The sequence below is a fragment of the Rhizorhabdus histidinilytica genome (assembly GCF_900167915.1).
In the GTDB taxonomy this organism is placed as follows: domain Bacteria; phylum Pseudomonadota; class Alphaproteobacteria; order Sphingomonadales; family Sphingomonadaceae; genus Rhizorhabdus; species Rhizorhabdus histidinilytica.
This window is the reverse complement of record NZ_FUYM01000003.1, coordinates 334146-386323: the sequence shown is the minus strand read 5'-3', so window position 1 is coordinate 386323 and position 52178 is coordinate 334146. Positions and strand designations below refer to the sequence as shown.

Sequence of the window (52178 nt, the reverse complement as noted above, 5' to 3'; positions counted from 1 at the left end):
AAGGTGCGCGCGCAGCAGGGCTTCTTCGTGGTCGAGCGGACCTGCCCGTCGTGCCACGGCGCGGGGCAGGTGATCTCCGACCCGTGCGATGCCTGCCATGGCGAGGGACGGATCGAGAAGACCAAGACGCTCGACGTCGGGGTTCCCGCCGGCGTCGACGAAGGCACCCGCATCCGCCTGACCGGTGAGGGCGAGGCCGGCGCGCGGGGCGGCCCGCCCGGCGACCTCTACATCTTCATTCACCTGCGCGAGCATGAGATATTCGAGCGTGACGGGACGACGCTGTTCGCCCGCGCGCCGATCAGTTTCACCACCGCCGCGCTCGGCGGCACGATCGAGGTGCCGGGCCTCGACAAGAAGCGCCACGAGATCCGCATTCCCGCCGGTATCCAGTCGGGCAAGCAGATCCGTCAGCGCGGCGCCGGCATGCCGGTGCTCAACGGCCGCGGTCATGGCGACCTCGTCATCCAGATCGACGTCGAAACCCCGACCCGCCTGACCGCGCGGCAAAAGGAACTGCTCGAGGAATTCCGCTCGACCGAGACCGGCGAGGAATGTCCCCAGTCCAGCGGTTTCTTCGCGCGGCTCAAGGGCATGTGGGAAGATCTGACGGAATAGGATCGAAGGGGCTGGTCGGGGCGGACGGGGAAGGCGCGATTATGCCGCAAGGAACGGAGAGCTTCGCCTCTCCGCCTGCGGCATAGCATGGCGCATGCGGAGACATCCGCGCCCGTTCAAGGAGCCGACCGATGACCCTCGCCTTCACCATTCTTCCCTCGCCCGTGGGCGACCTGACGCTCGTCGCCGGCGATCATGGCCTCGTCGCCATCCTGTGGCCTGACGACGATCCCGGTCGGGTCCGGCTCGATCGGAGGACCGAGCAGCCCGAGCATCCGGTGCTGGTCGAAACCGTCCGGCAGCTCCGCGCCTATTTTGCGGGGACGCTCGAGCGCTTCGACCTGCCGCTCGATTTTCGCGGCACCGATTTCCAGAAGCGGGTGTGGGCGGCTTTGCTCACCATCCCGTTCGGCGAGACGCGCAGCTATGGCGAGATCGCTCGGCAGATCGGCCACCCGTCGGCGTCGCGTGCGGTTGGGGCGGCCAATGGGCGCAATCCGATTTCGATCATCGCGCCGTGCCACCGTGTGGTTGGATCGGCGGGGGCGCTGACCGGCTTTGCCGGCGGACTCGATGCCAAACGCTATCTGCTCGATCTGGAAAGCCGCCGGCTGGCGGCCTGATCCCTGCTGAATATGGGTGCGCCGCCCCTCGCCGGGCCGTTCCCCCCGTCGGAGAACGGCTTGGCAAGAGACGGCGCTCCGGCGCGACGGCCAAGCGAGGACTGAGCCTCAGCTCTGCCAGGCGGGCCGGAAACCGGGACGCGGCGGAACCTTGATCCGCGTCGTGACATGGCCGGGCTGGCGCGGGGCGGCGGCCGGCTGGGGCGCGGCGGGGGCCGCACTGGTCGGCGTCGCGGGCTGGCCTCCCTCCGCCGCCATCCGCTCGCGATTGTCGAGGAAGCTCGCCACCCTCAGGCGACGCTTGAGCGACAGCGAGGGATTGTCGGGCGTCGGGCCGCGATAGGCGGCCTGGGTGTGCGGGCCGAAGCGCGAGATGTCGAACCCGGCCGGAACGGCGGTGACGGGCGCGTCCATCGTCGGGGCCGGAGCCGGGGTGGTGTCCGCCATCGACAGCGGCGCGGCGGCAACGGCCGGAACGGGCTCGGCCGGCGTCTCGACCGTGTCGGCGAGGAGGAGTTCCTCCTCATCCTCGTCGCGGCGGCGACGCATCGCATAGACGCCCCCGCCGATCAGCAGAATGGCGACACCGGCGGCACCGGCGATCGGCAATAGGTCATTATCGGCATCGACCTGAGCGGCGCGCGGCGTCGGGGCCGGTGTGGGTTCGGGCGTGACGGCCGGCGCCTCGGCAACGGGCGCGATGGGCGGCGGAGCAGTGTCGACAGCCTGAGCCGTGGGGGGCGCTACGGGGGCGGCCCGCCGGGCGGCGATGGGAGCGGCCGGAGCTGCTTCGCGCGGCGCGGGCGCGGGGTTGGCACGCGGCGCTGCTGCGGTTCGGACGACGGGGCGGCTGACCGGCTCGGTCACGGGTTCGGAAGCGGCGGCTGGTGTCGCCGGGGCGGCATCGAGGCCCGTGGCGATGCCGCCAGGCCGGGTCGGAACGGTGACGACGCCGCTGGTCGACGGCGCGGCGCTGCTCTGTGCCATCGGTGCGACGGCGGGCGCCGGAGCCTCGGCAGCAGGCGCGACGGTTGCCGGTGCCGGCTCTGCCGGCGGCGGGGTCACCATCGCCGGTGCCGGGGAAGCGTCCTGTGCGAAAGACGGGGTTGAGGAGAGGGCCAGGACCGCGGCAATGGCGGCGAGGCCGGGGCGGACGGGGTTCGGTGCGTAGCTCATGTGTAGATGAACCTGCCAATTCAAAATCAGGTCCAGATGTTACCGACAAGTTGCACAGTCGATACGATGAATTGATTTTCAGATGTCTCCATCTGTCGCTCAATGAACAGATGAGATGAACGAATATTCATGCGTTCATCGGGCGTTCATTTTTTCGGTGACGGATTCTGAAGATGACGACTAGGATATCATCGCTTCACCCATGCGGCGGATTGCGATGATCTTCGTTTCCAGCGCCGACCAGTCGTCCTCCGTGTCGATCGCGGACCAGATCGCCTCGACCTCGTCGATCAGCATCGAGCAGGGCGCGGCGTCCGACCAATAGTCGTGGTCGAGCGTCACGGTACCCGCATAGCCGGCGATCGCATCGCGGAAGGCGGCGAAATCCTCGCTTTCATAAGCGCCGTCGGCGGGCGAGGGCGCGCGGCGGTGGCCTCCACGCCAGTCGAAGAAGAAACGATCGACGCCGACCCCGCTGCGCTGGAGCGCGACGTCCATCGCCTGGAGCAGGGCGAGGTCGGCCTCCTCGCCGCGCGGCGCGATGCCGAGCCGGCCGCAGATCGCGGCGGCGACCTCGCGCTCATAATGCGCCGGCCAGGCGTCGAGCGCGGGCGCCAGCTCCTCGGCCTCGGCGATCAGGCGCAGCGACAGCGCGAGCTGGACCACGTCCCAATGAATCGCCTGCGCCTGCCGCCCGAAGGCGTAGAGACCCTGCTGGTCGAAATAGGCGGCGGTGAAGCCGGGGTTCCAGGTCGGCGTGAAACGCCACGGCCCATAGTCGAAGCTCTCGCCGGTGACGTTGATGTTGTCGCTGTTGAGCACGCCATGGACGAAGCCGGCGGCCATGTAGCTTGCCGCCAGCCGCGCGGTGCGGCGGCAGACATGGTCCAGGAGCTGGCCGGCGGGCGCGTTGCCGGGCGTCTCGCCATAGAGCTCGGTCAGCACATAGGCGGTGAGGTCGCGGATCGTCTCCGCCTCGCCCAGCGTCGCGAGACGCTGGAAGCTGCCGATGCGGACATGGCCGTGGCTGAGCCGCACCATCACCGCCGAGCGGGTGGGTGAGGGCTCGTCGTTGCGCTGGAGCTGCTCGCCGGTCTCGATCAGCGAGAAGGTCTTGGAGGTCTCGACCCCGAGCGCCTCGAGCATCTCGGTCGCCAATATCTCGCGCACGCCGCCCTTCAGCGTCAGTCGGCCGTCACCGAAGCGGCTGTAGGGCGTCTGCCCCGATCCCTTGGTGCCCAGATCGAGCAGCCGCCCGGCCCCGTCCCGCAGCTGCGCGAACAGGAAGCCGCGGCCGTCGCCGATGTCGGGATTGTACACGCGGAACTGGTGGCCGTGATAGCGCAGCGCCAGCGGCTGGGGGAGGTTGTCGGGCAGCGGTTCGAACCGGCCGAAATGGGCGACCCACTGCTCGTCGCTCAGCCCGTCGAGGCCGACCGCCTTGTCCCAGCGGCGATTGCGGAAACGCAGGATCGTCCTGGGGAAGTCGGCGGCGGCGACCGCATCGGCGAGGCGATCCTGGAGCGATGCGATCGCGACATGGGGGCGATAGGCGGCGGCTTGCGGGGCGATGGTCATATCGTGATATGGGGTGCGATCAGCGGGAGGCGCAAGCATGGCGGAATGGGAAGACGGCACCTGGTCCTCGAAAGATGGTCTGCGCCTGCACTATCGCGACTATCCGGGCGGGGCCGGGAGCACGCGCCCGCCGATCATCTGCCTGCCTGGCCTGACCCGCAACGCGCGCGACTTCGCCTCGCTCGCCGATCGCCTGGCGGGCAACTGGCGCCTGATCGTCGTCGAGCTGCGTGGGCGGGGGGAGAGCGAGCGCGCCAAGGACCCGCTCAGCTACGTACCCGCCACCTATCTGGAGGACGTGACGGCGCTGATCGCGGAAGCGGGGCTCGATCGCTTCGTCCTGTTCGGCACGTCGCTCGGCGGCATATTGTCGATGCTGATCGCCGCGACGATGCCGGGCCGGGTCGCGGGGCTGCTGCTCAACGACATCGGGCCGGCGATCGACCCGGCGGGGCTGGTCCGCATCCGCGGCTATGTCGGGCGCGGCGGCAGCTACCCGACCTGGTTGCACGCGGCGCGGTCGCTGGCCGAGGTCCATGCCGTCGCCTATCCCGACTATACGCTCGACGACTGGCTTGGCATGGCCAAGCGGCTGTGCCGCCTGACGCCCGCCGGCCGCATCGTCGCCGACTATGACAGCGCGATCGCGGAGCCGTTCAAGGTGCCGGGCAACGAGAGCGCGGGCGATCTCTGGCCGCTGGTCGACGCGCTCAAGCCGATCCCGTCGCTGCTGGTTCGCGGTGGCCTGTCGGACATATTGTCGGCCGAGACCGCCGATCGCATGCAGGCCGAGCTGCCCTTGCTCGAACGGATCGACCTGCCGCGGATCGGTCATGCGCCGACCCTGTTCGAGCCCGAATGCGAGGCCGCGATCGACCGGCTGCTTGCCCGGGTCGGGCGGGCCGGCTGAGGCGATGGCGCGGCCCGTCCGCATCCTCCATTGCCATTCGACCTTCGCGCTGGGGGGCAAGGAGGCGCGGGCCGTCCGCCTGATGAACGCGTTCGGCGACGCGGCCGAGCATGTCGTGTTGAGCGCGGTGCCCGACGCGCTGGCGGCGCGCGAGGCGATCGATCCCGGCATCCGCGTCGACTTTCCCGGCGACGCGGCGCCCTCGCTGCGCGGACGCCCCGGCATCGGCCGCTATGCGGAGCTGGCGCGGTACATGGCCGGCTTCGATCTGGTGCTCAGCTATAATTGGGGCGCGATGGACGTGGCCGGCGCGCATCGCCTGTTCGCCGCCGCCCGCCGCCTGCCGCCGCTGATCCACCATGAGGACGGCTTCAACGAGGACGAGGCGGCGCGGCAGAAGCCGGCGCGGGTCTGGTTCCGCCGGCTGATGCTGCCGACCGCGCACCGTCTCGTTGTCCCCTCGCACCGGCTCGAGACGATCGCCCGCGAGGTCTGGCGTCAGCCGGCGGCGCGGGTCGAGCGGATTCCCAACGGCATCCGCCTGCCCGACGATGCCGAGCTTGCCCGTCCGCTGCCGATCCCCGGCCTCGCCGCCGGGTCCGGGCTGGTCGTCGGCACCGTCGCGGGGCTGCGGCCGGTCAAGAATCTCGCGCGGCTGGTGCGCGTCTTCGCCGCAGGTGCACCCGGCGACGCGCGGCTGGCGATTCTGGGCGAGGGGCCCGACCGCGCCGCGATCGAGGCGGAGGCGGCGTGGCTGGGGATCGCCGATCGGGTGATCCTGCCGGGCTTCGTGCGCGATCCGGTCCGCCACATGGCGGCGTTCGACGTCTTCGCCCTGTCGTCGGACAGCGAGCAGTTCCCGATCTCGCTGGTCGAGGCGATGGCCTGCGGGCTGCCTGGCCTGATGACCGACGTCGGCGACATCGCGGCGATGGCGGCGGCGGAGAACCGGCCCTTCATCCGGCCATGCGACGACGAGGCGGGGCTGGCCGCCGGGCTCGCCCGGCTGGCGGGCGACGCCGATCTGCGGCGGGCGATCGGAGCCGCCAATCGCACCGTTGCGCTACGCCATTATGACGAAAAGGCGATGATCGAACGCTATCGGTGTCTTTACTGGGGCGCGGTCGACACCCATGTGAGACGGTAACAGGCTCCCAATTTGGCGTCGAAAGCGATTTTACGCGCATTTTACGACCCTTGGGACTATAGGGCGCGGATTCTGGGGCGCCCGTGGCGCGTGCGTGGAGGTTTCTTTGTTCAAAGGTCTGCGGCCGATCCAATATGGTGGACGGGAAGTCTGGCCCATCATCGAGGGTGGTAAGGGTGTCGCCGCGACCAACCATGCCAGCTCGGGCGCCTGGGCGGCGGCCGGCGGCATCGGCACGGTGTCGGCGGTCAACGCCGACAGCTACGATCCCGACGGCAAGATCATCCCGCAGGTCTACCGCGCGCTTACCCGCCGCGACCGGCACGAGGAGCTGATCGCCTACGCCATCGACGGCGCGGTCGAGCAGGTCCGGCGCGCCTTCGACATCGCCGGCGGCAAGGGCGCGATCAACATCAACGTGCTGTGGGAGATGGGCGGCGCGCAGCGCGTCCTCCACGGCGTGCTCGAACGCACCAAGGGCATGGTGACCGGCGTCACCTGCGGCGCGGGCATGCCCTACAAGCTCAGCGAGATCGCCGCCTCCTACGGCGTCAACTATCTGCCGATCGTCTCCTCGGCGCGCGCCTTCAGCGCGCTGTGGAAGCGGGCCTATTCGAAGGCCGCCGAATGGCTGGCGGCGGTGGTCTACGAGGACCCCTGGCTGGCGGGCGGCCATAACGGCCTGTCGAACGCCGAGGACCCCAAGGCGCCGCAGGATCCCTATCCGCGCGTCAAGGCGCTGCGCGAAACGATGCGCCAGGGCGGCATCTCCGACGACGTGCCGATCGTGATGGCGGGCGGCGTCTGGTATCTGCGCGACTGGAATGACTGGATCGACAATCCCGAGCTCGGCCAGATCGCCTTCCAGTTCGGAACCCGTCCGCTGCTGACCCGGGAAAGCCCGATCCCGCAGGAATGGAAGGACAAGCTCACCGTCCTCGAGCCCGGCGACGTGCTGCTGCACCGCTTCTCGCCGACCGGTTTCTATTCCTCGGCGGTCCGGAACGATTTCCTCCGCAACCTGGAGGCGCGCTCGGAACGGCAGATCGCCTTCTCGATGGAAGCGGCCGGCGACCATCAGTACCAGCTCGACGTCGGTGTGAAGGGCAAGAGCTTCTGGGTCACGCTCGGCGACCTGCACCGCGCCCGCGAATGGCACGGCCTGGGCTTCACCAACGCGCTCAAGACGCCCGACAACACGCTCGTCTTCGTCACCACCGACGAGATGAAGGTGATCCGCAAGGACCAGGCCGACTGCATGGGCTGCCTCAGCCAGTGCGCCTTCTCCTCCTGGGCGGACAATGAGAACAACTCGACCGGCCGCCTCGCCGACCCGCGCAGCTTCTGCATCCAGAAGACGCTGCAGGACATCGTCCATGGCGGCCCCGTCGATCACAACCTGATGTTCGCGGGCCACGCCGCCTTCAAGTTCCGGCAGGACCCCTTCTACTCGAACGGCTTCGTGCCGACGGTGAAGCAGCTCGTCGACCGCATCCTGACCGGCGACTGATCCCGCTATTCTGGCAGACCGGCGGGCGGTTTCCAGCGGCATTCCGGCTACCCTTGTCGTCATTCCCCCTTTCGCGGGAATGACGACAAGGGCGGAGGGCATGCCGTCGAAACCGCTTGCAAAGTAGGATTTCATTTGTTCTCTATTTGTTCTATACCGGAACAAGGAGTCGAATGGCCAAGGATCCGAAATATGATCGATATGTGGGGATGGTGACCCTGCCGGGCGACCCGCTGAATCCCAGGAAGCCACGTCCGTTCAGGGTCGATGAGGACGGGAACGTCATTTATCTGGACGAGGAAGCCGGCCGTGCGAGGCCCGCAGGCGGCGCGAACGCCCGCGCGGGAATCCTGGGCTGGGACGAACTCGACCGGAGGGCTGGAGAACGATCGGCGCCGCTGACGGCGACGGCTGTCCGTGGATCGGTAGCGAAGGGCGATAAGGGGAGCGACGTGGTTCGCACCCGCAAGACGATCGGCGGAAGCGACTATTATGTGATCAGTGCGAATACCTATGATCCCGCGCTCTCCAATGGCAAAACGGCCATACCCAATGCGGACATGATCGCTACGATGAATTCGAGTGGAAAGGATATCGCAGTTAGAGGTCAGGGACCTGAAAAGGGTGCATTTATCGTGCGGGCGCCGTTGGATTTTAGCCCGAAGGCAGATGACCGTCCAGCCAGTGAAAGAAACCTGCCGCTTATCAAGCCTAAACGTGAGATGTATTATCCTATGCTGGCTCTCAGTGCGGAGCCGGGTTCGACGAACACTGCCAATACGCTTAGCTTTCGCCACATTCCTGTCGGGACTGTGGCCATTGGTCACGGTCATCCCGATGGAGACAGTCTTGGAATGATCGATGACTGGAATCCGTCGTACAAGCCTGATCCGATAATTGGGGATGTCAGTTCGCTTCTCCGAGGTGATCCGATGCCAATGGCGACCGTATCGAAGGGGCGCATTGGCTGGCACCAAATGGAAAACGGAAGGCTACAGTTCATGTATCCCGTCGAAATGAATTTCAGTAATTATGAAGCGGAGAAAATTCAGGAAAACCTCGATCGCCAGCAGTTTCTATTCCAAAGGAAAGTGCCATGAGGATAATCGGACGATCTCTATTATGGTTTATTCTGTCCGGGCTCAGCCTATCGGCTTGTTCCATGGATCGGGAAACTCTTCGCCCGACGGGAAAAACGCCCGGTCAACCGCTCCTGGATAAGCTATATGGTGCTATCAGAAATGATGCTGGACTCGATTCTTTGCTTGGTCAGGGTGTAGTTCAGTTTTTTTTCCGATCAGTCGATCTTGACGATTTGACGCTCCATATCGAGGATATGCGCTGCCGATCATCTAGGCCGGGTCAGCTTTGCGCTTTCGATCTGGTGCGCGATAGCGATCCCAAGTCCGCTACCGACGTGAACGCGCCTAAGATGCTTCGTTGCACGGCCAGTTTCAGACATGATGAGGAGGGATGGGCGGTTGTCCGTCGGCGCCCCAAGGGCGCATCGCATAGCAGAAGCACTTTGCAATGCGAGATAGCGGAAAGCTGAGGGCGTCGATTCATGTCCCGATCGACCTGATCGACCATGCATCCAAGAAGGGGAGAAGGATGATGTCCGACGTGTACGTCAATTTTCCAAAACCCTTGAATATTCTAGGCCGAAGGGCCTGAACAAGAGATATTGAGATGAGACGAAGTGCGGTTCTGATTGGTATCATAGTGGTAGCTCTGTCAGCCATTTTTGTTTGGATCGAGGCGGCGCATGGGAAGATCAAACTTCAACCTGCGTAGGCGCCCGTGAAATTCATGACCGATAGCGTCGAGTAGGATTTAATCTACTTTATAGGTAGAGTTTCCCTTTTCCCCCTCCAAGAAGCATTGCCGTTGGAATCCCGGGGCGTCGCGCTAGGGTCGCGCGATGAAGACCGCGCTCGTCATCCGCCACGTCCCCTATGAAGGCATCGCCGGCTTCCGCGCGCCCGTGGAGGCGGCCGGCTATGTCATCGACCGGGTCGACGTCACCGATCCCGATTTCGCCCAGGTCGACTTCGACGCGCCCGACCTCGTCGTGATGATGGGCGGGCCGATGGGCGTGTACGAGACCGATCGATATCCCTGGCTCGGCTGCGAGATCGCGCGGCTGGCGCGGCGGATCATGCTCGACCGGCCGACGCTGGGCGTCTGTCTCGGCAGTCAGGTCATCGCTGCGGCGATGGGCGCGCGCGTCTATGCCGGGCCGGTCAAGGAGGTCGGCTTCGCGCCGGTGACGATCCACGACGCGGGCCTCGCTTCGCCGCTGCGCCATATCGAGGGGGTGCCGGTGCTGCATTGGCACGGCGACACCTTCGACCTCCCCGAGAGGGCCGAACTGCTTGCCTCGTCCGACGCCTATCCGAACCAGGTGTTCCGGCGCGGCGACAATATCCTGGCGCTCCAGTGCCATTCGGAGATGGGCGAGGACCCGCGCTTCGATGCCTGGCTGGAGGATGAGCCCTATATCCACGCGGCTGGCCGGACGGTCGAGGAACTGCGCGGCCAGCATGATCGCCACGGTCCGGTCGCGGTGGCGGCGGGGCGCAGGATGATCGCCGACTGGCTCGATCGGCTGGGCCCGTAATCACCCAACTTCCCTGCGCCGGAATTAATGGTTAGCATGGCGGCGGGCAGGGGAGAGCTTAGCGTATGATATGGTCGGAAGAGGCGCGGGACGGGGCGATCGTCGCCGCACCCCGGGGGAAGATCGACGAAAGCACGGCGCAGGATTTCGGCGCCAGCCTCGAAGGCGCGGTCGGCCGGGCGGCCGACGCGGCGGCGCGGCTCGTCATCGACTGCTCGGGCATCGACTATATGTCATCGCGCGGCCTGCGCGCGCTGACGCTCGCCAAGCGCAAGGCCGACGGATCGGCGGTGACAATCGTCCTCGCCGCGCCCAACGGCGTGGCGCGCGAGATCCTGGCGATCAGCCGCTACGACAAGCTGTTCGGGGTGACCGAGACGGTCGAGGCGGCGCTGACCGCCTGAACGCGTCATCGAGGGGGAAAGATCGATGCTGGTTCGATTCTGGGGAACGCGGGGATCGCTGGCGGTGGCGCAGACCGCGGGCGCGATCCGCGGCAAGATCGCCCGCGCGCTGGTCGCGGCGGGCGGCCGCGGCTTCGCCGACACGGCCGAAGCTGAGGCGTTCGTCGACCGCGAGCTCGATTTCGCCACCGGCGGCACCTATGGCGGCGCCACCACCTGCGTCGAGATCGAGGGCGGCGACGGATCGTTCATCGTCTGCGACATGGGCACCGGCCTGCGCGAGTTCGGGATCGACGCCTTCCGCCGCTGCGCCGCCGGGCACGAGCGGACCTATCATTTCTTCATGTCCCACCTGCATTGGGACCATATCGGCGGCTTCCCTTTCTTCGGGCCGGCCTTCGACCCCAACGCGCATATCGTCATCCATTCGGGCCATGCCGATGCCGAGCAGGCGCTGCGTCGCCAGCAGGAGGAGATCAGCTTCCCGGTCGCGTTCGACTGGCTGCGCGCGAAGATCGAGTTCCGCACGCTCGCGCCCGGCGAGACCTATCGGATCGGCGGGCTCGACGTCGAGGTGATGGAGCAGCACCACAGCCACAAGAGCTACGGCTATCGCTTCACCGACGATGCGGGGAAGACCGCGATCTTCTCGACCGACAGCGAGCACAAGATCGACAGCATGGAGGGCGAGGCCGACGTCGCCCATTTCTTCCGCGATGCCGATCTGGTGATCTGCGACACCATGTATTCGCTCGCCGACGCGGTCTCCATGAAGGAGGATTGGGGGCACAGCTCGAACATCGTCGCGATCGACCTGTGCCATGAGGCGGAGGCGAAGCGGCTGGCGCTGTTCCACCATGAGCCGATCTACAGCGACGACGATATCCAGCGGATGCACCAGGAAAGCATCCGCTATGAGGAACTCACCCGCCGCGAGACCCCGCTCGAGGTGCTGTGCGCCTATGACGGGCTCGAGGTGCGGTTGTAGGCGGGATGTCCGGGGCCACGTCACCCCAGCGCAGGCTTGGGTCCATGTCTCTCATCAGCCAGATGGCATCTGGGGAGAATACAGACATGGACCCCAGCCTGCGCTGGGGTGACGGAGGGAGGGTGCGATGACCCGTATCCGCCTCGCCGGCCTGCTCGCGCTTGTCGCGGCCGCGCTGCTCAGCGCCTTCGCGGGGGAGGCGATGCGCCGGCCGATGTTCGACCTGTGGCAGCGCCTCGCGCCTCGCGACCTGTCGGGCACGCCGGTCCATGTCGTGCTGGTCGATTCGGACAGCATCGCCGCGGTCGGGCCCTGGCCGTGGCCGCGCTACCATATGGCCCGGCTGACCGAGGAGATCGCGGCGCGGGGGCCGAAGGCGATCGGCTTCGACATGCTGTTCCCGGAACCCGACCGGGTCCGGCCCGACATCTTCGCCGCGCTCTATCCGGAGCTCAGCCCGGCCGCCGCCGCCGAGGTCCACGGGCTGCCGCCGATGGACCGGCTCTACGGCCAGGTCGTCGGCAAGGCGCCGGTCGTGCTCGGCCGCGCCGGGGTGGGGAGCGGCGGCAGCGATCCCGCGCAGTTGTTCGTCGACGCCACGATCAAGGGTACGCTGCCGCCGAGGCTCCCCGACGAGCCGCGCGCGGTCGCCAATATCCCCGAGCTCGAAGGCGCCGCGCTCGGCCATGGCCTGCTCAACGGCCAGCCCGACAGCGACGGGCGCGTCCGGCGTGTGCCGTTGCTGATGAAGCTCGGCGGCCGGCCGATGCCCAGCCTGTCGCTCGAACTAGCCCGCTTGGCGCGGGACCAGGAGGCGGTGACGGCCGAGGGCCGCGCGGTGGCGCTGGCCGGCCGGCACATCCCGGTCGATGCGGAGGGGCGGATGCGGCTGCGCTTCGGCCGTTTCCCGGCCGCCGAGATCAGCTCGGCGGCCGACGTGCTCCGCCGGAAATTCCCCGCAGACGCCTTCGCCGGCAAGATCGTCCTGCTCGGCCTCGCCGCTGAGGGCACCGCCGACATCGTCGCCACCCCGCTGGAGGCGGAAGGCTTCGGCACGCTGGTGCAGGCGCAGGCGGTCGACGCGATCCTGCGCGGCGGCTGGCTCGACCGGCCGGTCTGGGCGGCGCCGGCCGAATGGGGGGCGGGGCTGCTGCTGGCGGTTGCGGTGCTGCTGTGCGGGCCGGCGCGCCGCCGGACCCTGATGCTCGTTCCGCTCGGGTTGGCGGTCGTGATCGCGGCGGTCGGCTGGTTCGCCTTCGACCTCGGCTCGCTGCTGCTCGACCCGTTGCGCCCGCTGCTGCTCGGGGGCGGCGCGGCGGTCGGCGTGGCGGGCGGCATGTTCGTCGAGGCGCGGCGCGAGCGCGAGCGGCTGCGCGAGACGCTGGTGCGCGAGCGGATCGCCGCCGCCGCGACCGAGGGCGAGCTGCAGGCGGCGCGCTCGATCCAGCTCGGCATGCTGCCGCCGCGTGAGGAACTGGCCGGTTTCGATCCGCGCATCGACATCGACGCGCTGCTCGAACCCGCCAAGTCGATCGGCGGCGACCTCTACGACGTGATCCGGCTCGACGCCGACCGCATCGCCTTCCTCGTCGGCGACGTGACCGGCAAGGGCGTGCCCGCCGCGCTGTTTATGGCGCTGTCCAAGGCGCTGGCGAAGAGCGTCGTGCTGCGCGGCGTGCCCAGCCTCGCCGATGCTGCCGCGATCCTCAACGAGGAGCTGATGCGCGACAATAGCGAGGCGATGAACGTCACCATGCTGGTCGGCATCCTCGACCTGTCGAGCGGCGAGCTGGTGCTGATGAGCGCGGGGCACGAGGACCCGCTCCACATCCGCGGCGACGGCGCGATCGCGATCCACAAGCTCGACGGCGGACCGCCCTTCTGCATCGTCGATTTCCCCTATCCCGACGAGCCGATGAGGCTGGCGCCCGGCGAGGCGCTGGTGCTGATCTCGGACGGGGTCAGCGAGGCGCAGAACGGCGACGGCGCGCTGTTCGGCCATGACCGGCTGCTCGCGGCGCTGCGGGGGCGGACGAACGCCTCCGCGATGGTCGAGGCGATGCGCGACGCGGTGCGCGCCTTCGAAGACGGCACCGACCCGACCGACGACCTTACGGTGATGGCGGTCCGCTACCTGGGTGATCCTTCAGAGACAATCTGACGCGCCCGTCTCCGCTCATCCTGAGGTGGGACAGAGCCTGGCGAAGGCCCGTCTCGAAGGATATTTCGAGGCTCGAACGCCCCTTCGAGACAGCATTTCGGCTACGCTCAATGCTTCCTCAGGGTGAGCGGAGGCTTTTGAGTCAGCCTCTCAGGACGAGCGGGCCAGATAATGAGCTTCGATATTCCGACGGGTCGTCAGCGGATCGTCACCACCACGCGACGGTTCGCCGCCTCGGAGACCCCGTCGGGAGTCGCGACGCGCAGGTTGCGCTCGCCGCGGCCGACCGCGCTCATCAGCGTCGGGTCGATGCCGTGCTTGGCCAGCACGCCGAGCACCTCCTCGGCGCGCTGCTGCGACAGCCGGTCGTTGGCGTCGGCGTCGCCCAGTGTGTCGGTATAGCCCGTGACCTGCACCTCGGCGCCCGGCCGCTCCGACACCTCCTTGATCAGGAAAGCGAGACCCGGCTGCGATTCGGGCGTCAGCTCGGTCGTGCCCTCGAGGAAATAGAGCGTCAGCCGTACCGGTGCGGGCGGCAGGGAATCGAGCAGCGCGCGCTGCCGCGCGCTCATCTTCGCCGGGTCGATCGATCGGGTGCGCGGCGTGCCGGACAGGTTGGTGCTGCTGTTGAGCTCACTGACCACCGTCTCCATCGGCCTGCCATTCTCCTCCAGCACCGCGACGGCGCCCTGTTTGCCTTCCTCGGTCGGAAGCAGGGTGAGGGTCGGCGTGGTGGCGCAGCCCGCCAGCAGACCCGCGGCCGCCAGCAGCGGCAGGGCCCGGTTCATTTGGAGACCTCGACGATGAAGCGGGTGCCGCGCACGCCGAGCAGCGAGGTCGGCGTCCGGACCTTCATCGCATCGGGCTTCGATTTGGCGATCTGACCCGACACGACCGCGAGCGAGCCGCGGTTGACCCGGGTCACGAAGCTGCCGGACTGGGCGGTGCGGTCATAGGTGAAGTCGTCGACCGAGATGCGGCTGTTCGGCCCCACCGAGAAACGGGTGTCGTCGATGAAGGTCAGGCTCATCTGGCCGTTCTTGCCGGTGACCAGCGTGTCGCCGGGGAGGAGCTGGAAACCGGGGGCGGGGGTGAGCTTCGCCTTGCCGCGCTCGACCGCGGTCGCGCCCACGCTGCGCTTGATCCGGCCGATCTCGGCCCAGGCCGGCTGCGCCATGATGGCCAGCCCCAGCACCGTCAATATTGCCCTACGCATCATTCTCGCCATCCCCATGACCAGAGAGTCGTGACATAGCGCAATTATGAGCGCCCGCGACTCGAATTCCGCGTCGGTTACAATCCGTTGCATTGGCGACGGGATCGTCCGCGAGACCGTCGACGCGGTCCACGGCTTCTGTGCGGCGGCGGGGCTGGACGGTGGCGACGCCGCGCGGCTGGCGATCATTGTCGAGGAACTGGTCGCCAACCTCGTCGAGCATGGCGGCGCGGGCGCTGCCGAGGCGATCGAGCTGAGCCTGACGCGCGCGGCTGGTGGCCCGGTGGCGCTGGTGTTGAGCGACGATGGCGCCGCCTTCGACCCGCGTGAGGCACCCGACGACGCGGCGATCCCCGATCGCGGCGGCGGCGCGGGACTCAACCTGGTCCGCGCCTGGGCGATCATCCTCGACTATCGCAGCGAGGGCGGACGCAACCGGATGGAGCTGTCGATCCCGGTCGGTTGATGACGATCGATCCCCCCGCTATGGCAGGCGCAGTCCAGCCTTCGGGGAAGTTCCTTGCAGCAAGCCGTCATCGCCAACGCCGCCCAGGCGATCCACTGGGCCGATCTCGGCCTGAACCCGATCGCGCTCGACCTCGGCTTCCTGCAGATCCACTGGTATTCGCTGGCCTATATCGCCGGCATCCTACTCGGCTGGTATTATCTCACCCGGCTGATCGCCCAGCCGGGCGCGCCGATGGCGCGGCGCCATGCCGACGATCTCGTCTTCTACGCGACGCTCGGCATCCTGATCGGCGGGCGGCTCGCTTATGTATTCTTCTACCAGCCCGACATCCTCCTCCACCCGCTCGACGTGCTCAAGCTGTGGCAGGGGGGGATGTCGTTCCACGGCGGCGCGCTCGGCGTCGCGGCCGGTATCTTCTACATGGCGCGCCGGAACGGGCTGAGCTGGTTGCGCATCCACGACTATGTCGCTTGCTGTGCGCCGTTCGGGCTGTTCTTCGGCCGCATCGCCAATTTCGTGAACGGCGAGCTGTGGGGCCGGCCGACCGACGTTCCCTGGGCGATGATCTTCCCCGGCGCGCCCGACGGCCTGCCGCGCCATCCGAGCCAGCTCTACGAAGCCGGTCTCGAAGGGATCGTGCTCGGCCTTGTCCTGTCCTTCTTCTTCTGGCGCACCGATGCCCGCAACCAGCCGGGCAAGCTCGTCGGCATCTTCCTGCTCGGCTATGGGCTGAGCCGCTTCGTCGTCGAATATTTCCGCGAGCCCGATGCGCAGCTCGGTACGTTGAGCTGGGGGCTGACGATGGGGCAGACGTTGACCGTGCCGATGCTGCTCGGCGGCCTCTACCTGATCGCCACCGCCTCGAAGCGGACCCCGGTCAACGTCGATTAGTGCTTTGCTAACCACGATCGCCTATCAGGCGGCGATTCCGACGTCGAAGAAGCGAGCGAGATGGAGACAGCCGCGGAACTGGCGGACGCGCTGGTTCGAGTGATCAAGGCCAAGGGGCCGATCCCGGTCGCCGACTATATGGAGGCGGCGAACGGTCTCTATTATGCCGCGCACGATCCGTTCGGCGCGAAGGGCGACTTCATCACCTCGCCCGAGATCAGCCAGATGTTTGGCGAGCTGATCGGCATCTGGATCGCCGATCTGTGGGGGCGATCACGCGCGCTCAGCGCCTATTATGTCGAGCTGGGGCCGGGGCGCGGGACGCTCGCCGCCGACGCCTTGCGCGCGATGGGCGCGCTGCGCCGCCATCCCGAGGTGCATTTCGTCGAGACCAGCCCGGTGCTGCGGCGGTTGCAGAAGGAACGGGTGCCCGATGCCGTCTGGCATGAGGGGATCGAGACGCTGCCGACCGACGCGCCGCTGATCATCGTCGCCAACGAATTCTTCGACGCGCTGCCCTATCGCCAATATATCAAGACCTATAGCGGCTGGCGCGAGCGGGTCGTCACCCATGATGCCGATGGCTTCCGCCCGGTGCCGGGCGATGTGCCTGCGGAGGACCTCGTCCCCGAGCATCTTCACGACGCGGTCGCCGGGAGCATCTACGAGACTTCGCCGGCCGGGCTCGCCGTCGCCCGCGCGCTGGCGGCGCGGGTCGCGAAGCAGGGCGGCGCGTTGCTCGCGATCGACTATGGGCATGAGAATTATGCCGCGGGCGACACGCTGCAGGCGCTCAACGCCCATGCCTATGCCGACGTGTTCAGCAATCCCGGCGCCAACGACATCACCGCCCATGTCGACTTCACGGCGCTGGGCGAGGCCGGCCGGCTCGGCGGCGCGCGGATCGAGGGACCGGTGTCGCAGAGCTATTTCCTGGCGACGCTCGGCATCGCCGCCCGTGCCGCCGCGCTATCCCGCCACCATCCTGACCGCACCGAGGAAATCGGCGCCGCCTATCACCGGCTGACGTCGGAGGAGGAGATGGGCACCCTGTTCCGCGCCATCGCGATGGTCAGCCCGAAATGGCCGAAACCGGCGGGATTCGAGGTCGGCTGATCCCATCGGCCCATTTCCCCGTCGTAGCGGTCAGCCCTCGCTCTCCGGCACACACGGCGCCGGACGGGTCGTCTTGCGGGCGATACGGGTGGTGGCGAACTCCTCGGCCGTCAGCGTCGCCGACTTGTCCGCGTCGGCCTTGGCGAAGCGGTCGCTGGTCTTGGCCGACCATTCCTCGAAGCTCAGCCGGCCATCGCCGTTGCTGTCGAGCTTGGCATAGGCCTTGCGCCGGCTGGCGAGGAATTCCTCGCGGCTGACCTTGCCGTCCTTGTCCTTGTCGTAGCGTCCGAAGCGCTTTTCCTCGCGGGTCTTCTCGGTCGCGGCGGGCGGTTCCGCGAGCGGCGCGGGCTCGGCCGCCTGGAGTGGGGCCGATGCGAGCTGCGGTCCCTTGTCCTGTCCCTGCCACAGCATCACGCCACCGCCAGCCAGCAACAGCCCGCCGGCCGCACCCGCCAGATATCGCCACATATCGTCTCTCCCCCGGATATCCCCAGGGGCGGAGCTTAGCGCCCCGTCAGGCGATAGGCGAGCGCCCGAAGCATCCGTTTCGGCGACCCTTGCCGCCGTTGCCGCTCGGTCGGCATCGCGGCGTCCGTCCGCGCGAGCAGGACGAGCAGGCCGAGCGGCCGGAGCGCCGCGGGCCAACTGCCGATCGCGACCTCGCCCAGCCGTTCGGCGGCGGCGGCGCGGGCGAAGCGGCGCGCCTGTGGATCGCGTAGCCGGTGGCCGAGATCGGCAAGCGCCCAGCCTTCGCCGGCGCGGCCGACATCCTCGGGCACCGTGCCGAGCAGGGCGGCTGACAGGGCGAACAGCGTACCGCCGCGGCCCTCGCCATGGGCGATGACCTGCGCCTCGCCCGGAACCTCCTCTTCGAGCAGCGCCGCCCAGCCTTCCTCGATCGCTGAGATCGACCCGCCGGACAGGCCGGCGGGCAGCAGTTCTTGGGCGGCGGCGGCCAGCAGCGGCTCGGCCGCGACCGGTATATCGGGTTCGTCGAGCCGGATCAGCGCATCGCGCCACCAGATCAGCCGCATCGCGCCGATCGCCGGCTCGCGCGCGGCGGCGACGATCGCGCCCATCCGTTCGTCGATCCGCCACAGCAGGGCAAGCCGGTCGCGGCGGGCCGCCGGCGCGTAGCTCAGTGCCAGCAGGCGTTCGGGATCGGACAGCGGGGACGGGGCGGGGTCAGGCGTGCTGATAGATGCTGCCGTCGAGATGGCGCTGGAGGCAGTCGAACAGGGCGCCACGGGTGAAGGGTTTGCGGAGGAGCTCATATTGCGCGCCATAGCCCATGGTGAGCTCCTCGCTGAAGCCGCTCACCAGCACGATCGGCAGATTCGGCCAGCGCTGGTTGAGCCGGCGGGCGAGCTGCACCCCGCTCAGGCCCGGCATCACCACGTCGGTCAGCACGATGTCGAACGGGCTCTCCTGGGTATCGACCAGGCGTAACGCCTCCTCGGCCGAGCTGGCCTGGACGATGTCGAGGCCCGTGTCCTCGAGCATGAGGCAGGTGATCTCCGCGATCTGCGCATTGTCCTCGACATAGAGGAGCCGGCCCAGAAAGGGGTTGCTCACCTGCCCGGTGCCGGGTGACGCTGCGGAACGCGGGCCTTTCTGCCCCATAAGCATACTCCCAACCGACTCGGGTCGGTTGGGAGTTTTATCACAGATCGAGAGTCGGGCGGTCCGCAAAAACCCCTAGCGCTAGCTCCGGTAGCTGACCGCCTTGGCCGCCGCTACGACATCGGACACCTTGAGCAGCGCCGCCTTTTCCAGATTGGCGGCGTAGGGCATCGGCACGTCCTTGTTGGTGACGCGGCGGACCGGGGCGTCGAGGTCGTCGAAGCCCTCCTCCATCGCGATCGTGACGATCTCGGAGGCGATCGAGCAGACCGGCCAGCCTTCCTCGACGACGACCATGCGATTGGTCTTGCGGAGGCTTTCGAGCACCGTCGCCTTGTCGAGCGGACGCAGCGTGCGCAGGTCGATCACCTCGGCGTCGATACCTTCGCCCTCAAGCTGCTTGGCCGCCTCCAGCGCGACGCCGACGCCGATCGAATAGCTGACGATCGTCACGTCCGAACCTGTGCGGCAGATGCGCGCCTTGCCGATCGGCAGGACATAATCGTCGAGCTTGGGCACGTCGAAGCTCTGGCCGTAGAGCAGCTCGTTCTCGAGGAACACGACCGGATCGGGGCAGCGGATCGCCGCCTTGAGCAGGCCCTTGGCGTCGGCCGCCGAATAGGGCGAGATGACGATCAGGCCGGGCACGCTGGCGTACCAGGGCGCATAGTTCTGGCTGTGCTGCGCGGCGACACGGGCAGCCGCGCCGTTGGGGCCGCGGAACACCACCGGGCAGCGCATCTGGCCGCCCGACATGTAGTTGGTCTTGGCGGCCGAGTTGATGATGTGGTCGATCGCCTGCATGGCGAAGTTGAACGTCATGAACTCGATGATCGGCTTGAGCCCGCCCATCGCGGCGCCGGTGCCGATGCCGGCGAAGCCATATTCGGTGATCGGCGTGTCGATCACGCGTCGGTCGCCGAACTCGTCGAGCAGGCCTTGGGTCACCTTGTAGGCGCCCTGGTACTGCGCGACCTCCTCGCCCATCACGAAAACGTCGCCGTCGCGGCGCATCTCCTCCGCCATCGCGTCGCGCAGTGCCTCGCGCACCGTGGTCTTCACCAGCTCGGTCCCCGCGGGCACCTCGGGATCGTCGCGGGTGTCGGCGACCGCCGCGACGAGGTCGCGCGCGCCGGTCTCCATCTTGTGCGGGGTCGGGCTCTCGGGGGCCGGAACCTCGGCCTTGGCGGCCTCCGGCTTCGGCTCGGCCGGAGCTGCGTCGGCCTTCGGCGCCGGGGCGGCGTCATCGTCCTCGCCGGCGATCCGGGCGATCACGGTGCCGACCTTGACCCCTTCGGTGCCGGCGGGGACGGTGATCTCGGCGATCGTGCCCTCGTCCACCGCTTCGAACTCCATCGTCGCCTTGTCGGTCTCGATCTCGGCGAGGATGTCGCCCGACTTGACCGTGTCGCCCTCCTTGACGAGCCACTTGGCGAGCGTGCCTTCCTCCATCGTCGGGGAAAGCGCGGGCATCTTCAGATCGACAGCCATCAATATTGTCCCACCAGCACGTCGGTATAGAGCTCTTCGGGCTCGGGTTCGGGCGACTGTTCGGCGAAGTCGGCCGCCTCGGTGACGATCGCGCGGATGTCCTTCTCCAGCTTGCGCAGATCGTCCTCGCTGACGCCCGCCGCCTCCAGCTCCTTCTTGAGGTGGTCGATCGGGTCGGACTTGTCGCGCACCGACTGGACCTCGTCACGCGAGCGGTACTTGGCCGGATCGGACATCGAGTGGCCGCGATAGCGATAGGTCTTCAGTTCGAGCAGGATCGGCCCCTTGCCGGCACGGACCCAGGCGACCGCCTCCTCGGCGGCGCCGCGCACCGCCAGCACGTCCATGCCGTCGACCTGGATACCGGGGATGCGGAAGCTCTCGCCGCGGCGATAGAGCTGGTCCTCGGCCGAGGCGCGGTTGACGCTGGTGCCCATGGCGTACTGGTTGTTCTCGATCACGAAGATGATCGGGAGCTTCCACAGCTCGGCCATGTTGAAGCTCTCGTAGACCTGGCCCTGATTGGCGGCGCCGTCGCCGAAATAGGCCATGGCGACGCCGCCGTCGCCCGAATATTTATGCTTGAAGGCGAGCCCGGCGCCGAGGCTGACCTGCGCGCCGACGATGCCGTGGCCGCCATAGAAGCGATGGTCGACCGAGAACATGTGCATCGATCCGCCCTTGCCGCGGCTGATGCCGGCGGCGCGACCGGTGAGCTCGGCCATGATCAGCTTCGGGTCGATGCCATAGGCCAGCATATGGCCATGGTCGCGATAGCCGGTGATCACCGAATCCTTGCCGACCTCGAGCGCCGACTGCAGGCCGACCGCGACGGCCTCCTGGCCGATATAGAGATGGCAGAAGCCGCCGATCAGGCCGAGGCCGTAGAGCTGGCCCGCCTTCTCCTCGAAACGGCGGATCAGCAGCATCTGCCGGTAGAACTCCAGCATCTCCTCCTTGCTCGCCTCGTACCGCTGCGGCTCGGCGGGGCGCTCGCGGTTGGATATCGGCGGCGCGGTTGTGGCGGCAGCGGCCGGCTTCGGCGTGGCGGCTTGCGCTCGTGGAGATGCGGGTTTGCGCGGCGCGGCCTTTTTGGCCGCTGCGCGTGGCTGTGCTGGTTTCGCCAAGCGGATTGCTCCTTGTCCCGGGGAGGGGGTGACTGGGTCGCATATAGGCCGTCGGGCGCGCCGATTTCAACGGACTTGGCGGCAGGCGGCAATAAAGCTTCCTTATGGGAGCGGGGACCGGCGGGCACCGCCGACGATCCATGACTGCCGATCCATGGGCGGTATCTCCATGGAGATACATCTTGTCGGAAAGGAGCTTCTGGCCGCGCCGGCGATGGCGCGTGGCTCAGTTCCGCGGGATGATGATCTCGTCCGGCCGCACCTGGCCCGTCGAGCGGCGCACCAGCTCCTCGCCGAAATCGGGGTCGACGCGGCTGGGGTCGAGCAGCTTGGCGTGGTGGCGCAGCCGGTCGCGCACGGCTTCGGTGCGGCGCAGTTCGTCCGACTTGGCCTGGAGCTGGGTGCGGTAGCCGCCGAGCGCGAGCAGACCGTTGGGACCGATCAGCGCCGCGCTGGCGAAATAGCCGATGATCAGAATCGCGACCGCGGGCAGCGCAGCGCTGCGGGCAATCTGGAAAAGAGGGACGCGATTCATCCAGGGACAGAATCACCGATGAGTCGCGCGATCAAGTCCTTTTGCACCCTTTTGACGCTGAATTACCGATATTTTCTGGTGATTTGTGCAGCGATTCGGGCGCGCAGCGAGCTTGCCTGCCAGCATGGAACCACAACATCTGGTGGGTGAGGGGGCTGCTGCGGCGTTCCTGCCGCGATAAGTGGTGGTCGCTCCGCTGGATGGGGCTTCCGATCCTCGCCGCGCGGCTCTGCGGGCCGGCGATCCCCCTCTTTCGGTTCGATTATCCGGGCGACATGTGATCCGCGTCATATAAATTCAGCCCGATCCCCGTAACGAAAGGCTTGACGCCATGGGCAGCCGGTCTAGCGTCGCCGGCTGGAAGAGGGGCTGTCGCGACGGGGGCGTTGCGGCATCCGGATCGAACGGGGGAACAATGCTGAAACTGCGTCCTGTGGCGAAAGCCGCAATCCTTGGCGTCGGCCTGGCGATGGTCGCCGGTCCTGCGATCGCCAAGAAGGATCGTTCGCACCAGGCGGTCGATCTCGATCCCGACCAGCGCGGCGTGGTCTCGGGCGTCGGCATCGAGGGCCAGGACCTCGGCCGCATGGCGGACCAGATGGTCCGCGACCTGATGGCCAATCCCGAGATTTCCAACCGGGCGACTCCGCCGCGGATCATCCTCGACAGCTCCGACCTGCGCAACCAGAGCTCGCAGCGGATCGACAAGGACATCATCACCGACGAACTGCGCGGCAAGCTGATGGGCGCCGCCCGCGGCAAGATGCGTTTCGTCAGCCGGGAGTTCATCGCCGCGGTCGAGCAGGAACGCGCGCTGAAGCGCGACGGCGTCGTCGACAGCGGCACCACCGGGCTGACCCGCGCCACGGCGGGTGCGGACTACAAGCTGGTCGGCAAGATCACCTCGCTCGACAGCCGCAACAACGACACCGGCATGCAGGAGCGGCTGACCGTCATCTCGCTCGAGATGCTCGACCTCGAATATGGCACGCTCGTCTGGAACGGCACCTACAAGATCCGCCGTGCCGGCGCCGACGACGTCGTCTATCGCTGAGGGAGGGCCCGATGAAGACCATCCATCGGCTGGCGACCGGAATCGCCGCTTTCTCGCTGCTGTCGCTCGCCTCCGCCGTCGTGGCGCAGGATGCCGCCGCTCCCGTCGATCCGGCTGCCGCCAAGGCCGCCAAGGCCGCCGCCAAGGCGCGCGCCAAGCAGGTCGCCGCCTGGAAGGCGCAATATGGCCCCGGCCCCTATCCCGACGAGGTCGAGGCCTTCGCCCAGACCCGGCAGGAGGAGCTGCGCGGCTATTATCGTACCCTCTATTATGATGGCGAGCATAACGCCGTGCTCAACTATGAGCGGCTCGGCCTGCTGTCGATGGAGCTTGGCTATTATGCCGATGCGGAGAAGGCGTTCGACGGCGCGCTCGACCGGATCGAGGCCTTCTACAACAAGGACAAGCAGGCCGAGAAGGCGACCTCGGCGACGCGGCTGGAGGTCAACAAGGACTTCAAGGGCGAGCCCTATGAACGGGCGATGGCCTATTATTATCGCGGGCTGCTCTATCTGCGGAAGGGCGACTACGACAATGCCCGCGCCTCGTTCAAGGCGGCCGAATATCAGGATACGGTCGCGGGCGACGAGAGCTTCCAGTCGGATTTCGCGCTGCTGACCTTTCTGCAGGGCTGGGCCTCGCAATGCGCGGGCGACGGAAGCCAGGCCGCCGACGCGTTCGAGCAGGCCGCGAAGATCGATCCCAAGCTCAAGGTGCCGGGTCCCAACGACAATGTCCTGGTGCTGACCGAACTCGGCATCGGCCCGGTCAAGGCGACCGACGGGCAATATCAGGAGAAGCTGGTCTTCCGCCCCGGCGCCGCCATGCCCGAAAACGGCGCCATCGTGACGCTGGGCAGCGGCAAGACGACCCGCGCCTGGCCGCTGACGCCGGCCGCCGACATCTACACCCAGGCGTCGACCCGCGGCGGCCGGGCGATCGACGGCATCCTCGACGGCAAGGCCCAGTTCAAGTCCGGCCTGGAGACGACCAGCGCGCTCGCCACCACCGTCGGCAGCACCTTCGCCCAGCAGATGGGCGGCAACGCCCTCTACGCGCAGGGGATCGGCGCGGCGCTGAGCATGTTCTCCAAGTCGGTCCGCCCCACCGCGGACACCCGGATGTGGGACGGCCTGCCGTCGACCATCATGGTCGGTACCACGCGCTGGGGCGCCGCGTCGGCCGCCGCGAAGGGCAAGAAGGCGCCGCCCAAGGCTGCGCTGAGCGGGGGCGATTGGAGCATGCCGTCTGTCAGCATGACCTATCGGCAGGACGACAATGCGCTCGACCTGGCCGGGACCAAGCCGATGTCGGCCAGCGCCGGCAAGTGCGGCATCGTCTGGGCGCGTTCGCGCAGCGTGTCGGCCCTGCCGCCCGAGGCGCCGGGCAACAACGCCAAGATCGCGTTGGCGCGCAAGCGCGACAAGGACGTGTGGGCCAAGGACGAGGCCTTTCGCGCGAAGCTGCGCTAGTTGCTTGATGGGAGACGATCGATGAGAATGTATCTGCTCGGCGCGATCGCCGCCGGCGCCCTGCTCGCCGTCCCGGCGCAGGCGCGCGAGAACCGACCGGTCAAGTGCGACATCGGCGATGCCAAGCGGTCGCTCTCGGCGGGCGGGCCCGCGCTGGTCGCCAACGTGCCGTCGGCGATGACGCCGATCGACCTCAACGCCGTTCAGATGACCGACAAGAAACTGGCCAATCGCGTCGTGGTCGAAGGGATGTTCGCGCGGCGGACCGAGACCAATTCGGTCGAGGTGATCACGCGCTTCGTCAATTGCACCAAGAAGACGGTCGAGCTCGACGCGCGCTCCTCCTTCATGGACGAGAACCAGGTGCCGACCGAGGATTCGACCTATTGGAAGAAGGTCATCCTCGCACCCAAGGCGACCGGCGTCTATCGCGGACTTTCGATCGGCCGCGACGAGGTCAAATATTACCTCGTCGAGGTGCGGACCTCGCAGCCATGATCCGCTCCGCGCTGCTGCTGGTCATCGCCTGTGCCGCGAGCCAGGCGCAGGCCGGGCAGGAAGTGCCGCCGCCGCGTCCGATCCGTCCGGTGCAGCCGGCGCTGATCGCGGCGCCGTCGCCGGCCGTCTATGGTGCGATGCCGGCCCTGTGGCGCGACACGCCGCCGGTGATCGAGGGCTGGTCGTCCGATCGCCGCATTCCCGTCGTCGGATGGGTGGACGGGGATGATGCGGACTATGCCGACGCCGGTTTCGACGACGATTTCGGCGATAGGGGCTATTCTTCGTGGGGGGACATGTGATGGGGATCAGGACCGGGGCCGCGGGGGCGGCCGTCGCGGTGCTGCTGGCGACCGCCGCCGCCGCGCAGCAATATCGCGACAACATGCCCGAGGTGCTGGCCGCGCCGCCGCGCGCCAACATGGCGGCGCAGAACAACGCCGCGACCACCAGCGCCTTCCGGTCGGCCTATGCGCGCAAGAAGAGCCCGCGCATGGTGATCTTCTGGAACCGGCAGCTCACGGACTCGCTGTCGACCAGCTATGAGGAATGGTCGCGCTTCACGCTGACCGACGGCCGGGCGGTCGACAAGACCTATTATGAGGACGGCTCGACGGCGGTTGCCGGCCGCGCTGTCGAGGCTGAGCTGCGCTCGGGCCGCACCGCCACCGCCGCCGACGGCGCGCGCATGACCGGTCTCGCCGAGCGCGCGGACTGGAAGGCCGCCCAGGGCTTCAATCGCACCATGCTGGCCGGCGGCGCCCGGCTGATCGACCGCACGTTGATCATGCGCTCGACCGCGCTCGGCAAGGGCGTCGATCGCAGCGATGCCCAGTCGGTCGAGATGTCGGCGCTGGTCGGCAAGGCCGATCTGCTGGTCGAGGTGTTGCAGACCCCCGACGACGGCGCGCCGAGCGGCTACACCTTCCGCGTCGACGTCAAGGACATCCGCAGCGGCACGCTGCTGGCCACCGTCGTCACCCAGGGCATTCCGCCCTCGGGCGGGCCGGGGCGCTGGGTCGCCGGGCCGAACGGCTATCAGCGCGAACGCCCGCTGCCGCCCACCGTCGATCAGGTCGGCGCCCGCGTGGCGACCGAAGTGATGCAGGCGCTGGTCGCGAACTGGGGGTAGATCGACCGGCTGTCGCGGTCGTCGGGCAAGCTAGGCTCTGGTAAGGCCATGATCCGCCGCTATAGGCGGATCGCATGCAGCCCTATCGTTACGCGATCGGTATCGGGTCGAACCGCCGCCATGGCCGCCACGGCGCTCCGGCCGCCGTGGTGCGGGCGGCGATCGCGGCGATCGATGCGGACGGCGTCGCGGTCGTGGCGCGCTCCCCGATCATCGCGACGCCGGCCTTGGGGCCGGCGGGGCGAAGCTTCGCCAATGCGGCGGTGATCGTCGAGACCCGGCTCGATCCGCCCGCGCTGCTCGCCCGGCTCAAGGGGCTGGAGGCGGCGTTCGGACGGCGGCGGGGACGGCGCTGGGGTGCCCGCGTGCTCGATCTCGACATATTGCTGTGGTCGGACGGACGCTGGTCGCAGCGCCGCGGGCGGCGGCTGACGATCCCGCATCGCGAGGTGCAGCGGCGCGATTTCGTCCTCCGCCCGCTGCTGGCGATCGCGCCCGGCTGGCCGGTGGGCGAGGGCCGCCGGACGGTCCGTCACGCCCGCGCCCGGCTTCTCCGCGGGGCGGGTTGACCGCGAGAGCCGCGCCCAATAGGGAAGCGCGGTCGGTGGGTCCGTAGCTCAGTCGGTAGAGCAAGCGACTTTTAATCGAGAGGTCCCGGGTTCGAATCCCGGCGGACCCACCAGACGCCCATCCCATTGACGCCCATAGCGTCCCAATCCCTTGATTTTCCGGGCCCGGTGCGCCACCTGTTGGGGGCATCGGAGTTCCATCGCGTTCCACCCAATCCCCGCCATCTGGGGGCAGGCGTGGGGGCATTTCAGAAAGGGTGGGGGCATCGTGCCGCTGACAGACGCTCAATGCCGCAAGGCCGCGCCCGGCGAGAAAGACTATAAGCTCGCTGATTCTGGCGGGCTATACCTGTTCGTCACGAAGAAGGGCTTCAAGTCCTGGCGGCTCAAGTACCGCTTCGCCGGGAAGGAAAAGCGGCTGATCTTCGGTCCCTATCCCGAGGTGTCGCTGATCGAGGCCCGCGACCGCCGTGACGATGCGCGCCGGCTGCTGCGCGATGACAAGGATCCGGGTGTCGAGGCGACGAAGAAGCGCGCGGCCAGCGCGGCTAGCGCCGGCTCGACCTTCGAGAAGCTGGCGCGGGCATGGCATCAGGCCAGTCTCGCGAAGTGGTCGGAGCATCAGGGGAAGCTGGTCCTGCGCGCGCTGGTCCGCGACGTCTTCCCGGAGATCGGCGCGCTGCCGATCGCCGAGGTGACGGCGCCGATGATGATCAACCTGTTGCGCAAGATCGAGCGGCGCGGCGCGATCGAGACGGCCAAGCGCATCCGCACCTATTGCTCGGCGGTGTTCTGCTTCGGCATATCGGAGGGCGTGGCGGAGACAGACCCGGCCGCGATCGTCGGCAAGGCGCTCAAGCCGAACCCGCCGAAGAAGAAACAGCCGGCCTTCACCGATCTCGACCAGGCGCGCGGCGTCCTGATCAAGAGCGAGGAGGACACGGCCCAGCCGCTGACGCTGCTGGCCTCGCGCCTGCTTGCGCTGACGGCAGCCCGACCGGGGATCGTCCGCACCGCACTCTGGAGCGAGTTTGAGGGGATCGACTGGCATGCCCCCGGCGCCGCTGCCCCCGATGCGCTCTGGCGCGTCCCTGCCAGCCGCATGAAACTGGAGCTTGATCGGAAGGGCGAGGATGCTTTCGAGCACGTCATGCCGCTGTCGCGGCAGGCGGTGGAAGCCCTCCACGCCGTGCGCCGCCTGTCGGGCCGGATCAAGCTGCTATTCCCGTCGACGCGCCGGTCGATCGATCCCATGTCCGAGAACGCAATCGGGTACATGTACAACCGCATCGGCTTCCGCGGCCGGCATGTGCCTCACGGCTGGCGCGCGGCCTTCTCGACCATCATGAACGAATGGGCACGCGAGCATGGCCGGGAAGGCGATCGGGCGGTCATCGACCTGATGCTCGCCCACGTCCCCAAGGGGCTTTCCTCGTCCGAGGCCGCCTACAACCGATCGCAGCACATGGCGCGCCGGCGCGAGCTGGCACAGATATGGGCCGACATGCTGATGGAGGGGCTCGCACCGGCGAACGATCTCGTCGACGGCCGGGTCGATCGACTGATCAACGCGGGTTTGCGACCCAGTCGCTGACGTCCGATTCGTACCAGCCGACGCAATTCTCGCCGAGCTTGATTTGCGCCGGGAAGGCGCCCTTCGCGATCTTGCGATAAAGCGTCGTCCGCTTGAGGCCCGTGCGCGCCAGCACGTCCGGCTGGCGCAAGATGGTGTCGCCGCGACGATCGGTCATTGCACCTCCTCCGTTCGGTCGACGACCGGGACTTGGTGCTCCAACGCCACCTGTCCGGCATACCGGGCCACAATCCTTACGCTCTCATCTATGCAGAGGATTTCTTCCCCGCCGCCCTCATGAATGAGCACAGCCCAATAGACCATGCCGCCGACGTTGCTGTAGTCGAGACGCGTTCCGTCAGCGCCCGTCCAAGCCATCGGTTCACTTTGGATGCCGCCCGCAATCTCGATGCGCGCGATCCGGTCGGGGCGGGGCCTAAAGGGAATGATATTGTCGGTCACTGATCGCTCCATGCGCGGCTGGCCGCGTCGATGCCGTCGCCGGTCGGCACGGCGTGGTCTTCGGTGATTGTGGTGGTGGTCTTCCCGGTCTTATGGGTCCGCTGCGTCTGCCAGCTCGACCCGCTCGCGGCGAAGAAGACCAGCCGGCCGCCCCACCGCGTCACCCATAGGGTCGTGCCGTCGGGCGCCACGGCCGCCCGAGCAACGCGCCCGGCGCTCAGCTTGGCGCTGGCGTCGGGGTCGGCGGATACCGGCCTCTGGCATGCGGCGAGCCCAAGCGCTGCAACGATCGCGACGGGTGCTCTCATGACAGCATGACCTTGCACAGCTCCAGCGCCTGGGCTTCGGTGAAGCCCTCGCTCACGTAGGCGAGGTAGAGCTGCCGGCGGGCATGAGCGATATCGCTGGCATGCTTCGCGATGCTGTTCATGAGCGTGCCGTAGTTCGCGAATGCGGCGATCACATCGGCGGGCGTGCTGGGGCGTTGGGGATCAGTCATCGGCTTGATCTTTCGTAAGCGGGATGCCCGACCTCGATCGGGTGATATTGGGGTTCAGAGCGCCGACGCGCTGGGCGGCGAGGTGGAGCTTCTGGACGACCATCGAGGGCGGCTGGCCGGAACGGCACTCCTCGTCGGTTCGCCGATCGAGTTGGTCCGCCATTTCATGGATGAGGCGCTTCCCGGCGGCGGAGGCCGCGCGGAAGCCGCGGGCGTAGCGGTCAGCCATCGTCCTGCTCCGGCTGGATCATGCCCAGGTCGACCATGACCTGTTCGAGTTCGTCGGTTTCTTCGCTGGTCAGGGTCCGCTCGCGGGATAGGGCATCGAGGGCGGCAAAGCGCCGCGCGAGCTCGGTGCGGTGCGCCAATCCGCGCTGTCCGGTCTTCGCCAGGGCGGCATCGGCATCGGTCAGCATTCTATTCGCGATAGCTACGGCCGCGTCGCGATCGGCGCCGAGCGCCAACGAACGCACCTTGATGTCGGGACGCGAGGACGGCGGCACCGTCCAGTAATAGGCGACCCTGTCCCGGGCCAACTTCTTGGCCTGCACGTAGCGTGGGAGCGACCGGGCGACGCGCGATAGGCGCGCAGCTGCGCCCTTCACGTCCTGCGTCGCCAACCGTCGGGAGCTGGACCGTTCGGCCATGCCGGCGATAATCTCGTCGGTGCTGTCGCCGCTCATGACGCGATCGCCATGCCTTCGAGGTGGTCGAGATCCTTGGCGACGGCAGCGTGCCACTCGTCCGGCCAGCCGCAGAACCCCTCCATCCGGCTTTCGATCAACTCTAGCTTGATCCGCAACGCGGCGATCGAGGGCGTCCGAATGTCCTCGATGACGCGATCCATCGCCACGCAATAGGCTTCGACGGCGTCGTCTTCGCCCTCGGTGCCGAGGGGAATCGCGTCGTGGATCGCACGGACCCGCCGATATTCGGCGACTGCCTCATCGAAGGCTGCCTGCTGCGCCCGCTGCTCCGCCAGGAAGGCGTCGGCCTCGGCTTCGATCACGCGGGCTGTTTCGTCGGTGATTTCGTTCCCATCGGCCGACAGCTTCACCGCGGCGAGGCATCGGAAATAGTTGCCCCCGAGCGTCGCGGCTGGGGTTTCGAGGATTCTGTTCTCGCAGGTGACCAAGCCATCGGTTGACGCGAGCGACTGCGCCTCGGTGGCGCCGGGCGCGTTCGCGGCGGCATGGTGGGCATCGCGTTCCGCCATCCAAGCGCGGAACTGATCGGTGGTAGCTGGCGCGGTCATGCGACCCTCCTGTTGAAAGGAACGACATTCTGGGGCTGGCGCTCGCCACCGCCTCCGTCGTCGGCTGGCGCTTCCCACCCGCCGCACCAGCGGTCGGCGTGGACTTCCGGGAACATGCTGATGGGGAACGGGAACGACGGAGATTCTTTCACCATCGGCGGATTGAAGACGCACACGCCCACGTCTGCATGAGCGCTGGGGTCGACGATGGCGTTGGCGAGCCTCGCGCCAGCCTGTTCCCAATACACACAATTGCGGCAGGTCGGGCGGTCAGACATTGTTGGCCCTCCCTCGGAGATCGATCGGCTTGCCGCGCTTGCCGCCCTGCATCGTCACCGCACCGTCGGCGATCGCGCGGCAGAGATCGGCGTGGGCGTTTGCCTCGTCCATGATGTCGGCGGCGGTTATGTCGAAGAGGAACTCGGGACCGCGCTGCGCGACAATCCCTGCCATCGCATCGGCCATCAGGGGCACCAGCTTTGCCTGAGGCCTCGGAGCCGCCGACTGCTCGGCAGTTATGCGCCCGGCCGCGACGTTGGCACGCTCGAAGGCTACCGTTTCCGGTGGCGTGTACCACGGATCATCATATGCGATGTGCATGCCGGCGGCTGTCGCCGGCACCCAGAGGCGCATTTCGTCCATGTAGGCAATCGAAGTGACGACCACGCCAGGCTTAAGATGGGCCGACAGGGGGGCCAGCGCTGGCGGCAGGTCGGCCTTCCAATCCCATACCAGCGCAATGCGGCGCGAGCACGGTGAATCCGTGTAGCCCGGCACGCGGCAACCGCTCGTCGAGGGCGCTTGGTATTCGAGCGCTACGACCGGGAAAGGTGGCCGCAGCGCCGTGTTAGGCATCTGCGGTCGAACCAAGCCCCTGTCATACATCACGCCGTAGTCCGGCATGATGATCGTCTGGGCGGCGGCGAGCTTCCCGGCGAGATATCGCAGGCCCAGCTTGCTCAACGGCGGCGCAGTGCGCTCAATCGTGCGCAGGTCCCGCCATGCCCTCTTGGTGTAGTTGAGCGGCTGGGTCATAGTCCGCGCTCCAGTTCGACGATGGCGGCAAAGATCCCGCGTTCGTTGAGATCGGCGGCATCGGACAGCCGATCGTCGTCGATACGACCGGCGACGATATCGTGATCGCGTTGCGTGCTGACCGTATGGATCAGGTTCACGCGCAGCTTGGCGGCTACGTCCCCCAGCGATCCAGACGGGTTCGCCATGATCCGCTCGGCGGCGTCGTCGATGATCGCCCAGAACGGCGCCTGATCTTCCTCGGACGCGCCGTCATCGAGGGCGTGCAGTTCGCGATAGGCATCGAACCATCGGGCCAGCTGCTGCTGGATAACCGACGTCGGCTGGGCCATGGGCTTGAAGCAGCCGCACCAGTCGGCAGAAAACGTGGCTGGGTAGAGGGATGCCGTCACCAGTGACGTGGTGTCCATATCCGGATCTTCCTGTCGGCCATAGGCCAGCCTCGGCATGAGCGCGGCGACGTAGGTCTCGCTGACGACCGGCGGCCGAAGCCGGCAACGGCCGAAGCCGAAATCGGGATCGTTCGGATCGCGATCCGTCATGTCCTCAAGCCAGAAGCGACAGCGGTTGCACTGTTCGGTCATTGGACCTCTCGCCATTCAAGTTTGCGGGGAGTGGCGTCGAGCGGCGGCGCCAGGCGCTGGTCGAGCAGAATGCCGACGACCCGGCCGACCATCTTCTCGGCGAGCTGCTCGAAGGTGTACGGGCCGTCGCCCCAACGGAGCGGCTCGCCGACCGGCGTTCCGCCGAGGCTCATCATCTGCCGGGGAAAAAGGTCGCCAACCCAGAGGCGGCCGTACCATGCCGATCCTTCCGGCGCGGTGGTGAAGTAAGCCGCGACCACCGACCGAGCGCCGTTCGACCACTCGATCAGATAGGGCTCGTCCGGCATCGGCATGCGGTCGCGGGTGTCGACCGCGACGATATCGCCCCGGCGGATCATCGGCTCGCAACGGTTGTCATCGACCCGATAGGCGATGCAGCCGAGCGGGATCTCGTCGAGAACGACCATCTCGCGGCGGATGGGGGCTGGCGCTGCGGTCATTCGGCTTCTCGCTGAGCAATCTTGGCCGCCAGCTCGACGGCGTAGCGGCACGGAGGCAGCGCGACAGTCTCAGCGATGATGGCCGAGACCGCCGGAAGGTCGGCGATCAGGGCGCGCCAGAGGTCGGACTCCTGAAAGTTCGTTCCCGGCTGGGCCTCATGCACCGGCTGGAAGGGGTTGCCCTCCAACGGTGGGTCGTTCTCGATCAGCGCAAGGGGGAAAACCTTCAGCACCACGTCTGCCGCATTCTCTGCCGGCACGGCTGCAAGTTCGCGGATTGCCTGGTTAGCGCTTCGCGTCAGCCCGCTCATGACAACGTCGGGGCACGGCTGGGCGTAGTGGACCGCGGCCTCGGCGGTGCGCCAATGCTTGAACGCCGTGAGCACGGCGGGGCTCGGGCTGATCTCGGTCATGCCGCTGCGCTCCCGTCGTGGAGGGCGCGGAGGGATGTCAGGGTCTCGTCGATTTCCTCCTTGCAGGCGTCGCAGAGCATGCACATCAACTCGAAGTGCTTGCCGCCGAGGCCCAGATTGAGTTCGTCGATCGTCGAAAGGGCCGCCTTTATCCGGTGAAGGTTGGCGGTGGCGATATCTACGGCATCGATAAGGATCGACTGCAGCGAAGAAGCGGTGCGATCTTCGGTCATGCCGATGCCTCCAGATGGGCGGCAATGCCCTTGAGCGCCGCGACGACGGCGCGGCTGGCGGCTTCGGTGCTGTCGCCCTCGTCCTGATTGTCTGCGACGAATTCAGCGACGACGAGCGCGGTAGTCGCGATGATCAGGCAGTCGCCAAGGCTGGTCGGGGTCACCGCGCAAAGTTCGTTATTTGCGCTGATTGAAACGCCGATCAGTTCGTTGGAGGCCTCCGTCGCGACGCCGGCATCGCGCTCGATGATTTCGGCGGCTTCTTGCAGGTCGTCGATTTGGCGAACAACCTCGGCCATGCGGCCAGCGTGGGTGGGGAAAGCCGCCAATCGCGCGGCCAGGCTGTCGGCTGACGCCGGTATTCGTGGGGTACGTTCGACCATCGCGGCCTCCTGCTCGAGTAGCAGGGTCGATCCGCGGTTATCTCGCCGTAGCGGAGGCCGTTTCTCGCTTATCCCTGCGCATCAGCGTCTTCGGCCCGAGGGCGATCAACTGATGCGCAGAATTATCCGCTCGGGATAAATCGAAGGTCAAGCAGAATTTATCCGGTCAGGATAATTACAGTGTGAGCACCGCATTAATTGCCCGGCCTAGCACTGAAAAACTTTCACGCCCGAGTTTGATCGTGGCGTGTGCAGGGTTCGTTGAGCACGGTTCGAGTCGCGCGGGGTCGCTGCGGTAGCGCTTGAGGGTGGTCTCGCCCTCCGCGTTCATGACCGCATAAACGCCACCTTCACGAAGGTCTGCCTCGTTGGGATCGATGATGACGTAACCGCCGGCTGGGACAATCTTATTCATGCTATCCCCATCCGGCTCCAGTGCGAACGCGCCAGCCGGCGCATTGGCGGCGTGGACATGCCCCAGCGGGTGCTCCACCGCCTCGCGCCAATTTCCAGCGGCGATACGGCCAACAAGCGGGATGGCGCGTATCGGCGCCGGAGGGGCATCGTTCAACAGCTCCTGGGGGTCGACATCCATCGCGTTCGCGAGGCGCTCAATCCATTCGGTCGTAAGCGGGCGCTGCGACCGCTCAAGCTTGTGAATCTGACCGAGCGTCGTTTTTGCTTTGTCCGCCACCTGCTGTAGCGTCATGCCCTTCGCCTTGCGCACCCTGTGCAGCCGACTGGCGACCGTGTCGGTTAGCGATTTCATGACAAATTCTCCAACGTTCCCGCGCGCATTATCCGAAGCGGATATGAAACGATAGTGGAAAGTTCGGCGATTTATCCCGTGATGACCGTCACGCCGCTTGGTGGCGCTTGCAGAAATTATCCTGTGCGGATAAATTGGCGACATGCACAAGCTCAAGGCCTACCTCACCGATCAGCGGATTTCCTACTCGGAGTTCGCGCAAATGATCGGCGTCGCGAACGCTGGCGTCGTTCAGAAGTACATCGACGGATCGCGCACGCCGCGCCCGACGATCATGCGGAACATCGTTCGCGTGACCGAAGGCCACCTGCAGCCAAATGACTTCTTTGAGCTAGGCGCCGCCGATAACCCGACGGACCAGGCCCAGGCGGCCTGATCGCCGTGGCCGGGCGGGGCTCAAACAGGTCGGGCTGGCGAGGCCGCGATCCGGCGGCTGATGCCGCCTTCCAGCAGCGGGTCGACGAGATCCGCACGATGCACAACATCAGCGAAATCATCGGGCGCTATACGACGCTGCGGAAAACCGGGCGCGAGGTAGCAGGCCTGTGCGTTTTCCACAACGAACGGTCGCCGAGCCTGCGCGTGAATGATGCCAAGGGCACCTATCACTGTTTCGGCTGCGGTGCTTCCGGCGACGTCATCCGCTTCGTGATGGACAAGGAGGGCATGAGCTTCCTCGAGGCGCTATCCTGGCTTGGCGCTTCCGATCTCCCTGTCGTCTCGCCGGAGCAGCGGGCGCAGCGCGCTGCCGAGGACGCCGCCGATCGTGAGCAAGCGATAGCCGAGGCCCGAATGTTCTGGGATCGGTCGCGCCCGGCAGCCGGCACGCCCGCGCAGGTGTATGCGCGTGCGCGAGGGATCACTATGCCGTTGCCGCCCTCGATCCGCTTCGGCATGGTCCCGGCTTGGCGCGATCGTGAAACGGGCGAATGGGGGCGCGACCTTCCGGCGCTCATCGGCGCTGTCACGATCGGTGAGGATCTCGTCGCCATCCAGCGCATTTTCCTTCGGGATGGCGGGCGCGCCAAGGCGAACATGAAGAAGCCGAAGCTCAGCCTGGGGCGCGTTATGGGCGGGGCCCTCTGGCTCGGGCCACCTGCCGGCGAGATCATCATCACCGAGGGGCCGGAAGACGCGCTCAGCCTGGCGCAGGAGATTCCCGGGCGCACGGTCGCTGCGGCGCTGGGAACCGCCATGATGCCGGCCATCCGCTATCCCGCCGAGGTGAGGCGGATCACCATTGCTGGGCAGAACGACAAGGCTGGAGCGCTGGCCGTTGATCAGGCCGCCGCCGCCCTGACCGAGTTGGGCTTTTCGGTTCGGACGATGTTCCCGCATCCCGATTACAAAGACTGGAACGACCAGCTGCGCGGCATCAGGCGGGAAGGGGCCTCTGTATGAGCGGGGCCTTCAGCCGGCAATATGAGGACGCCGACCTGATCCCAGGCCAGCCGATTCCTATCAAGCCGGCCGTGCCCAAGGCCGGCGAATACCCCGTCGATGCCCTGAGCCCGAAGTTGCGGGCGGCAACACTCGCGATCATGGACAAGGTCCAGGTGCCGGCCGCGATCGCGGCGCAGTCGATCCTCTCGGCCGCTGCGCTCGGCGTGCAGGCGTTCGTCGACGTTCGGCTCCCAACAGGCGAGGTTATCCCTTCCTCGATCTTTGCGATCACCGTGGCGGCGTCGGGCGATCGAAAGTCGTCATCCGACAAGCTGGCGCTGCACGCGATCCGCGAGCGCGAGGCCAGGATGCACGACGATTGGCAGATCGCCCAGACTGCATATCTCGCCGACAAGGCCGCGTATGGCGCTGCCCACAAGAAGGCGACGAGCACCGCAGGCAACCGCAACCGGCGGGATATTCGCGAGGACCTTGAACGGCTGGGCCCCGAACCGATCGCGCCGCCCCTGCCGATGCTGGTCAGCGACGAGGGCACGCTCCAGGGCCTGCAGAAACTGTTCGCCGACGCGATGCCGTCGCTGGGCCTATTCTCGGACGAGGGAGGCCAATGGCTGGGCGGCTTCGCCATGGCCGAGGAACAGCGCGGGCAAACCGGCGCGGCCTTGTCGAAGCTGTGGGACGGATCGCCGATCAAGCGGGTGCGTGGCACCGACGGCGTCACCATCCTGCGCGGCCGCCGGCTGTCGCTTCATCTGATGATCCAGCACCGGATCGCCAAGCGCCTGCTCTCTGACCCCGACCTGAAGGACCAGGGCCTGTTGTCGCGCATCCTCGTCTGCCAGCCGGAGACGATGAAGGGGCAGCGCATGTGGCGCGACCCGGATGCCAATTCCGATCTCGACCTGGAGAAGTTCGACGCCAAGCTCTACGGCCTTCTCAGCGGCGAAATGCCGATGGACCCGCAGACCCGCGCGTTGACGCCGAAGATCATCGACCTGTCCCCCGAGGCGAAGGAGATGTTCCGGCAATGGCATGATGCGGTCGAGGTCGAACTGCGGCCCGGTGGTATGTTCGACGACATCACCGGCTTCGCAGCGAAGCTGCCCGAACATTCGGTGCGCATCGCCGCGGTGATGGCATATTTCGAAGACCGGCAGACCGTCCAGATCAGCGCTACCGCGCTGTCGGCTGGCATCAAGCTCGCCAAGTTCTACGCCATGGAAGCGCTGCGTCTGATCGGCATCGGAACCGCCGACGAGGATAGCGAAAACGCCGCCGCCCTGATCGCGTGGATTCGCGACAAAGGGCACCGGATCGTCGGTAAGAAGTGGCTCAGTAACAATGTCATCCCCAAATCGATCCGACCGGCACCGCCGCTCTCGCGCGCGATCGAGATACTGATCGAGCACGGTCACTTGGTCCCGATCAAAGGTGGCGCGCACATGCGGCTCGGCGAGAAAGAGCAGTTCTTCAAGGACGCCTACACCGTCATCGAGGACGCGGCCGAATGAGCGGGTTCGCCTCCTTCGATCCCGACCGCTTTGTCGGCGAGATCCGCGCGCCAGTTGCGATCGGTCCCGCGCCCCTGCCTTCGGACTGGCAGCACGCCATTACGCTACTTCAGGATGCCGCGCGACCGTCCTACGCGTCTTCCGCGCGCTGGGCCCAGGTGGTGCAGGATGCCGTCATATTCGCCAACACGCGCGCCGAGGAAGCGGTCCAGGCCGGCTGGACGCTCGGGAACGTGTTCGGCTTCGACCCCGACCAGCCGGATGGCTTCGTGGGGCTGGTGATCGATATCCGCGGCGCTTCCGTTCTGCGCGTTGATCCGAACGTGGCCTGGATTCCGCATGAGCGAGGATGCCGGTTTCACTATCGCCACATGCCCGACGATTCGCCGTTGCTGTGGGAGCTCGCTCGCATGGGGAAAGGGCGACGTCGATGAACCTTACGAAGTGTTGCCCGCTGTTGCCTGCGCCGTTCATGTTCGGCCGCATCGTGTCCAGTCTGCGAAGTGTTGCCCCGAAGGGCAACCGCTGGGCAACACTTGGGCAACGGCACGAAATCCCCGAAAAATCGACGTTTCGCATTGTGCCCGCCCTGCGCTGTTGCCCCGGCGGGGCAACACTTCGGGCAACACTTGGGGGTCGGTTGGATTTCCATACGACCCCAGCGCGAACGGAGAAAGAACAAACCCGCCAGCGAGGCTGTCGCGGCGGGCGGCGGGGGTGGTGGGTTAAGGGGAGGCCCTTGGCCTACCCCTTAAACCCGCCGATTGCAACCCTGCCATGGGTATCGGTCGAGGAGGATGGAAAAATGCCGAGACGCAGGAAAGCCGACAAAGCCGAGCTCGTCGCCCGGCTGGAGGCTGTTCGCGTGACGATCGCGGACATGAAGGACGCCATGCCGACGATGGCCCGGGAACTGCGCCGCTCGGCCGACGAGGCGCTGGAAGATATCATCGAGGCTATTCGCTGATGGCAACGCCGCTCGCCCGCTTCGCGTCGCTCAGCGAGGAGCCGGACCCGGCCCGTGCGCGCCGCGCGGCCCGGGAAGCCTACCACGCCCACGGCATCGTCCTAATCAATCCCGAATGGCTGTCCGGCTGGGCCGACCGGAAACAGCTCGAAATCCTGGCCGAGAAACTGTTTGGAAAGCGAAAGGTCGATCATGGGCAAGGGTAACGTCATCCAGCGCAGCGCCGCCAGCCGTGCCGCGAATGCGGCGGCGATGTTGCGGGGCGAGAAGCCGGTCCATGCCGCCCCTGAGCCGCCTCGCGCACCCGTGCGCACGCGCGAGACCCAGGAACCGACGCCGGAGCAGATCGGTCATTTCGTCTTGGGCCCGGTGCGAACCGAAAAGGGCCAGGTCATCGGCCGGGCCTATCGCCGCCAGCCATACTTTGAGACCCTGGCGAAGATGCCCCTCCGCGCGTCGGATCAGAAGGGGCCCCGGCTCATCACGCCCGACCAGTTGCGGGCGCTGCGGTATTATCGTGCCAATCACGAACTGACGGTCGTTTCGGAAACGCGCTGTGCGCTCAATCAGGAGCGGGGCAGCGGCGAGGCGATTGGCCTGCCTATCACGTTGCTGTCGGCTCGTGGCGTGAAGGATTGCGAGGTGGGGCTGGGCGCCTTGGTGCATACGCTCCGGGCTGTCGCGCTGGAGGACAAGAGCTTTGCCCAGGTCGCTATGGAGCGGTGGGGAAGCCGCGACCGGCAACGCATCGTCATCGGGTCGGGGAAGAAGAAGCCCCGCGTCGCCAAGGAGATCGTGCCGAAGTCCAGCGCGCATCCCGGCATCATCCGACAGGAGTTCCTGGACGCGCTCAAGATCATGACGGGCACCACTGCGCGGCTGGTTTCTGATGGGGCTTGAAGCTGGGGGGTGGATATGGCATTTCAGGAACCGTCGGAAATCTGACCAGCAGAGGCCGCGCCCACCGGGTTGCGGCCTCGGTCGTTTCTGGAGGCTCCCATGTCTCGGCGGGTAATGCCGCCATTCGCTATCACGAACAATCGCACGGTACGGAGGCCGACGATCGAGCGTCCGTGCGATGCTGACCGCCCGACTGGTCTCTAGGCGCGCCGGCCAGCATCTATCATAGGGGGCGCACATGGCCCAGACGGTGCTCACCCTGAAATGCGAGTGTCGCCCCGCGCTTGATGCGCTGATTACCTGCGCACAAGAGATCGCGGAGACGCATGGTGAAGATCGCGCGATGGCCTGGGCCGCCGCGCAGGTCGATGCCGATCTAGATTTGTTCGTCCGGATCGTCACGGAACGCCGCCCGGCGCTTCGGCTGATCAACGGCGGTCGCTGATGGGCGAGCGCATCCGAGGATCGGCCGGCGTTAAGCTGCGCAAGCGGCGTCTGGCCCGCACCGGTGGCCTGTGCGAGCGTTGTGGCAAGGCTGGCCGCGTCCGGCTCGCTACCCGCGTCGACCATATCAAGCCGCTCGCCCTCGGCGGCGAAGACGTCGACGAGAACACGCGCAACCTATGCGAGCCGTGCCACCTCGACGTGACCGCCGAGCAGTTCGGGCATGCTTCACCGATCGAGGGCAGGGGCGTCGACCGATCGGGTCGGCCGACCAGTCCCGATCATCCGTGGAACCGGGGGGTTATCGGGGGTGCAGCGTAACAAAGTTGCGCGGCCCACCCCCCGGTCGAAAGTCTGAGGGGCCGCGCGGCGGACACCGCCCCCGCCCTCCGTGCGCACTGCGAGCAATTTTTGAGGGGGGAGGGTTTCGGGCTCTCCGCTGGAGGTTGGCATGGCCGACGTGATCGCGCTCGACGGCGGCGACGGCGTTCCGCCCGAGCCGAACTGGCGGACCATCTTCGGCCGCGCGGCCGACCGGAACGCCGCGGCGGACTATTGGCGCGCGATCATCAGCGAGATGAAGGCGGCCGAGAAGCTGTCCTTCGCCAACGCCCATTCGATCAAGCGCCTTGTCGTCGCCTATGTGACCTTCGACATCAGCGCCCGCGAAGTGCTGAAGCTCGGCCCGGTCATCAAGGCGAAGCGAACCAAGGTTCCGACCTACAATCCGTGGTGGACCACCATGTCGAACGCCGCGAGCCAGGCGCAGGCGCTGGAAAAGGAGCTTTGCGTCAGCCCGCGCGATCGCGGCTCCGGCGCCCGGGTCGAGAAGAAGCAGCGCCGCACAACGGGCGGCGGCTACCTGAAGAACCGTGGCTAATCGCTTCCTGGCCGAGCCCGACCCCACGACGGCGTGGGCGAAAGCGGCCGTCGAGGGCAAGCTGTTTGTCTGCGGCGACCTCGTCCGGCATGCGGCCGAGCGGCATCTCCGCGACCTCCGCGACGGCGAGCGCCGCGGCATCTACTGGCGCCCGGAAGAAGCGGCGCACTTCTTGAACTTCCTGCCGTCGGTGTTCCAGGTCACCGACGGTCCGGCGGCCGGCGAACCGTTCTACCCGCTGGAATATCATACATTCTGCGGGGGCAGCCTCTTCGGATGGCGCACCGCGACGAACCGCTGGCGCTTCCGCACCGGCTGGCTGGAGACCGGCAAGGGGCAAGCCAAGTCACCCCTGATGGGCGCGATTGGCGTCTATATCATGGGCTGGTGCGGTATCCCGCGCGCGCAATGCTATGCGATCGGCGAGGACAAGGCGACCGCCAACGTCCTGTTCCGCGATGCCGTTGCGATGTGCCGGGCCGACATCCCCGGCGGCGAGGAAGGTGAAAGCCTTGAGGGGCTTGGCGAGGTCATCATCCGCGGCGAGCTGGAGAACGCCTGGAAGATCGAGCACCCGGATAGCGGTTCGTTCTTCATGCCGATCGCCAGCGGGGAGTCTCAGTCTGGGCCGCGTCCATCGCTGGTGGCGGCAGACGAGATCCACGAACTGAAGTCGGAAGCGGCCCTGCTGACGTGGAAGGCGGCGATAGACAAGGTCGCCGGCAACGCGTTGATGCTGCTGGGAACGAACACGCCTGCGCGTTCGACCCAGCATGTCGGCACGTCGTATTCCGACACCTATCAGGCGATCGTGAAGGGCGAGGCGAAGGACGACACCGCCTTTGCCTTCATCGCTCGCATCGACAAGGGCGACCGCGAGACAATCTTCGAGAACGAGCGCGCCTGGCAGAAGTCACTGCCGGCGCTCGGCGAGACGTTCCCGATCGAAAACATCCGCGAGACGGTCAATTCGGCGAAGCTGCGTCCGTCCACGAAGTCGAGCGTCAAGCGTCTGTATTTCGGCATCGACAGCGCGGCGGCGGACTTCTGGATCAGCGAGGAGAAGTGGTTGGCGGTGCAGGGCGTGGTCGACGCCCGCGCGATGCGCGGCCGCAAGTCGTGGTTGTCGCTGGACCTGTCGCAGAAGAATGACCTCACCGCGCTGTCGCAGGCATGGGAGCTTCCCGACGAGCTGGTTGCCGTGAAGACATGGTACTGGACGGCCCGGGAAGGTCTCGAAGAGCGCGCGGACAACGACAAGGCGCCGTATCTCGATTGGGTTGAAGACAAATATCTGACCGCCACGCCCGGCGCGACGATCGACTACACCTTCGTTGCGATGCAGGTGAAACAGCAGGTCACCGAGCACGAGGTCGAGGCGCTGGTGGTCGATCCGGCTTTCCTGACCTCGTTCACCGACGCCTGCGACCAGGTCAGCCTGGCCTGGTGGTTGTGGGAGGGCCCCGGCAAGCCGGAAGGCCGTGGCCTGAAGATCGTCAAGCACGCCCAGGGGCAGCGGATCATGTTCGAGGACCGGCAGCTCTGCATGCCGCACTCGATCACCAGAACTGAGGACCTCATCCTCGACGGGAAGCTGTTGGTCGACGATTCGCCGGTCACCTATTCGTGTGCGGCCAACGCGGTGATCGAGGCGGACGGCCTGAACAACCGCATGTTCAACAAGAAGAAATCCCGCGGCCGGATCGACGGCATGGTCACGATCGCGATGGCGGTCGGAGCCGCCACCGCGACGGTCAAGCCGAAGAAGAAGTCGGTTTACGCGACCCGCGGCATCATCCGCGTCTGAGGGAGGCGACATGGCAGGTTTGTCCCCCGACGATTATCGGCGCGCCGCTGGCTATCGCCGGAACGAGGCGACAGGGCCGGGTATCGGCCACAATGGTGGCCCCGCGCTGGTCGACAGGGCCGGGCCGGTCAGCGCGTGGATCGACATGTCGCTGAACAGCCCGGAAATGGAGGAGTTTGTTCGGGGCGGCCGGATGAGCGCCGCCGGTATCGCGGTCAACGACCGGAGCGCATTCCGGAACAGCAGCTTTTTCCGGGCCACCAACCTGATCGCCTCGTCGATCGGCATGTTGCCGACCCAGCTTCATCGCCGGTTGGCCGACGGCACGACCGAGAAGGCGAAGGACCACCCGCTCTATCGCGTCCTGCACAAGCGCCCGAACCCCTATCAGACGGCATTCGAGTTCAAGAGCTACATGCAGTCAGTCGCGCTCTGCGATGGCAACGCCTACGCGCGCGCCGTCTGGGGCGTGCGGGGCGGGGTGAAGACCGTCATCGCGCTCATTCCGTTTGAGCGCCGGTCGATCGAGCCGAAGCTTTCGGACAACTGGGAGCTGACCTTCGACTACACGAATCCCAAGGGTGGCAAGAAGACGCTCGCGGCCAACGAGGTCTTCCACTTTCGCCACCCGCTGAGCCGCGACGGCCTTAAGGGGATCGGCCTGCTCGACGTCATCGTGGAGACGATCGGCGTGGCGTCCGCCGCCGAGCGCGCGGCCGGCAAGCTGTTCGACAAGGGCGTGATGGCCGGCGGCGCGCTGGAGACGAAGGATTCCCTCGGCGAGGAGACGATTGGCCGCCTGAAGGAAAGCCTCCGCGAGGATCATGCCGGCGCCGAGAATGCTGGCGACTGGCTGATTCTGGAAGAGGGGCTGACGGCGAAGCCGTTCGTCAGCAACGCGAGGGATGCGCAGCATGTCGAGATGCGCAAGTTCAGCACTGAGGATCTCGCGCGCTTCACCGACATTCCGCGCCCGCTGCTGATGATGGACGAGACGAGCTGGGGCACCGGCATTCGCGAGCTGGGCCTGTTCCTCGTCACCTACTGCCTGACGAAATGGTTCGTCGCCTGGGAGCAGGCTTTCGAACGCACCTGCCTGACCCAGGCCGAGCAGGATGCCGACGAGCTCTACATCAAGTTCAACGACGGCGCGCTGCTGCGCGGTTCGCTGAAGGAACAGGCCGAGTTCTTCTCGAAGGCTCTCGGCAACAACGCTGCCTGGATGGAGCCGAACGAGGTTCGCGCCAATTTCGAGCTCAACCCCGTTGCCGATGGCAACGGCCTCCCCAAGCCCGCCGAAAAATCCCCGTCGAAGTCGAAGGATGATGACGCTGATGACTAAATCCAGCCCAGCACCCGGCAAGCCGGGGCCGATTCCGTCGTTCGGCGGTCGCCAGATCCCCGGCTCGAAGCCGGTGCCTGGCGCGCCGGGCATGCCCCGGTCGATCATCGGTGGGGTGCGGGCGCGCGAGCGGCCGAACGCGCTCCCCGTTCCGGCGGACCGCCGCGTTTCGGCCTTCTCGCCGCTCCCGGTCATGGAGCGCTGGGGCGCCGATGCTGCCGGCATCCGCCCGGCCGCGCTGGAACAGGGCGACAATGTCATCACCATGTTCGACGTCATCGGCGAGGACTGGTGGACCGGCGGCGGTGTGACCGCGAAGAAGGTCTCCTCTCAACTCCGCGCGATCGGCGATCGGCCGGTGGAGGTGCAGATCAACACCGGCGGCGGCGACATGTTTGAGGGCCTCGCCATCTACAACGTGCTGCGCGAGCATCCGCAGCCGGTGACGATCAAGGTCATGGGCATGGCCGCCTCGGCGGGATCGATCATCGCCATGGCTGGCGACACGATCGAGATCGGCGCCGCCTCGTTCATCATGATCCATAATTGCTGGGTCATAGCCGCCGGCAACCGGCACGATTTCGCCGAGGTCGCCGCCTATCTCGCGCCGTTCGATCAGGCCATGGCCGACGTCTACGCCCAGCGGACCGCGCAGAAGGCGGCAGACTGCGCGAAGTGGATGGACGACGAGACGTGGATGTCCGGATCGATGGCAATCGATCGCGGATTCGCCGATGCCCTGCTGTCCGCCGACCAGATGAAGGTCGACGAGAACGCGAAGGCGGCCGATCGCGAGGCGAACGAGGTCCGAGCGCTCGAAATCACCCTCATCAACAGCGGCATGACGCGCGCCCAGGCGCGCGCCCGCATCAAGAGCATCAAGGGCAAGCCGGACGCTGCCCTCGATCCTGCCGACACGCCTGGCGCTGGCGGCGAAGACCCCGAGCTGATGGCCGCGATGCGGTCCCTGCTCGCAGATTTCCGCAAGTAGCAAGGAAACCAGACGATGAAGAAGTTTGACCGTACCGCGCTCGTCGCGGTTGCGACGGTGCTCGCGCATCCGTTTCGCAAGCTGCTCGGCGCCGACAAGCCGGCGCTGCGCCTTACCGCCCCTACCGTCATCGCTCCGGCCATGCCGCGTGCCCTGATCGGAACCACCATCCGAGCCGACGCCACGGGCGACCCCAAGGCCATGATCCAGGCGCTCCAGCAGGCGCACAACGAGTTCAAGGAGACGATCGAGGCGAATATCGGGGCGAAGGCCGATAGTGCCGAGGTCACCGCCAAGCTCGAAAAGATCAACGGCACGATGAACACGCTGGAGGCCGCGCTCAACGAGCACGCCCTCAAGCTGGCATCGGTAACGGTCAACGGCGAGCGCGGCACGCCGTCCGATCCGGACTACACCAACACCTTCACCTCGTTCATGCGCGACGGCACCCGCGACGCCGAGGACAAGCTCAAGTCCGAGCAGAAGAAGGGCCCGCGCGCCGCGATGTCCGAGGGCGTCGATGCCGACGGCGGCCTGCTGGCCCCGATCGAGTGGGATCGCACGATCACCGGCCGGCTGAAGCTGATCTCGCCGATCCGGCAGGAGGCTACCGTCATCCGCATCAGCAAGCGCGGTTTCACCAAGCTGTTCACCGACCGCGCGGTCGGCAGCGGCTGGGTCGGTGAAACGGCGTCGCGCCCGGCCACCTCGACGCCGCAGTTCACGGCGCTGCCATTCGCCATGGGCGAGATCTATGCCAATGCGGCGGCGAGCCAGGACCTGCTCGACGATGCGGAGATCGCCCTCGACGACTGGCTCGTCGGCGAGATCGACACCGAATTCACCCGGCAGGAAGGTATCGCTCATATCTCGGGTGACGGCACCAACAAGCCGCATGGTCTGCTCGGCTATGTCACTGGCGGCGCGCACGACGATCGCCACCCGTGGGGCGCGATCGAGGTCGTGAACAGCGGCGCCGCGGCGGCGTTCACCGCCGACGGCATGATCGACACGATCTATAAGCTGCCGGCCGCTTACACGCCGAATGCGAAGTGGTTCCTCAACCGCACCTCGCTCGGTGCGATCCGCAAGCTGAAGGACGGCCAGGGCAATTATCTCTGGCAGCCCACCTTCGTCGCGGGGCAGCCGTCGACCCTGGCGGGCTATGCGGTGATCGACGTGCCGGACCTCCCCAACGCCACCGCCGGCAATTTGGCGGCGCTCTTCGGCGACATGCGCGAAACCTATCTCGTCATCGACCGGATCGGCGTGCGCGTGCTGCGCGATCCCTACACCAACAAGCCTTACATCTGCTTCTACGTCACCAAGCGTACCGGCGGCGGGGTGAAGAACCCCGATTCCATGAAGGCCATCAAGATCGGCACCGGCGCCTAAGCCATGCTGCTCCACCGGGCCGACGTTCGCGTCGGCCCGGTTCCTCGAAGCGCCGGCGGGCCCGACGTTTCGGTGAACCTCGCAGGAGAACCCACATGACCACCAAGAAAGCCGACGCCCCGGCCGGTGATAACGGCGTCGCCCCGGCCACCACGATCGACCCGTCGGGCGCTCCCGCCCAGATCGTCCCGGACGTCAACCTCGATCACCCCGCGGTTGACAACGACCCGCGCGCGAACACGACCGCCGATCAGAACCGGATCGATTTCAACGATCCGACCATCCCCGGCCATGTCGCCGTGGCGCGCAACCTCGGTCTCAAGGCCGACGACGAGAAGTAAGGCGCCCCTCCAGTCGCCTTACCCGGCGCCGGCTGTTCCCCTTTGCGGCCGGCGCCGACCATTTTCCAGCGAGGTGACAGATGGCCGAACCCGTGTCGCTCGACCTCGCCAAGGCGCAGGTCAATGCCGGTGACGATGACGACCTCGTCATCGAAAGCTGCATCGTTAGCGCCCGTGGCTGGGTAGAGAACCATACCGGCCAAATACTGACGCCGCGGCGGGTCACTGTCGCTCTGGACCGGTTCACGGATCGTATTCCCGTCTGGCCGATCGCGGCCGTATACCAGATTTCCTACAACGCTGCGGACCGCACGCAGTTCGTCCTTTCAGAAGATGTCTATGCGCTCGCCGCCGTTCGCCGGCCGGCGCGCCTGATGCTCAAGGCGGGACAGACCTGGCCGCGCGTTGCCGTCGGCCCCGGCCAGATCATTGTCGAACTGGACGCGGGGTATGATACGCCCGGCGATATCCCGCCGGGGATGATCCGCGCGATGCTGCTGCTGATCGGCGGCTATTATGCCGATCGCGAGACCGGCGGGCTGGCGGCGGAGATCGAGACGGCCGCGCGAAACGCCTGTGGCTCTGCCGCGCGCGGGTGGCGGCTATGATCATTCGCGCCGGCCGGCTCCGGGATCGCATCACCTTCCATCGGCCCGTTGCTGACGAAGCGCCGGACGGCGCCGGCTCTGGCGAATGGGAACTGGTGGCGGCGAACATTCGCGCCGAGGTTCAAGCCATTCGCCCAGGCGGCGATGAGGCGATCCGCAGCGGCATGACCGTCGTCGCCCGAAGGTCGCGCATCATCATGCGCTACCGGGCCGACATCACGCCCGACATGCGCGTCACCTTTGGCTCCCGCACGATGGAGATCGTCGGCGGGCCGGCCGTGCTCGGCAACCGGGCCGGTCTAGAGCTCATGGTCGCGGAATACCGACCGGCGGGGAACAGTGCCTGATGGCAACCGCGAAGGGTAGGGCCGACGTCAAGCGGTTCATCCTCCAGCAGACGCCGCAGGACCTCCGCAAGGTGCTCGTCGGCGCCGGCCGCGCGGGCGGCAACGTGGTCGCCGACGATGCGCGCGAGCGCTGCAAGTCGGACCGCGTGCGCGGTTCGATCAAGGTCAAGGTGAAGGCCGGCGACAGCAAAGTCACAACCTCGGTGCAGACGAGCGGGCCGGGGTCGGCAGAGGCCGGCTGGCTCGAATACGGTACCGATGCTCATTTCATCAGCGTGGATGACAGTCAGCGCGGCGGGCTGTCCGTTCGCAAGATCAACGAAGCCGACAAGGCGGCGCGCCGCGAGGGCAAAATCGGCGGTGCCGAATCCCTCGTCATCAACGGCAAGTTCGTCGGCACCACCGTGCGCCACCCCGGCGCCCGGCCTGAGCCCTTCCTGCGGCCTGCACTCGATCACAACGAAGGCGCAGCGGTCGCGGCTGCACAGGCTCACATCAACAACCACGTCACGCCCGGCGGCGTGATCGTCGCCGGCGCGGAAGGTGTGGACGAATGAGCACCACCCGGATCACCGGCGGACACATCATCGCGACGCTGCTGCGCGATAATGTGCCGCTTACCGCGATGGTGGCGGCTCCGAAGATCAAGCAGGGGCGCGTGCCCAACGGGCCGCTGCCCGTGATCGTCGTGAAGACCGTCAGCGTGGTCGAGCGGCAGGCACTAAAGCGCGGCGCGACCGTGCTGCGCACCGATCGCGTCTCCGCCACTGTCCGGGCCGCGAGCTATCGCGACCAGGTCGACATCATCGAGCTTATCAAATCCGCCTGCGCGGGCCGCGTAGGCGACATCGGCGGCGGCACCAACGTGTCGATCCTGCCCGCGGGCACTGGGCCCGATCTCGACGGCCCCGGCGACAGCTTCGAGCAAACCCAGGACTTCCGCGTCAGCTTCGTCGCGGCGGCCTGATCAACACCAGGAGAATGACCATGACGACCCAGAAGAAAGACGCCTTCGTTGTCCGCTTCTTCAAGGATGCCGGCACCGAGGAAGAGTTCCAGGCCGGGACCATCATCCAGTTGGAGCCGGGCCGCTTCCGCAATTTCGAAGTCGCCGGCCTCGTTCGCGATCCGACGCCGTCCGAAGTCAAGGCGAGCCAGCCCAAGGCCGCCTGATCGAGATCCCCGGCAACGGGGATAATCCCGCCGGCACTGCCGGCTCGCCCAAAGGAGAAGTGACATGGGTGGAGGTACCGCGGCGGGCACGACGCTCTCCGTATCCGCCGCAAAGCCGGCAACCGAAGACGCTGCGGGTTATGTGGCGCTCACCTGGACCGAAGTCGGAGGCGTCGAAAAGCTCGGCGCGATCGGCGCGTCGGTGAACAAGACCGAGTTTCTGTTGCTCAAAGGCACGAAGCTCAAGCTGAAGGGGTCGGCCGATCACGGCACGCTGCAGCCCAACATGCTGCACGACGATGACGACGCCGGCCAGACCATCATCCGCACCTTTGCCGATCCCGACAACAAGGATGAGCTGAGCACCAAGGTGGTCTATCCGGATGGCGCGATCCGCTATTCGGGTGGCCCGGTCTTCGGCTCACCCGAGAATGTGGACGGCGCCGATGCGGCCCTGACCGAGACCCCGACGATCGAGCTGACCCGCAAGATCGTCAAGGTTTCTGCCCCCTAATCCCGAGTTCGAGCCTCCGGCTCGAAGAACCGCGCCGGCTCGCCCTTCTCACGGGGTCGGGCGGGTCGGCGCACCCTCCCGTGAAGGAAAAACCAATGGCTTATGACATCACCCAGCAGTCCCTGCTGGACACCGCGCCGATCCACCTCAAGAGCGCCGCGGGCGAGTTCCTCTATCACGACGGCAAACCGATCCGCATCGTCCTGTACGGCCCCGGTAGCGAGCAGTTCGCTCGCGTTGAGGCGCGCCAGACGCAGCGCGCGATGAAGCGCATGCAGGACAATGACAACAAGATTACCGTCCCCGCCAAGGAAATCCGCGACGCCGAGCAGGCCGAGGACCTGGCGGAGATCACGCATAGTTTCGAGAATTTCACCTATCCGGGCTTCGAGGCCCAGGGCACGCCGATGTTCAAGGCGTTCTACGGTGATCCGAAGATGACCCACTTCCACAAGCAGGTCACCAAGTCGCTCACCGACGCGGGAAACTGGCAGCCCGGCTCGGCCGGGAATTGACCCTCTACGTCCGGTATCTGGCGTGGCTCCATGCCACGCCGAAACCGGACCCCCGCTCCAATCGGGGCAAGAAGGCCGATGATCAGCCCAAGGTGTCCCGGATCAAGCGGATGAAGCTGGGCAAGTCGCTCCCGCCCATGCCGCCGAACCCGGCGCCGCACATCGTCGACTGGCTGATGGAAATGGGCTTTATCGTGACGACGGGCGGCGCGCCGTCGCCGATCGGCATGGTGGAGATCGATGCATGGTGCCGGCGCACCCACATCGATCTTCCGCCGTTCGAAAGCCGGCTGCTGGCCCGTCTATCGAAGGCATATCTGGCGGAATCGGTTCGCGCCGAAAGCGAGACCGCCCCGCCGCCTTGGCGTGCGCCGATCACCCGCCGGGACATTGAACTGGAAGAAGAGCGGCTACGGATGGTGCTTGGTTGAACTACGGTATTGAAGACCGCGCCATCCATAGTCCATTACACCCGAAACGTTATTCGGATGCGGAGATCGCTCGGTGACTAGGGCTGGATTGAGCATGTGGCAGCGCGTGCTGGCTTGGGTCAGATCGCTCAAACTTCCGAAAGGCTGCCCGCATGATCCTGACAAGGAATGCCCAGACTGCTGGGATGCGAGACAGTATTAACCGCACAGTCGCTCGCTATTAACCCTTGAAGCAACGCTGCTGCGGCTCCTGCACGAGCCGCAACCCGAACCTCATTCGGTGAGAACAGCGCTCGCCGCGTCACAACTATGCCTGTGACCGCTGCCGCCTGACCCGCGCCTTGAATCCGCCGCGCTGATCGCCCCCGCAACGTAGGGAGGACCGCCCATGTCTGACGGCACCCCGACGCTTGAGGTCGGATTTGCGATCGATATCGCCAATTCGTTTGTGGATCTCGCGCGCCTCGACGGCGTCATCGACGAGGTGACGGCGAATGCGCTGAGCGAGTTCACTAAGGTCGAGCGGCTCGCGAAGGGCTTCCTCAACCTCGGCAATGCGACCGCGAGCGTCAAAACCTTCGGCGCTGCTGCGACCCGCGAACTGGAGACGGCGCGTCAGGCGGCCAACAAGCTCGAAAAGCAGAGTGATGGCCTGATCCGATCGCTGGAACGGCAGGGCTCCGCCTTCGGAAAATCCCGCGAAGAGCTGCGCGCGACCAAGGTCGAGACGATGGCGTTGGCACTGGAGCAGGCCGGGCTCACGGAGCAGGCCGCCCGTCTTCGCGCGGCCGAACAGGCTCTATATGATCAGGAATTCGCCGCCATGCGGCGAGCCCGGGCCGAAGCTGCCTCGCTGGCCGAGGCAAAGGCGCAGGCGGCGCTGGTGGCGCAGCAGGAGGCGGAGGCCGTTCGCGCCGCGGCGCAGGCACACGCTATTTTCGAGGCCAAGGTCCGCCAGGGCGTCGCCGCCATGAAAGAAAAGGAGGCGCTCGAACGGGCGGCGGCGCGTGATCAGGCCGCCGAGCAGATGCGCGCCGAAGCCGCCGCTGCGGCGAACCTGGCCGCCGAGCATGCTCGACTGGCGGCACAGGTTCGAGCCTCGCACGCCGCACAGGAGGCCGATGCGCTGGCCGCAGAGCGCCTCCGCGCCTCGACCGATCCGTTGTACGCGGCCATGAAGCGGATCAATGCCGAGATTGCGGAGTCGACGCGCCTCTACCGCGCTGGGGCCACCGCCCCGGCAGAATATGCGCGTCAGCAGGAGGTGCTTGCCGCGCGCCTTCGCACCGTTGGCCAAGTCAATGACGCCGTTGCGCGCGGGCACGCCAAGGTCGGCCATTCTCTGACCCAGCTATCGTTCCAGGGGAACGACATCATCACGATGTATATGGCCGGCGCATCGGCGGGGCAGATCTTCGCGACGCAAGCGGGCCAGATTATCCAGGTCGTGCAGACGGCTGAGGGGGGCTTCTGGGGGCTCGCGCGCGCCGCTGGCGCTGCGCTCATCCCCTTCGCGCCGTTGATCATCGCGGCTGGCCTTGTTGCCGGAGGTCTCGCGCTGCTCAACAAGCAGATGAACGAGGATTCGGGGCTCAAGGAATATGCCGCCGGCCTCGGGCTGACCCACAAGGAAATGAAGAAGCTCGGCGACGTGTCGGTCACGGCCGGCGACATGATCAAGGGCCTGTGGAAGACGATCGGGGATACAACCGCGATCGGCGGCTTCGTCTCCGAAGTGTGGAGCTTCATCAAGGGGTTCACCGCCAATTTCTGGGACACGATCCTCGGCCTGACCGGCGGCCTCTACACGGTCGCCATGGGCACCTATCGCGGCTTCGTCGCGACCTGGGATCAGCTTCCCGCGGCGTTCGCCGACATCTTCATCCAGGCCGTCAACGCCGCGATCGAGAAGCTGAACGGCCTCGGCCAGGCGACGAACAAGTTTCTCGGCGTCGACCTGTTCGGTCAGATCGCACCGATGGAGAACGCCTTTGCGGGCGCCGCGAAGAAGGT

The 52178-nt window shown here is 66.7% G+C and carries 69 protein-coding genes and 1 tRNA gene (2 of these 70 cut by a window edge); 45 read left to right on the top strand and 25 right to left on the bottom strand.

What is annotated here, in order from left to right:
• Together dnaJ and B5X82_RS08625 are read left to right on the top strand one after the other, a co-directional pair.
• A protein-coding gene (gene dnaJ / locus B5X82_RS08630; RefSeq protein WP_079647748.1) for a molecular chaperone DnaJ crosses the window boundary here: on the top strand, positions 1-618 show its 3' portion. The gene continues 525 nt to the left of window position 1, outside the view; 618 of the gene's 1143 nt are visible here — the last part of the coding sequence; the start codon falls outside the window, past its left edge; its stop codon occupies positions 616-618.
• Between the two features lie 131 nt (positions 619-749).
• The gene (locus B5X82_RS08625) at positions 750-1241 is read left to right on the top strand and encodes a methylated-DNA--[protein]-cysteine S-methyltransferase (RefSeq protein ID WP_079647747.1); all 492 of its coding nucleotides are present in this window, start codon (positions 750-752) and stop codon (positions 1239-1241) included.
• 108 nt (positions 1242-1349) lie between these two features.
• Here B5X82_RS08625 and B5X82_RS26305 read toward each other — a convergent pair whose 3' ends face one another.
• Together B5X82_RS26305 and B5X82_RS08610 are read right to left on the bottom strand one after the other, a co-directional pair.
• Positions 1350-2417, bottom strand: coding sequence for a hypothetical protein (locus tag B5X82_RS26305; RefSeq protein WP_139385065.1), 1068 nt, complete (start codon positions 2415-2417; stop codon positions 1350-1352).
• A gap of 180 nt (positions 2418-2597) precedes the next feature.
• On the bottom strand, positions 2598-3995 hold the full coding sequence (locus B5X82_RS08610) for a protein adenylyltransferase SelO family protein (protein ID WP_079647744.1): 1398 nt from the start codon (positions 3993-3995) through the stop codon (positions 2598-2600).
• Positions 3996-4032: 37 nt separating this feature from the next.
• Here B5X82_RS08610 and B5X82_RS08605 point away from each other — a divergent pair, with 37 nt between their 5' ends.
• The 8 genes from B5X82_RS08605 (at position 4033) to B5X82_RS08570 (ending at position 13735) form a co-directional block, all read left to right on the top strand.
• On the top strand, positions 4033-4905 hold the full coding sequence (locus B5X82_RS08605) for an alpha/beta fold hydrolase (RefSeq protein ID WP_079647743.1): 873 nt from the start codon (positions 4033-4035) through the stop codon (positions 4903-4905).
• Between the two features lie 4 nt (positions 4906-4909).
• Entirely contained in the window at positions 4910-6052 is a 1143-nt protein-coding gene (locus tag B5X82_RS08600; RefSeq protein WP_079647913.1) for a glycosyltransferase, read from the top strand.
• A 106-nt stretch (positions 6053-6158) separates the two neighbouring features.
• A complete protein-coding gene (locus B5X82_RS08595) occupies positions 6159-7562 on the top strand; it encodes an NAD(P)H-dependent flavin oxidoreductase (RefSeq protein ID WP_079647742.1) in 1404 nt (467 codons plus the stop codon).
• Positions 7563-7735: 173 nt separating this feature from the next.
• Entirely contained in the window at positions 7736-8662 is a 927-nt protein-coding gene (locus B5X82_RS08590) for a hypothetical protein (protein WP_079647741.1), read from the top strand.
• 821 nt (positions 8663-9483) lie between these two features.
• Positions 9484-10182 (top strand): glutamine amidotransferase, encoded by a 699-nt coding sequence (locus B5X82_RS08585; protein ID WP_079647740.1) that lies wholly within the window; start codon positions 9484-9486, stop codon positions 10180-10182.
• Between the two features lie 65 nt (positions 10183-10247).
• A complete protein-coding gene (locus B5X82_RS08580; RefSeq protein ID WP_079647739.1) occupies positions 10248-10586 on the top strand; it encodes an STAS domain-containing protein in 339 nt (112 codons plus the stop codon).
• A 25-nt stretch (positions 10587-10611) separates the two neighbouring features.
• Positions 10612-11574 carry an MBL fold metallo-hydrolase gene (locus B5X82_RS08575; RefSeq protein WP_079647738.1) on the top strand — a complete coding sequence of 321 codons (963 nt, stop codon included), beginning with the start codon at positions 10612-10614 and terminating at the stop codon, positions 11572-11574.
• Positions 11575-11701: 127 nt separating this feature from the next.
• On the top strand, positions 11702-13735 hold the full coding sequence (locus tag B5X82_RS08570; protein WP_079647737.1) for a CHASE2 domain-containing protein: 2034 nt from the start codon (positions 11702-11704) through the stop codon (positions 13733-13735).
• 197 nt (positions 13736-13932) lie between these two features.
• Here the strand turns inward: B5X82_RS08570 and B5X82_RS08565 are convergent, their stop codons facing one another.
• Both B5X82_RS08565 and B5X82_RS08560 read right to left on the bottom strand, forming a co-directional pair.
• Entirely contained in the window at positions 13933-14523 is a 591-nt protein-coding gene (locus B5X82_RS08565; protein WP_079647736.1) for an OmpA family protein, read from the bottom strand.
• Positions 14520-14954: a FecR family protein gene (locus B5X82_RS08560; protein ID WP_223811258.1), complete on the bottom strand. Its 435-nt coding sequence runs from the start codon at positions 14952-14954 to the stop codon at positions 14520-14522. The genes B5X82_RS08565 and B5X82_RS08560 overlap by 4 nt, the downstream gene beginning before the upstream one ends.
• A 43-nt stretch (positions 14955-14997) precedes the next feature.
• Between B5X82_RS08560 and B5X82_RS08555 the strand changes: the two genes are divergently transcribed.
• Genes B5X82_RS08555 through B5X82_RS08545 form a run of 3 tightly spaced genes read left to right on the top strand, consistent with a single transcriptional unit; the run spans position 14998 to position 17427 of the window.
• Positions 14998-15417, top strand: a complete 420-nt coding sequence (locus tag B5X82_RS08555) for an ATP-binding protein (RefSeq protein ID WP_079647735.1) — start codon at positions 14998-15000, stop codon at positions 15415-15417.
• A 54-nt stretch (positions 15418-15471) separates the two neighbouring features.
• Positions 15472-16311 carry a prolipoprotein diacylglyceryl transferase gene (gene lgt / locus B5X82_RS08550; protein WP_079647734.1) on the top strand — a complete coding sequence of 280 codons (840 nt, stop codon included), beginning with the start codon at positions 15472-15474 and terminating at the stop codon, positions 16309-16311.
• Positions 16312-16371: 60 nt separating this feature from the next.
• Positions 16372-17427 carry a class I SAM-dependent methyltransferase gene (locus tag B5X82_RS08545; RefSeq protein ID WP_079647733.1) on the top strand — a complete coding sequence of 352 codons (1056 nt, stop codon included), beginning with the start codon at positions 16372-16374 and terminating at the stop codon, positions 17425-17427.
• 30 nt (positions 17428-17457) lie between these two features.
• Here B5X82_RS08545 and B5X82_RS08540 read toward each other — a convergent pair whose 3' ends face one another.
• The 6 genes from B5X82_RS08540 to B5X82_RS08515 all read right to left on the bottom strand — a co-directional run bounded on the left by B5X82_RS08540 (position 17458) and on the right by B5X82_RS08515 (position 22203).
• Positions 17458-17895, bottom strand: coding sequence for an EF-hand domain-containing protein (locus tag B5X82_RS08540; RefSeq protein ID WP_079647911.1), 438 nt, complete (start codon positions 17893-17895; stop codon positions 17458-17460).
• A 35-nt stretch (positions 17896-17930) separates the two neighbouring features.
• Positions 17931-18701 (bottom strand): hypothetical protein, encoded by a 771-nt coding sequence (locus B5X82_RS08535; protein ID WP_235862634.1) that lies wholly within the window; start codon positions 18699-18701, stop codon positions 17931-17933.
• Entirely contained in the window at positions 18613-19050 is a 438-nt protein-coding gene (locus B5X82_RS08530; RefSeq protein ID WP_235862633.1) for a response regulator, read from the bottom strand. The genes B5X82_RS08535 and B5X82_RS08530 overlap by 89 nt, the downstream gene beginning before the upstream one ends.
• A gap of 81 nt (positions 19051-19131) precedes the next feature.
• Positions 19132-20541, bottom strand: a complete 1410-nt coding sequence (locus B5X82_RS08525; protein WP_079647730.1) for a pyruvate dehydrogenase complex E1 component subunit beta — start codon at positions 20539-20541, stop codon at positions 19132-19134.
• Positions 20541-21668: a pyruvate dehydrogenase (acetyl-transferring) E1 component subunit alpha gene (gene pdhA, locus B5X82_RS08520; protein WP_079647729.1), complete on the bottom strand. Its 1128-nt coding sequence runs from the start codon at positions 21666-21668 to the stop codon at positions 20541-20543. Before pdhA ends, B5X82_RS08525 begins: the two co-directional genes overlap by 1 nt.
• Positions 21669-21894: 226 nt before the next feature.
• A complete protein-coding gene (locus B5X82_RS08515) occupies positions 21895-22203 on the bottom strand; it encodes an FtsB family cell division protein (RefSeq protein ID WP_079647728.1) in 309 nt (102 codons plus the stop codon).
• A 415-nt stretch (positions 22204-22618) separates the two neighbouring features.
• Here B5X82_RS08515 and B5X82_RS08510 point away from each other — a divergent pair, with 415 nt between their 5' ends.
• The 8 genes from B5X82_RS08510 to B5X82_RS08475 all read left to right on the top strand — a co-directional run bounded on the left by B5X82_RS08510 (position 22619) and on the right by B5X82_RS08475 (position 28522).
• Positions 22619-23257 carry a penicillin-binding protein activator LpoB gene (locus B5X82_RS08510; RefSeq protein ID WP_079647727.1) on the top strand — a complete coding sequence of 213 codons (639 nt, stop codon included), beginning with the start codon at positions 22619-22621 and terminating at the stop codon, positions 23255-23257.
• 11 nt (positions 23258-23268) lie between these two features.
• Entirely contained in the window at positions 23269-24729 is a 1461-nt protein-coding gene (locus B5X82_RS08505) for a hypothetical protein (RefSeq protein WP_079647726.1), read from the top strand.
• A gap of 21 nt (positions 24730-24750) precedes the next feature.
• Positions 24751-25227 (top strand): hypothetical protein, encoded by a 477-nt coding sequence (locus tag B5X82_RS08500; protein WP_079647725.1) that lies wholly within the window; start codon positions 24751-24753, stop codon positions 25225-25227.
• Positions 25224-25529 carry a hypothetical protein gene (locus tag B5X82_RS08495; RefSeq protein ID WP_079647724.1) on the top strand — a complete coding sequence of 102 codons (306 nt, stop codon included), beginning with the start codon at positions 25224-25226 and terminating at the stop codon, positions 25527-25529. The genes B5X82_RS08500 and B5X82_RS08495 overlap by 4 nt, the downstream gene beginning before the upstream one ends.
• On the top strand, positions 25529-26359 hold the full coding sequence (locus B5X82_RS08490) for a hypothetical protein (RefSeq protein WP_079647723.1): 831 nt from the start codon (positions 25529-25531) through the stop codon (positions 26357-26359). Before B5X82_RS08495 ends, B5X82_RS08490 begins: the two co-directional genes overlap by 1 nt.
• Positions 26360-26433: 74 nt before the next feature.
• The gene (gene folK / locus B5X82_RS08485) at positions 26434-26928 is read left to right on the top strand and encodes a 2-amino-4-hydroxy-6-hydroxymethyldihydropteridine diphosphokinase (RefSeq protein ID WP_079647722.1); all 495 of its coding nucleotides are present in this window, start codon (positions 26434-26436) and stop codon (positions 26926-26928) included.
• A gap of 37 nt (positions 26929-26965) precedes the next feature.
• Positions 26966-27041, top strand: a tRNA-Lys gene (locus tag B5X82_RS08480).
• Between the two features lie 155 nt (positions 27042-27196).
• On the top strand, positions 27197-28522 hold the full coding sequence (locus B5X82_RS08475; protein ID WP_235862632.1) for a tyrosine-type recombinase/integrase: 1326 nt from the start codon (positions 27197-27199) through the stop codon (positions 28520-28522).
• On the opposite strand, the gene B5X82_RS08470 is transcribed toward B5X82_RS08475, so the two are convergent.
• From B5X82_RS08470 to B5X82_RS08405, 15 genes are all read right to left on the bottom strand, one after another.
• A complete protein-coding gene (locus B5X82_RS08470) occupies positions 28494-28679 on the bottom strand; it encodes a helix-turn-helix transcriptional regulator (protein WP_079647721.1) in 186 nt (61 codons plus the stop codon). The two genes, B5X82_RS08475 and B5X82_RS08470, sit on opposite strands and share 29 nt — an antisense overlap.
• A complete protein-coding gene (locus tag B5X82_RS08465) occupies positions 28676-28963 on the bottom strand; it encodes a hypothetical protein (RefSeq protein WP_079647720.1) in 288 nt (95 codons plus the stop codon). Before B5X82_RS08465 ends, B5X82_RS08470 begins: the two co-directional genes overlap by 4 nt.
• A complete protein-coding gene (locus B5X82_RS08460) occupies positions 28960-29271 on the bottom strand; it encodes a hypothetical protein (protein WP_079647719.1) in 312 nt (103 codons plus the stop codon). Before B5X82_RS08460 ends, B5X82_RS08465 begins: the two co-directional genes overlap by 4 nt.
• Entirely contained in the window at positions 29268-29462 is a 195-nt protein-coding gene (locus B5X82_RS08455; RefSeq protein ID WP_079647718.1) for a hypothetical protein, read from the bottom strand. Before B5X82_RS08455 ends, B5X82_RS08460 begins: the two co-directional genes overlap by 4 nt.
• The gene (locus B5X82_RS08450; protein ID WP_079647715.1) at positions 29455-29691 is read right to left on the bottom strand and encodes a hypothetical protein; all 237 of its coding nucleotides are present in this window, start codon (positions 29689-29691) and stop codon (positions 29455-29457) included. Before B5X82_RS08450 ends, B5X82_RS08455 begins: the two co-directional genes overlap by 8 nt.
• A complete protein-coding gene (locus tag B5X82_RS08445; protein ID WP_079647713.1) occupies positions 29684-30145 on the bottom strand; it encodes a hypothetical protein in 462 nt (153 codons plus the stop codon). The genes B5X82_RS08450 and B5X82_RS08445 overlap by 8 nt, the downstream gene beginning before the upstream one ends.
• Positions 30142-30717 (bottom strand): hypothetical protein, encoded by a 576-nt coding sequence (locus B5X82_RS08440; RefSeq protein ID WP_079647712.1) that lies wholly within the window; start codon positions 30715-30717, stop codon positions 30142-30144. Before B5X82_RS08440 ends, B5X82_RS08445 begins: the two co-directional genes overlap by 4 nt.
• Positions 30714-30995 (bottom strand): hypothetical protein, encoded by a 282-nt coding sequence (locus B5X82_RS26300; RefSeq protein WP_139385064.1) that lies wholly within the window; start codon positions 30993-30995, stop codon positions 30714-30716. Before B5X82_RS26300 ends, B5X82_RS08440 begins: the two co-directional genes overlap by 4 nt.
• A complete protein-coding gene (locus B5X82_RS08435) occupies positions 30988-31752 on the bottom strand; it encodes a hypothetical protein (RefSeq protein WP_079647711.1) in 765 nt (254 codons plus the stop codon). Before B5X82_RS08435 ends, B5X82_RS26300 begins: the two co-directional genes overlap by 8 nt.
• On the bottom strand, positions 31749-32336 hold the full coding sequence (locus B5X82_RS08430; protein WP_079647709.1) for a hypothetical protein: 588 nt from the start codon (positions 32334-32336) through the stop codon (positions 31749-31751). The genes B5X82_RS08435 and B5X82_RS08430 overlap by 4 nt, the downstream gene beginning before the upstream one ends.
• Entirely contained in the window at positions 32333-32797 is a 465-nt protein-coding gene (locus B5X82_RS08425) for a hypothetical protein (RefSeq protein ID WP_079647708.1), read from the bottom strand. Before B5X82_RS08425 ends, B5X82_RS08430 begins: the two co-directional genes overlap by 4 nt.
• Positions 32794-33210, bottom strand: a complete 417-nt coding sequence (locus B5X82_RS08420; RefSeq protein ID WP_079647707.1) for a hypothetical protein — start codon at positions 33208-33210, stop codon at positions 32794-32796. The genes B5X82_RS08425 and B5X82_RS08420 overlap by 4 nt, the downstream gene beginning before the upstream one ends.
• Complete coding sequence (locus tag B5X82_RS08415; RefSeq protein ID WP_079647706.1) at positions 33207-33443, bottom strand: hypothetical protein; 237 nt, start codon at positions 33441-33443, stop codon at positions 33207-33209. Before B5X82_RS08415 ends, B5X82_RS08420 begins: the two co-directional genes overlap by 4 nt.
• A complete protein-coding gene (locus B5X82_RS08410) occupies positions 33440-33826 on the bottom strand; it encodes a hypothetical protein (RefSeq protein WP_139385063.1) in 387 nt (128 codons plus the stop codon). The genes B5X82_RS08415 and B5X82_RS08410 overlap by 4 nt, the downstream gene beginning before the upstream one ends.
• A gap of 175 nt (positions 33827-34001) precedes the next feature.
• Complete coding sequence (locus tag B5X82_RS08405; protein WP_176152508.1) at positions 34002-34595, bottom strand: LexA family protein; 594 nt, start codon at positions 34593-34595, stop codon at positions 34002-34004.
• 142 nt (positions 34596-34737) lie between these two features.
• On the opposite strand from B5X82_RS08405, the gene B5X82_RS08400 reads away from it, so the two are divergent.
• The 24 genes from B5X82_RS08400 to B5X82_RS26730 all read left to right on the top strand — a co-directional run.
• Positions 34738-34971, top strand: coding sequence for a helix-turn-helix domain-containing protein (locus B5X82_RS08400; protein ID WP_079647701.1), 234 nt, complete (start codon positions 34738-34740; stop codon positions 34969-34971).
• 5 nt (positions 34972-34976) lie between these two features.
• Positions 34977-35996, top strand: a complete 1020-nt coding sequence (locus tag B5X82_RS08395) for a CHC2 zinc finger domain-containing protein (protein ID WP_268878220.1) — start codon at positions 34977-34979, stop codon at positions 35994-35996.
• The gene (locus B5X82_RS08390) at positions 35993-37510 is read left to right on the top strand and encodes a YfjI family protein (RefSeq protein ID WP_079647698.1); all 1518 of its coding nucleotides are present in this window, start codon (positions 35993-35995) and stop codon (positions 37508-37510) included. The genes B5X82_RS08395 and B5X82_RS08390 overlap by 4 nt, the downstream gene beginning before the upstream one ends.
• Positions 37507-37944, top strand: a complete 438-nt coding sequence (locus B5X82_RS08385; RefSeq protein ID WP_079647697.1) for a hypothetical protein — start codon at positions 37507-37509, stop codon at positions 37942-37944. The genes B5X82_RS08390 and B5X82_RS08385 overlap by 4 nt, the downstream gene beginning before the upstream one ends.
• A gap of 305 nt (positions 37945-38249) precedes the next feature.
• Positions 38250-38477, top strand: coding sequence for a hypothetical protein (locus B5X82_RS26295; RefSeq protein ID WP_139385062.1), 228 nt, complete (start codon positions 38250-38252; stop codon positions 38475-38477).
• Entirely contained in the window at positions 38477-38683 is a 207-nt protein-coding gene (locus B5X82_RS08380; RefSeq protein ID WP_079647695.1) for a hypothetical protein, read from the top strand. The genes B5X82_RS26295 and B5X82_RS08380 overlap by 1 nt, the downstream gene beginning before the upstream one ends.
• On the top strand, positions 38670-39377 hold the full coding sequence (locus tag B5X82_RS08375) for a hypothetical protein (protein ID WP_079647693.1): 708 nt from the start codon (positions 38670-38672) through the stop codon (positions 39375-39377). The genes B5X82_RS08380 and B5X82_RS08375 overlap by 14 nt, the downstream gene beginning before the upstream one ends.
• A 238-nt stretch (positions 39378-39615) precedes the next feature.
• The gene (locus B5X82_RS26290) at positions 39616-39822 is read left to right on the top strand and encodes a hypothetical protein (protein ID WP_139385061.1); all 207 of its coding nucleotides are present in this window, start codon (positions 39616-39618) and stop codon (positions 39820-39822) included.
• Complete coding sequence (locus B5X82_RS08370) at positions 39822-40142, top strand: HNH endonuclease (protein WP_079647691.1); 321 nt, start codon at positions 39822-39824, stop codon at positions 40140-40142. Before B5X82_RS26290 ends, B5X82_RS08370 begins: the two co-directional genes overlap by 1 nt.
• A gap of 130 nt (positions 40143-40272) precedes the next feature.
• A complete protein-coding gene (locus B5X82_RS08365) occupies positions 40273-40701 on the top strand; it encodes a P27 family phage terminase small subunit (protein ID WP_079647689.1) in 429 nt (142 codons plus the stop codon).
• Complete coding sequence (locus B5X82_RS08360; RefSeq protein WP_235862631.1) at positions 40694-42508, top strand: terminase large subunit; 1815 nt, start codon at positions 40694-40696, stop codon at positions 42506-42508. Before B5X82_RS08365 ends, B5X82_RS08360 begins: the two co-directional genes overlap by 8 nt.
• A 10-nt stretch (positions 42509-42518) precedes the next feature.
• Complete coding sequence (locus B5X82_RS08355; RefSeq protein ID WP_079647687.1) at positions 42519-43850, top strand: phage portal protein; 1332 nt, start codon at positions 42519-42521, stop codon at positions 43848-43850.
• Positions 43843-44841 carry a head maturation protease, ClpP-related gene (locus B5X82_RS08350; protein WP_217699571.1) on the top strand — a complete coding sequence of 333 codons (999 nt, stop codon included), beginning with the start codon at positions 43843-43845 and terminating at the stop codon, positions 44839-44841. Before B5X82_RS08355 ends, B5X82_RS08350 begins: the two co-directional genes overlap by 8 nt.
• Before the next feature lie 15 nt (positions 44842-44856).
• The gene (locus B5X82_RS08345; RefSeq protein ID WP_079647684.1) at positions 44857-46236 is read left to right on the top strand and encodes a phage major capsid protein; all 1380 of its coding nucleotides are present in this window, start codon (positions 44857-44859) and stop codon (positions 46234-46236) included.
• Positions 46237-46331: 95 nt separating this feature from the next.
• Positions 46332-46577: a hypothetical protein gene (locus B5X82_RS08340; RefSeq protein WP_079647683.1), complete on the top strand. Its 246-nt coding sequence runs from the start codon at positions 46332-46334 to the stop codon at positions 46575-46577.
• Positions 46578-46657: 80 nt separating this feature from the next.
• Positions 46658-47185, top strand: a complete 528-nt coding sequence (locus B5X82_RS08335; protein ID WP_079647682.1) for a head-tail connector protein — start codon at positions 46658-46660, stop codon at positions 47183-47185.
• Entirely contained in the window at positions 47182-47532 is a 351-nt protein-coding gene (locus tag B5X82_RS08330) for a phage head closure protein (protein WP_079647681.1), read from the top strand. The genes B5X82_RS08335 and B5X82_RS08330 overlap by 4 nt, the downstream gene beginning before the upstream one ends.
• A complete protein-coding gene (locus tag B5X82_RS08325; RefSeq protein WP_079647679.1) occupies positions 47532-48089 on the top strand; it encodes a hypothetical protein in 558 nt (185 codons plus the stop codon). Before B5X82_RS08330 ends, B5X82_RS08325 begins: the two co-directional genes overlap by 1 nt.
• Positions 48086-48499 carry a hypothetical protein gene (locus tag B5X82_RS08320; RefSeq protein ID WP_079647677.1) on the top strand — a complete coding sequence of 138 codons (414 nt, stop codon included), beginning with the start codon at positions 48086-48088 and terminating at the stop codon, positions 48497-48499. Before B5X82_RS08325 ends, B5X82_RS08320 begins: the two co-directional genes overlap by 4 nt.
• 20 nt (positions 48500-48519) lie before the next feature.
• The gene (locus B5X82_RS08315; RefSeq protein ID WP_079647675.1) at positions 48520-48705 is read left to right on the top strand and encodes a hypothetical protein; all 186 of its coding nucleotides are present in this window, start codon (positions 48520-48522) and stop codon (positions 48703-48705) included.
• Between the two features lie 64 nt (positions 48706-48769).
• Positions 48770-49219 (top strand): hypothetical protein, encoded by a 450-nt coding sequence (locus B5X82_RS08310; RefSeq protein WP_079647673.1) that lies wholly within the window; start codon positions 48770-48772, stop codon positions 49217-49219.
• 95 nt (positions 49220-49314) lie between these two features.
• Entirely contained in the window at positions 49315-49734 is a 420-nt protein-coding gene (locus B5X82_RS08305; protein ID WP_079647672.1) for a hypothetical protein, read from the top strand.
• Positions 49731-50165: a hypothetical protein gene (locus B5X82_RS08300; protein WP_235862630.1), complete on the top strand. Its 435-nt coding sequence runs from the start codon at positions 49731-49733 to the stop codon at positions 50163-50165. The genes B5X82_RS08305 and B5X82_RS08300 overlap by 4 nt, the downstream gene beginning before the upstream one ends.
• Positions 50166-50553: 388 nt before the next feature.
• On the top strand, positions 50554-52178 hold the 5' portion of the coding sequence (locus B5X82_RS26730) for a coiled-coil domain-containing protein (protein WP_079647671.1). It continues 3436 nt past the right edge of the window; the window shows 1625 of its 5061 coding nt (coding positions 1-1625); it begins with the start codon at positions 50554-50556; its stop codon lies beyond the right edge, outside the window.

Excerpts from the sequence above, each read along its gene's own strand:
- B5X82_RS08390 (WP_079647698.1), top strand. The coding sequence starts at position 35,993 with ATGAGCGGGGCCTTCAGCCGGCAATATGAGGACGCCGACCTGATCCCA.
- B5X82_RS08530 (WP_235862633.1), bottom strand. The coding sequence starts at position 19,050 with ATGGGGCAGAAAGGCCCGCGTTCCGCAGCGTCACCCGGCACCGGGCAG.
- B5X82_RS08535 (WP_235862634.1), bottom strand. The coding sequence starts at position 18,701 with ATGAGCTCCTCCGCAAACCCTTCACCCGTGGCGCCCTGTTCGACTGCC.
- B5X82_RS08345 (WP_079647684.1), top strand. The coding sequence starts at position 44,857 with ATGAAGAAGTTTGACCGTACCGCGCTCGTCGCGGTTGCGACGGTGCTC.
- B5X82_RS08310 (WP_079647673.1), top strand. The coding sequence starts at position 48,770 with ATGGGTGGAGGTACCGCGGCGGGCACGACGCTCTCCGTATCCGCCGCA.
- B5X82_RS08580 (WP_079647739.1), top strand. The coding sequence starts at position 10,248 with ATGATATGGTCGGAAGAGGCGCGGGACGGGGCGATCGTCGCCGCACCC.
- B5X82_RS08400 (WP_079647701.1), top strand. The coding sequence starts at position 34,738 with ATGCACAAGCTCAAGGCCTACCTCACCGATCAGCGGATTTCCTACTCG.
- B5X82_RS08590 (WP_079647741.1), top strand. The coding sequence starts at position 7,736 with ATGGCCAAGGATCCGAAATATGATCGATATGTGGGGATGGTGACCCTG.
- B5X82_RS08325 (WP_079647679.1), top strand. The coding sequence starts at position 47,532 with ATGGCAACCGCGAAGGGTAGGGCCGACGTCAAGCGGTTCATCCTCCAG.
- B5X82_RS08430 (WP_079647709.1), bottom strand. The coding sequence starts at position 32,336 with ATGACCGAACAGTGCAACCGCTGTCGCTTCTGGCTTGAGGACATGACG.
- B5X82_RS08380 (WP_079647695.1), top strand. The coding sequence starts at position 38,477 with ATGGCAACGCCGCTCGCCCGCTTCGCGTCGCTCAGCGAGGAGCCGGAC.
- B5X82_RS08330 (WP_079647681.1), top strand. The coding sequence starts at position 47,182 with ATGATCATTCGCGCCGGCCGGCTCCGGGATCGCATCACCTTCCATCGG.
- B5X82_RS08490 (WP_079647723.1), top strand. The coding sequence starts at position 25,529 with ATGGGGATCAGGACCGGGGCCGCGGGGGCGGCCGTCGCGGTGCTGCTG.
- B5X82_RS08440 (WP_079647712.1), bottom strand. The coding sequence starts at position 30,717 with ATGACCGCGCCAGCTACCACCGATCAGTTCCGCGCTTGGATGGCGGAA.
- B5X82_RS08425 (WP_079647708.1), bottom strand. The coding sequence starts at position 32,797 with ATGACCGCAGCGCCAGCCCCCATCCGCCGCGAGATGGTCGTTCTCGAC.
- B5X82_RS08445 (WP_079647713.1), bottom strand. The coding sequence starts at position 30,145 with ATGAGCGGCGACAGCACCGACGAGATTATCGCCGGCATGGCCGAACGG.
- B5X82_RS08355 (WP_079647687.1), top strand. The coding sequence starts at position 42,519 with ATGGCAGGTTTGTCCCCCGACGATTATCGGCGCGCCGCTGGCTATCGC.
- B5X82_RS08405 (WP_176152508.1), bottom strand. The coding sequence starts at position 34,595 with ATGAAATCGCTAACCGACACGGTCGCCAGTCGGCTGCACAGGGTGCGC.
- B5X82_RS08435 (WP_079647711.1), bottom strand. The coding sequence starts at position 31,752 with ATGACCCAGCCGCTCAACTACACCAAGAGGGCATGGCGGGACCTGCGC.
- B5X82_RS26300 (WP_139385064.1), bottom strand. The coding sequence starts at position 30,995 with ATGTCTGACCGCCCGACCTGCCGCAATTGTGTGTATTGGGAACAGGCT.
- B5X82_RS08450 (WP_079647715.1), bottom strand. The coding sequence starts at position 29,691 with ATGGCTGACCGCTACGCCCGCGGCTTCCGCGCGGCCTCCGCCGCCGGG.
- B5X82_RS08555 (WP_079647735.1), top strand. The coding sequence starts at position 14,998 with ATGAGCGCCCGCGACTCGAATTCCGCGTCGGTTACAATCCGTTGCATT.
- B5X82_RS08540 (WP_079647911.1), bottom strand. The coding sequence starts at position 17,895 with ATGTGGCGATATCTGGCGGGTGCGGCCGGCGGGCTGTTGCTGGCTGGC.
- folK (WP_079647722.1), top strand. The coding sequence starts at position 26,434 with ATGCAGCCCTATCGTTACGCGATCGGTATCGGGTCGAACCGCCGCCAT.
- B5X82_RS08315 (WP_079647675.1), top strand. The coding sequence starts at position 48,520 with ATGACGACCCAGAAGAAAGACGCCTTCGTTGTCCGCTTCTTCAAGGAT.
- B5X82_RS08350 (WP_217699571.1), top strand. The coding sequence starts at position 43,843 with ATGACTAAATCCAGCCCAGCACCCGGCAAGCCGGGGCCGATTCCGTCG.
- B5X82_RS08600 (WP_079647913.1), top strand. The coding sequence starts at position 4,910 with ATGGCGCGGCCCGTCCGCATCCTCCATTGCCATTCGACCTTCGCGCTG.
- B5X82_RS08585 (WP_079647740.1), top strand. The coding sequence starts at position 9,484 with ATGAAGACCGCGCTCGTCATCCGCCACGTCCCCTATGAAGGCATCGCC.
- B5X82_RS08375 (WP_079647693.1), top strand. The coding sequence starts at position 38,670 with ATGGGCAAGGGTAACGTCATCCAGCGCAGCGCCGCCAGCCGTGCCGCG.
- B5X82_RS08570 (WP_079647737.1), top strand. The coding sequence starts at position 11,702 with ATGACCCGTATCCGCCTCGCCGGCCTGCTCGCGCTTGTCGCGGCCGCG.
- B5X82_RS08420 (WP_079647707.1), bottom strand. The coding sequence starts at position 33,210 with ATGACCGAGATCAGCCCGAGCCCCGCCGTGCTCACGGCGTTCAAGCAT.
- B5X82_RS08625 (WP_079647747.1), top strand. The coding sequence starts at position 750 with ATGACCCTCGCCTTCACCATTCTTCCCTCGCCCGTGGGCGACCTGACG.
- B5X82_RS08385 (WP_079647697.1), top strand. The coding sequence starts at position 37,507 with ATGAGCGGGTTCGCCTCCTTCGATCCCGACCGCTTTGTCGGCGAGATC.
- B5X82_RS08455 (WP_079647718.1), bottom strand. The coding sequence starts at position 29,462 with ATGACTGATCCCCAACGCCCCAGCACGCCCGCCGATGTGATCGCCGCA.
- B5X82_RS08510 (WP_079647727.1), top strand. The coding sequence starts at position 22,619 with ATGCTGAAACTGCGTCCTGTGGCGAAAGCCGCAATCCTTGGCGTCGGC.
- B5X82_RS08500 (WP_079647725.1), top strand. The coding sequence starts at position 24,751 with ATGAGAATGTATCTGCTCGGCGCGATCGCCGCCGGCGCCCTGCTCGCC.
- B5X82_RS08505 (WP_079647726.1), top strand. The coding sequence starts at position 23,269 with ATGAAGACCATCCATCGGCTGGCGACCGGAATCGCCGCTTTCTCGCTG.
- B5X82_RS08575 (WP_079647738.1), top strand. The coding sequence starts at position 10,612 with ATGCTGGTTCGATTCTGGGGAACGCGGGGATCGCTGGCGGTGGCGCAG.
- B5X82_RS26290 (WP_139385061.1), top strand. The coding sequence starts at position 39,616 with ATGGCCCAGACGGTGCTCACCCTGAAATGCGAGTGTCGCCCCGCGCTT.
- B5X82_RS08460 (WP_079647719.1), bottom strand. The coding sequence starts at position 29,271 with ATGAGAGCACCCGTCGCGATCGTTGCAGCGCTTGGGCTCGCCGCATGC.
- B5X82_RS08340 (WP_079647683.1), top strand. The coding sequence starts at position 46,332 with ATGACCACCAAGAAAGCCGACGCCCCGGCCGGTGATAACGGCGTCGCC.
- B5X82_RS08515 (WP_079647728.1), bottom strand. The coding sequence starts at position 22,203 with ATGAATCGCGTCCCTCTTTTCCAGATTGCCCGCAGCGCTGCGCTGCCC.
- B5X82_RS08605 (WP_079647743.1), top strand. The coding sequence starts at position 4,033 with ATGGCGGAATGGGAAGACGGCACCTGGTCCTCGAAAGATGGTCTGCGC.
- B5X82_RS08410 (WP_139385063.1), bottom strand. The coding sequence starts at position 33,826 with ATGGTCGAACGTACCCCACGAATACCGGCGTCAGCCGACAGCCTGGCC.
- B5X82_RS08365 (WP_079647689.1), top strand. The coding sequence starts at position 40,273 with ATGGCCGACGTGATCGCGCTCGACGGCGGCGACGGCGTTCCGCCCGAG.
- B5X82_RS08565 (WP_079647736.1), bottom strand. The coding sequence starts at position 14,523 with ATGAACCGGGCCCTGCCGCTGCTGGCGGCCGCGGGTCTGCTGGCGGGC.
- B5X82_RS26305 (WP_139385065.1), bottom strand. The coding sequence starts at position 2,417 with ATGAGCTACGCACCGAACCCCGTCCGCCCCGGCCTCGCCGCCATTGCC.
- B5X82_RS08335 (WP_079647682.1), top strand. The coding sequence starts at position 46,658 with ATGGCCGAACCCGTGTCGCTCGACCTCGCCAAGGCGCAGGTCAATGCC.
- B5X82_RS08545 (WP_079647733.1), top strand. The coding sequence starts at position 16,372 with ATGGAGACAGCCGCGGAACTGGCGGACGCGCTGGTTCGAGTGATCAAG.
- B5X82_RS08415 (WP_079647706.1), bottom strand. The coding sequence starts at position 33,443 with ATGACCGAAGATCGCACCGCTTCTTCGCTGCAGTCGATCCTTATCGAT.
- B5X82_RS08320 (WP_079647677.1), top strand. The coding sequence starts at position 48,086 with ATGAGCACCACCCGGATCACCGGCGGACACATCATCGCGACGCTGCTG.
- B5X82_RS08305 (WP_079647672.1), top strand. The coding sequence starts at position 49,315 with ATGGCTTATGACATCACCCAGCAGTCCCTGCTGGACACCGCGCCGATC.
- B5X82_RS08560 (WP_223811258.1), bottom strand. The coding sequence starts at position 14,954 with ATGATGCGTAGGGCAATATTGACGGTGCTGGGGCTGGCCATCATGGCG.
- B5X82_RS08610 (WP_079647744.1), bottom strand. The coding sequence starts at position 3,995 with ATGACCATCGCCCCGCAAGCCGCCGCCTATCGCCCCCATGTCGCGATC.
- B5X82_RS08370 (WP_079647691.1), top strand. The coding sequence starts at position 39,822 with ATGGGCGAGCGCATCCGAGGATCGGCCGGCGTTAAGCTGCGCAAGCGG.
- B5X82_RS08525 (WP_079647730.1), bottom strand. The coding sequence starts at position 20,541 with ATGGCTGTCGATCTGAAGATGCCCGCGCTTTCCCCGACGATGGAGGAA.
- B5X82_RS08495 (WP_079647724.1), top strand. The coding sequence starts at position 25,224 with ATGATCCGCTCCGCGCTGCTGCTGGTCATCGCCTGTGCCGCGAGCCAG.
- B5X82_RS08470 (WP_079647721.1), bottom strand. The coding sequence starts at position 28,679 with ATGACCGATCGTCGCGGCGACACCATCTTGCGCCAGCCGGACGTGCTG.